General features: G+C 66.4%; 62 protein-coding genes and 1 pseudogene (1 of these 63 running past the window's edge). 27 read left to right on the top strand and 36 right to left on the bottom strand.

What is annotated here, in order from left to right:
• Positions 1–562: the 5' portion of a 4-aminobutyrate--2-oxoglutarate transaminase gene (gene gabT / locus JWP90_RS05855; protein ID WP_297360981.1), read on the bottom strand. 785 nt of this gene lie to the left of the window's left edge; only the first 562 of its 1,347 coding nucleotides appear in the window; the start codon lies at positions 560–562; its stop codon lies off the left edge, out of view.
• Between the two features lie 126 nt (positions 563–688).
• On the opposite strand from gabT, the gene JWP90_RS05850 reads away from it, so the two are divergent.
• Entirely contained in the window at positions 689–2,239 is a 1,551-nt protein-coding gene (locus JWP90_RS05850; RefSeq protein WP_297360978.1) for a PucR family transcriptional regulator, read from the top strand.
• 45 nt (positions 2,240–2,284) lie between these two features.
• On the opposite strand, the gene JWP90_RS05845 is transcribed toward JWP90_RS05850, so the two are convergent.
• The 4 genes and pseudogenes from JWP90_RS05845 to JWP90_RS05830 form a co-directional block, all read right to left on the bottom strand.
• Positions 2,285–2,953: a hypothetical protein gene (locus JWP90_RS05845; protein ID WP_297360975.1), complete on the bottom strand. Its 669-nt coding sequence runs from the start codon at positions 2,951–2,953 to the stop codon at positions 2,285–2,287.
• Between the two features lie 48 nt (positions 2,954–3,001).
• Positions 3,002–4,372 (bottom strand): FAD-dependent oxidoreductase, encoded by a 1,371-nt coding sequence (locus JWP90_RS05840; protein ID WP_297360973.1) that lies wholly within the window; start codon positions 4,370–4,372, stop codon positions 3,002–3,004.
• 15 nt (positions 4,373–4,387) lie between these two features.
• On the bottom strand, positions 4,388–5,440 hold the full coding sequence (locus tag JWP90_RS05835; RefSeq protein WP_297361071.1) for a polyprenyl synthetase family protein: 1,053 nt from the start codon (positions 5,438–5,440) through the stop codon (positions 4,388–4,390).
• Positions 5,441–5,487: 47 nt separating this feature from the next.
• A pseudogene (locus JWP90_RS05830) lies at positions 5,488–5,850 on the bottom strand (saccharopine dehydrogenase C-terminal domain-containing protein); the annotation flags it as partial.
• 37 nt (positions 5,851–5,887) lie between these two features.
• On the opposite strand from JWP90_RS05830, the gene JWP90_RS05825 reads away from it, so the two are divergent.
• From JWP90_RS05825 to JWP90_RS05815, 3 genes are all read left to right on the top strand, one after another.
• Positions 5,888–6,391, top strand: coding sequence for a VOC family protein (locus JWP90_RS05825; protein ID WP_297360970.1), 504 nt, complete (start codon positions 5,888–5,890; stop codon positions 6,389–6,391).
• Entirely contained in the window at positions 6,391–6,966 is a 576-nt protein-coding gene (locus tag JWP90_RS05820) for a YdeI family protein (RefSeq protein WP_297361068.1), read from the top strand. Before JWP90_RS05825 ends, JWP90_RS05820 begins: the two co-directional genes overlap by 1 nt.
• 95 nt (positions 6,967–7,061) lie before the next feature.
• Complete coding sequence (locus tag JWP90_RS05815) at positions 7,062–7,808, top strand: putative protein N(5)-glutamine methyltransferase (RefSeq protein ID WP_297360965.1); 747 nt, start codon at positions 7,062–7,064, stop codon at positions 7,806–7,808.
• Positions 7,809–7,883: 75 nt separating this feature from the next.
• Here the strand turns inward: JWP90_RS05815 and JWP90_RS05810 are convergent, their stop codons facing one another.
• Complete coding sequence (locus tag JWP90_RS05810) at positions 7,884–8,729, bottom strand: pentapeptide repeat-containing protein (protein ID WP_297360962.1); 846 nt, start codon at positions 8,727–8,729, stop codon at positions 7,884–7,886.
• Between the two features lie 30 nt (positions 8,730–8,759).
• Positions 8,760–9,467 carry a bifunctional demethylmenaquinone methyltransferase/2-methoxy-6-polyprenyl-1,4-benzoquinol methylase UbiE gene (gene ubiE, locus JWP90_RS05805; protein ID WP_297360959.1) on the bottom strand — a complete coding sequence of 236 codons (708 nt, stop codon included), beginning with the start codon at positions 9,465–9,467 and terminating at the stop codon, positions 8,760–8,762.
• Positions 9,468–9,532: 65 nt separating this feature from the next.
• Between ubiE and JWP90_RS05800 the strand changes: the two genes are divergently transcribed.
• A complete protein-coding gene (locus JWP90_RS05800) occupies positions 9,533–10,792 on the top strand; it encodes an isochorismate synthase MenF (protein WP_297360956.1) in 1,260 nt (419 codons plus the stop codon).
• An 86-nt stretch (positions 10,793–10,878) separates the two neighbouring features.
• Here JWP90_RS05800 and JWP90_RS05795 read toward each other — a convergent pair whose 3' ends face one another.
• The 3 genes from JWP90_RS05795 to JWP90_RS05785 form a co-directional block, all read right to left on the bottom strand.
• Complete coding sequence (locus JWP90_RS05795) at positions 10,879–11,739, bottom strand: PPK2 family polyphosphate kinase (protein WP_297360953.1); 861 nt, start codon at positions 11,737–11,739, stop codon at positions 10,879–10,881.
• 61 nt (positions 11,740–11,800) lie between these two features.
• Positions 11,801–13,489 (bottom strand): 2-succinyl-5-enolpyruvyl-6-hydroxy-3-cyclohexene-1-carboxylic-acid synthase, encoded by a 1,689-nt coding sequence (gene menD / locus JWP90_RS05790; protein ID WP_297360950.1) that lies wholly within the window; start codon positions 13,487–13,489, stop codon positions 11,801–11,803.
• The gene (locus JWP90_RS05785; protein ID WP_297360948.1) at positions 13,482–13,898 is read right to left on the bottom strand and encodes a PLDc N-terminal domain-containing protein; all 417 of its coding nucleotides are present in this window, start codon (positions 13,896–13,898) and stop codon (positions 13,482–13,484) included. Before JWP90_RS05785 ends, menD begins: the two co-directional genes overlap by 8 nt.
• A gap of 92 nt (positions 13,899–13,990) precedes the next feature.
• On the opposite strand from JWP90_RS05785, the gene JWP90_RS05780 reads away from it, so the two are divergent.
• A complete protein-coding gene (locus JWP90_RS05780) occupies positions 13,991–14,281 on the top strand; it encodes a DUF4229 domain-containing protein (RefSeq protein WP_297360945.1) in 291 nt (96 codons plus the stop codon).
• A gap of 1 nt (position 14,282) precedes the next feature.
• On the opposite strand, the gene JWP90_RS05775 is transcribed toward JWP90_RS05780, so the two are convergent.
• A complete protein-coding gene (locus JWP90_RS05775) occupies positions 14,283–15,272 on the bottom strand; it encodes a 1,4-dihydroxy-2-naphthoate polyprenyltransferase (RefSeq protein ID WP_297360942.1) in 990 nt (329 codons plus the stop codon).
• 177 nt (positions 15,273–15,449) lie between these two features.
• Here JWP90_RS05775 and JWP90_RS05770 point away from each other — a divergent pair, with 177 nt between their 5' ends.
• Positions 15,450–15,902, top strand: a complete 453-nt coding sequence (locus tag JWP90_RS05770) for an Hsp20/alpha crystallin family protein (RefSeq protein WP_297360939.1) — start codon at positions 15,450–15,452, stop codon at positions 15,900–15,902.
• A 51-nt stretch (positions 15,903–15,953) separates the two neighbouring features.
• On the opposite strand, the gene JWP90_RS05765 is transcribed toward JWP90_RS05770, so the two are convergent.
• The 3 genes from JWP90_RS05765 to JWP90_RS05755 form a co-directional block, all read right to left on the bottom strand.
• Positions 15,954–17,129, bottom strand: a complete 1,176-nt coding sequence (locus JWP90_RS05765; protein ID WP_297360936.1) for an AMP-binding protein — start codon at positions 17,127–17,129, stop codon at positions 15,954–15,956.
• Positions 17,130–17,204: 75 nt separating this feature from the next.
• On the bottom strand, positions 17,205–17,777 hold the full coding sequence (locus tag JWP90_RS05760; RefSeq protein ID WP_297360933.1) for a DoxX family protein: 573 nt from the start codon (positions 17,775–17,777) through the stop codon (positions 17,205–17,207).
• A 415-nt stretch (positions 17,778–18,192) separates the two neighbouring features.
• Entirely contained in the window at positions 18,193–19,098 is a 906-nt protein-coding gene (locus JWP90_RS05755; protein ID WP_297360930.1) for a 1,4-dihydroxy-2-naphthoyl-CoA synthase, read from the bottom strand.
• A 174-nt stretch (positions 19,099–19,272) separates the two neighbouring features.
• Here JWP90_RS05755 and JWP90_RS05750 point away from each other — a divergent pair, with 174 nt between their 5' ends.
• On the top strand, positions 19,273–20,274 hold the full coding sequence (locus JWP90_RS05750) for an o-succinylbenzoate synthase (RefSeq protein WP_297360927.1): 1,002 nt from the start codon (positions 19,273–19,275) through the stop codon (positions 20,272–20,274).
• Between the two features lie 288 nt (positions 20,275–20,562).
• Here JWP90_RS05750 and ccsB read toward each other — a convergent pair whose 3' ends face one another.
• The 6 genes from ccsB to JWP90_RS05720 are packed head-to-tail and all read right to left on the bottom strand — an operon-like array spanning position 20,563 to position 25,640.
• A complete protein-coding gene (gene ccsB / locus JWP90_RS05745) occupies positions 20,563–21,540 on the bottom strand; it encodes a c-type cytochrome biogenesis protein CcsB (protein ID WP_297361065.1) in 978 nt (325 codons plus the stop codon).
• Positions 21,541–21,585: 45 nt separating this feature from the next.
• Positions 21,586–22,002, bottom strand: coding sequence for a DUF3054 domain-containing protein (locus tag JWP90_RS05740; RefSeq protein ID WP_297360924.1), 417 nt, complete (start codon positions 22,000–22,002; stop codon positions 21,586–21,588).
• The gene (locus JWP90_RS05735; protein WP_297360921.1) at positions 21,999–23,681 is read right to left on the bottom strand and encodes a cytochrome c biogenesis protein ResB; all 1,683 of its coding nucleotides are present in this window, start codon (positions 23,679–23,681) and stop codon (positions 21,999–22,001) included. The genes JWP90_RS05740 and JWP90_RS05735 overlap by 4 nt, the downstream gene beginning before the upstream one ends.
• Positions 23,665–24,411: a cytochrome c biogenesis protein CcdA gene (locus JWP90_RS05730; RefSeq protein WP_297360918.1), complete on the bottom strand. Its 747-nt coding sequence runs from the start codon at positions 24,409–24,411 to the stop codon at positions 23,665–23,667. The genes JWP90_RS05735 and JWP90_RS05730 overlap by 17 nt, the downstream gene beginning before the upstream one ends.
• A gap of 9 nt (positions 24,412–24,420) precedes the next feature.
• Positions 24,421–24,996, bottom strand: a complete 576-nt coding sequence (locus tag JWP90_RS05725) for a TlpA disulfide reductase family protein (protein WP_297360915.1) — start codon at positions 24,994–24,996, stop codon at positions 24,421–24,423.
• 8 nt (positions 24,997–25,004) lie between these two features.
• Positions 25,005–25,640 (bottom strand): histidine phosphatase family protein, encoded by a 636-nt coding sequence (locus JWP90_RS05720; RefSeq protein WP_297360912.1) that lies wholly within the window; start codon positions 25,638–25,640, stop codon positions 25,005–25,007.
• Between the two features lie 107 nt (positions 25,641–25,747).
• On the opposite strand from JWP90_RS05720, the gene aspS reads away from it, so the two are divergent.
• The gene (gene aspS, locus JWP90_RS05715) at positions 25,748–27,088 is read left to right on the top strand and encodes an aspartate--tRNA(Asn) ligase (protein ID WP_297360909.1); all 1,341 of its coding nucleotides are present in this window, start codon (positions 25,748–25,750) and stop codon (positions 27,086–27,088) included.
• Between the two features lie 265 nt (positions 27,089–27,353).
• On the opposite strand, the gene JWP90_RS05710 is transcribed toward aspS, so the two are convergent.
• The 3 genes from JWP90_RS05710 to JWP90_RS05700 are packed head-to-tail and all read right to left on the bottom strand — an operon-like array spanning position 27,354 to position 28,346.
• Complete coding sequence (locus tag JWP90_RS05710; RefSeq protein WP_297360907.1) at positions 27,354–27,653, bottom strand: Dabb family protein; 300 nt, start codon at positions 27,651–27,653, stop codon at positions 27,354–27,356.
• A complete protein-coding gene (locus JWP90_RS05705; protein WP_297360904.1) occupies positions 27,650–27,919 on the bottom strand; it encodes a glutaredoxin family protein in 270 nt (89 codons plus the stop codon). The genes JWP90_RS05710 and JWP90_RS05705 overlap by 4 nt, the downstream gene beginning before the upstream one ends.
• Before the next feature lie 13 nt (positions 27,920–27,932).
• Positions 27,933–28,346 carry an SRPBCC domain-containing protein gene (locus JWP90_RS05700; protein ID WP_297360901.1) on the bottom strand — a complete coding sequence of 138 codons (414 nt, stop codon included), beginning with the start codon at positions 28,344–28,346 and terminating at the stop codon, positions 27,933–27,935.
• Positions 28,347–28,402: 56 nt separating this feature from the next.
• On the opposite strand from JWP90_RS05700, the gene JWP90_RS05695 reads away from it, so the two are divergent.
• Entirely contained in the window at positions 28,403–28,864 is a 462-nt protein-coding gene (locus tag JWP90_RS05695; RefSeq protein WP_297360898.1) for a RidA family protein, read from the top strand.
• Between the two features lie 198 nt (positions 28,865–29,062).
• Here the strand turns inward: JWP90_RS05695 and JWP90_RS05690 are convergent, their stop codons facing one another.
• The 3 genes from JWP90_RS05690 to JWP90_RS05680 form a co-directional block, all read right to left on the bottom strand.
• Complete coding sequence (locus JWP90_RS05690; RefSeq protein WP_003792170.1) at positions 29,063–29,161, bottom strand: AURKAIP1/COX24 domain-containing protein; 99 nt, start codon at positions 29,159–29,161, stop codon at positions 29,063–29,065.
• A 107-nt stretch (positions 29,162–29,268) separates the two neighbouring features.
• Positions 29,269–29,472 carry a helix-turn-helix domain-containing protein gene (locus JWP90_RS05685; protein WP_297360896.1) on the bottom strand — a complete coding sequence of 68 codons (204 nt, stop codon included), beginning with the start codon at positions 29,470–29,472 and terminating at the stop codon, positions 29,269–29,271.
• Positions 29,473–29,554: 82 nt separating this feature from the next.
• Complete coding sequence (locus JWP90_RS05680; protein WP_297360893.1) at positions 29,555–29,995, bottom strand: helix-turn-helix transcriptional regulator; 441 nt, start codon at positions 29,993–29,995, stop codon at positions 29,555–29,557.
• Between the two features lie 34 nt (positions 29,996–30,029).
• Here JWP90_RS05680 and JWP90_RS05675 point away from each other — a divergent pair, with 34 nt between their 5' ends.
• The gene (locus JWP90_RS05675; RefSeq protein ID WP_297360890.1) at positions 30,030–31,511 is read left to right on the top strand and encodes a TrkH family potassium uptake protein; all 1,482 of its coding nucleotides are present in this window, start codon (positions 30,030–30,032) and stop codon (positions 31,509–31,511) included.
• A complete protein-coding gene (locus tag JWP90_RS05670; protein WP_297361062.1) occupies positions 31,504–32,175 on the top strand; it encodes a TrkA family potassium uptake protein in 672 nt (223 codons plus the stop codon). The genes JWP90_RS05675 and JWP90_RS05670 overlap by 8 nt, the downstream gene beginning before the upstream one ends.
• 97 nt (positions 32,176–32,272) lie before the next feature.
• On the opposite strand, the gene proC is transcribed toward JWP90_RS05670, so the two are convergent.
• The 3 genes from proC to JWP90_RS05655 all read right to left on the bottom strand — a co-directional run bounded on the left by proC (position 32,273) and on the right by JWP90_RS05655 (position 36,092).
• A complete protein-coding gene (gene proC, locus JWP90_RS05665; protein WP_297360887.1) occupies positions 32,273–33,118 on the bottom strand; it encodes a pyrroline-5-carboxylate reductase in 846 nt (281 codons plus the stop codon).
• 20 nt (positions 33,119–33,138) lie between these two features.
• Complete coding sequence (locus JWP90_RS05660; protein ID WP_297360883.1) at positions 33,139–35,619, bottom strand: glycoside hydrolase family 2 protein; 2,481 nt, start codon at positions 35,617–35,619, stop codon at positions 33,139–33,141.
• A gap of 92 nt (positions 35,620–35,711) precedes the next feature.
• Entirely contained in the window at positions 35,712–36,092 is a 381-nt protein-coding gene (locus JWP90_RS05655; RefSeq protein ID WP_297360881.1) for a PLD nuclease N-terminal domain-containing protein, read from the bottom strand.
• 150 nt (positions 36,093–36,242) lie between these two features.
• Between JWP90_RS05655 and JWP90_RS05650 the strand changes: the two genes are divergently transcribed.
• The 4 genes from JWP90_RS05650 to JWP90_RS05640 all read left to right on the top strand — a co-directional run bounded on the left by JWP90_RS05650 (position 36,243) and on the right by JWP90_RS05640 (position 39,373).
• Complete coding sequence (locus JWP90_RS05650; protein WP_297360878.1) at positions 36,243–37,193, top strand: N-acetylglucosamine kinase; 951 nt, start codon at positions 36,243–36,245, stop codon at positions 37,191–37,193.
• A gap of 86 nt (positions 37,194–37,279) precedes the next feature.
• A complete protein-coding gene (locus JWP90_RS13170) occupies positions 37,280–37,447 on the top strand; it encodes a hypothetical protein (protein WP_367182675.1) in 168 nt (55 codons plus the stop codon).
• A gap of 477 nt (positions 37,448–37,924) precedes the next feature.
• Positions 37,925–38,503 carry an HhH-GPD-type base excision DNA repair protein gene (locus tag JWP90_RS05645; protein ID WP_297360875.1) on the top strand — a complete coding sequence of 193 codons (579 nt, stop codon included), beginning with the start codon at positions 37,925–37,927 and terminating at the stop codon, positions 38,501–38,503.
• Positions 38,504–38,527: 24 nt separating this feature from the next.
• The gene (locus JWP90_RS05640) at positions 38,528–39,373 is read left to right on the top strand and encodes a universal stress protein (RefSeq protein WP_297360872.1); all 846 of its coding nucleotides are present in this window, start codon (positions 38,528–38,530) and stop codon (positions 39,371–39,373) included.
• A 4-nt stretch (positions 39,374–39,377) separates the two neighbouring features.
• Here the strand turns inward: JWP90_RS05640 and tadA are convergent, their stop codons facing one another.
• Positions 39,378–39,854, bottom strand: a complete 477-nt coding sequence (gene tadA, locus JWP90_RS05635; RefSeq protein WP_297360869.1) for a tRNA adenosine(34) deaminase TadA — start codon at positions 39,852–39,854, stop codon at positions 39,378–39,380.
• Positions 39,855–39,997: 143 nt separating this feature from the next.
• Between tadA and upp the strand changes: the two genes are divergently transcribed.
• Positions 39,998–40,630, top strand: coding sequence for a uracil phosphoribosyltransferase (gene upp / locus JWP90_RS05630; RefSeq protein WP_297360866.1), 633 nt, complete (start codon positions 39,998–40,000; stop codon positions 40,628–40,630).
• Positions 40,631–41,270: 640 nt separating this feature from the next.
• Complete coding sequence (locus JWP90_RS05625) at positions 41,271–41,963, top strand: winged helix-turn-helix domain-containing protein (RefSeq protein WP_297360863.1); 693 nt, start codon at positions 41,271–41,273, stop codon at positions 41,961–41,963.
• Positions 41,964–41,977: 14 nt separating this feature from the next.
• On the opposite strand, the gene JWP90_RS05620 is transcribed toward JWP90_RS05625, so the two are convergent.
• Positions 41,978–44,515: an excinuclease ABC subunit UvrA gene (locus tag JWP90_RS05620; protein WP_297360860.1), complete on the bottom strand. Its 2,538-nt coding sequence runs from the start codon at positions 44,513–44,515 to the stop codon at positions 41,978–41,980.
• A 270-nt stretch (positions 44,516–44,785) separates the two neighbouring features.
• Between JWP90_RS05620 and JWP90_RS05615 the strand changes: the two genes are divergently transcribed.
• From JWP90_RS05615 to JWP90_RS05595, 5 genes are all read left to right on the top strand, one after another.
• A complete protein-coding gene (locus JWP90_RS05615; RefSeq protein WP_297360857.1) occupies positions 44,786–44,953 on the top strand; it encodes a hypothetical protein in 168 nt (55 codons plus the stop codon).
• Between the two features lie 360 nt (positions 44,954–45,313).
• Complete coding sequence (locus tag JWP90_RS05610; protein WP_297360854.1) at positions 45,314–45,625, top strand: hypothetical protein; 312 nt, start codon at positions 45,314–45,316, stop codon at positions 45,623–45,625.
• Positions 45,612–46,076: a MarR family winged helix-turn-helix transcriptional regulator gene (locus JWP90_RS05605; RefSeq protein ID WP_297360851.1), complete on the top strand. Its 465-nt coding sequence runs from the start codon at positions 45,612–45,614 to the stop codon at positions 46,074–46,076. The genes JWP90_RS05610 and JWP90_RS05605 overlap by 14 nt, the downstream gene beginning before the upstream one ends.
• 128 nt (positions 46,077–46,204) lie before the next feature.
• Complete coding sequence (locus JWP90_RS05600) at positions 46,205–47,704, top strand: AlkA N-terminal domain-containing protein (RefSeq protein ID WP_297360848.1); 1,500 nt, start codon at positions 46,205–46,207, stop codon at positions 47,702–47,704.
• The gene (locus JWP90_RS05595; RefSeq protein ID WP_297360845.1) at positions 47,701–48,213 is read left to right on the top strand and encodes a methylated-DNA--[protein]-cysteine S-methyltransferase; all 513 of its coding nucleotides are present in this window, start codon (positions 47,701–47,703) and stop codon (positions 48,211–48,213) included. The genes JWP90_RS05600 and JWP90_RS05595 overlap by 4 nt, the downstream gene beginning before the upstream one ends.
• A gap of 115 nt (positions 48,214–48,328) precedes the next feature.
• Here the strand turns inward: JWP90_RS05595 and JWP90_RS05590 are convergent, their stop codons facing one another.
• Together JWP90_RS05590 and JWP90_RS05585 are read right to left on the bottom strand one after the other, a co-directional pair.
• Positions 48,329–49,429 (bottom strand): YihY/virulence factor BrkB family protein, encoded by a 1,101-nt coding sequence (locus JWP90_RS05590; RefSeq protein ID WP_297360842.1) that lies wholly within the window; start codon positions 49,427–49,429, stop codon positions 48,329–48,331.
• The gene (locus JWP90_RS05585; protein ID WP_297360839.1) at positions 49,416–49,676 is read right to left on the bottom strand and encodes a hypothetical protein; all 261 of its coding nucleotides are present in this window, start codon (positions 49,674–49,676) and stop codon (positions 49,416–49,418) included. Before JWP90_RS05585 ends, JWP90_RS05590 begins: the two co-directional genes overlap by 14 nt.
• Positions 49,677–49,791: 115 nt before the next feature.
• On the opposite strand from JWP90_RS05585, the gene JWP90_RS05580 reads away from it, so the two are divergent.
• Positions 49,792–50,520, top strand: a complete 729-nt coding sequence (locus JWP90_RS05580; RefSeq protein WP_297360836.1) for a glycosyltransferase family 2 protein — start codon at positions 49,792–49,794, stop codon at positions 50,518–50,520.
• 24 nt (positions 50,521–50,544) lie between these two features.
• Here JWP90_RS05580 and JWP90_RS05575 read toward each other — a convergent pair whose 3' ends face one another.
• A complete protein-coding gene (locus JWP90_RS05575; RefSeq protein WP_297360833.1) occupies positions 50,545–51,162 on the bottom strand; it encodes a flavodoxin family protein in 618 nt (205 codons plus the stop codon).
• A 114-nt stretch (positions 51,163–51,276) separates the two neighbouring features.
• Here JWP90_RS05575 and JWP90_RS05570 point away from each other — a divergent pair, with 114 nt between their 5' ends.
• Positions 51,277–51,480, top strand: a complete 204-nt coding sequence (locus JWP90_RS05570; RefSeq protein WP_297360830.1) for a hypothetical protein — start codon at positions 51,277–51,279, stop codon at positions 51,478–51,480.
• Between the two features lie 126 nt (positions 51,481–51,606).
• On the top strand, positions 51,607–51,777 hold the full coding sequence (locus JWP90_RS05565) for a CsbD family protein (protein WP_297360827.1): 171 nt from the start codon (positions 51,607–51,609) through the stop codon (positions 51,775–51,777).
• A 92-nt stretch (positions 51,778–51,869) separates the two neighbouring features.
• Here the strand turns inward: JWP90_RS05565 and JWP90_RS05560 are convergent, their stop codons facing one another.
• Complete coding sequence (locus JWP90_RS05560) at positions 51,870–52,751, bottom strand: DUF1206 domain-containing protein (RefSeq protein WP_297360824.1); 882 nt, start codon at positions 52,749–52,751, stop codon at positions 51,870–51,872.
• A gap of 123 nt (positions 52,752–52,874) precedes the next feature.
• Positions 52,875–53,141 carry a hypothetical protein gene (locus JWP90_RS05555; RefSeq protein WP_297360821.1) on the bottom strand — a complete coding sequence of 89 codons (267 nt, stop codon included), beginning with the start codon at positions 53,139–53,141 and terminating at the stop codon, positions 52,875–52,877.
• 104 nt (positions 53,142–53,245) lie between these two features.
• Between JWP90_RS05555 and JWP90_RS05550 the strand changes: the two genes are divergently transcribed.
• On the top strand, positions 53,246–53,516 hold a 271-nt coding region (locus JWP90_RS05550; RefSeq protein ID WP_297360818.1), incomplete at its 3' end, for a hypothetical protein.

Genomic DNA, 53,516 nt, shown 5'->3' with positions numbered 1-53,516 from the left:
AGGCGAACGGCCCGAAGCCGCTCTTGTACGGCATCGACTTGGCGGTGAGGGCCATGGTGAGGTTCGTACGGCCGTGGTAAGCGTGGTCGAACGCGACGACGGCTTGCTTGCCGGTGTAGCTGCGAGCCACCTTGATCGCGTTCTCGACGGCTTCGGCACCGGAGTTGAACAGCGCGCTGCGCTTCTCGTGATCGCCCGGCGTCAGCTCGTTGAGCTTTTCCGCTACCTCGACGTAGGAGTCGTACGGCGTGATCATGAAGCAGGTGTGCGTGAACGCCGCAACCTGCGCCTGGACCGCTTCGACCACGCGCGGCGCGCTGTTCCCCACGCCGGTCACGGCGATTCCCGAGCCGAGGTCGATGAACGAGTTGTCGTCGACGTCGACGACAACTCCGCCGCCCGCCGCCTGCGCGAAGACCGGCATGGTGGTCCCGACAGCGGATGCGACGGCGCTGTTCTTGCGAGCCATCAGCGCCTCGGATCGCGGCCCCGGAATCGCGGTCACGATCCGGCGTTCCTGGGCGAGCGCGGGCCCGCCGATGGCGGTCGTGGTGAGGGTCATCGTTGTCGTTCTCCTTTGACGTGCCGTGTTGCCAGACTAGGAGTTCCCGCCCCCACGAGGAACTGCCGGACTGGCCAGCAGAATGGATCGCTGTCGCCATTCTGGCAAATCTTGTACGTTGGGCAGATGCAACCTTCCGTGCGCCGACTCCTCGACACTCCCGCACTCGAGCTCAGCCTGCTCGCCGGCGGATCGCCCGAGCGAAGAACGGCGCCGATCTCCTGGATTCACAGTTCAGACCTCGCCGATCCGACGCCGTTCCTCGACGCCGGGCACATCGTGCTGACCACCGGCACGCAGTTCGACCGGGCTTCGACGGCACAGAGTGCGTACGACGAATACGTCGAGCGGCTCACCTCGCACGGGATCCTCGGCATCGGCTTCGGCACTGAGGTGGTCAGGGGGACCCCATTCGAGCTCGTGACGGCGTGCGAGCGGTTCGGGATGCCGCTGTTCGAAGTCCCGTATCGAGTGCCGTTCATCGCCGTCATCCGCGAGGCGGCCGATCTCCTCGCCGAGGCAGCACACGCGAGGGATACCTGGGCGCTCAACGCCCAGCGGGCCATCTCGTTCGCCGCGCTGCGGCCGGATGCCACCGCTGCGATCCTTAAGGAGCTCTCGCGCCAGCTGGGCCGGTTCGTAGCGCTTGTCGACGCACGCGGCGAGTTCTCCCTCGCCTTCGACGAGGCATCCTCGATGCCGGCGCTGACGACGCCCCACGCCCGCCAACCGATACTGCAGGAGGCGGAGCGGCTGATCGGGCGGGGTCAGCGGTCGAGCTCAACGATGAGCGAGAAGTCCGGGCAGGTGAACCTGCAGACGCTCGGCCGGCGCGACGCGCTGCGTGGAGTGCTCGTGATCGCCGGGCTGGTACCGCTCGACTCAGCTGACCAGACCGTTGTGACCAGCGTCGTCGCTCTCGCCGGGCTCGCGCTCGAGCAGAACCGGGAACTCAACCGGGCGCGGGGGCTCCTGCGCAGCGGGTTGTTGCAGACTCTGCTCGAGGGCAACGTTGCGCTCGTGCGACGGATCGTGCAGCAGATGGGCGGGGAGCTTCCTGCGGAGCCCGTCCGCTTCGTCGCGTTCGCTCCCCCTGCCCTCGCCAGGGATGCACTGTTCAGCGACCTCGAGGCACGCGACGTCGCAGGGAACCTGTTCTTCGCGGCGAGCGACGGGCGGATCTTCGTCGGCGTGCCCTCAGCGGATGCCCTCCCCCTCGCCGAGGAACTGGCCCGTGTTTCGAACCTGGCGGCCGGCATCTCCGAACCGGTGCGCTGGGCCGAGACGGCAACCGGCACCAGGCAGGCCGCGCAGGCGCTGAAGCGGGCGGTCGACGCAAGCGGGGGCGCGGGCGACGCTGCGGCATCCGTCCTGGTCTTTTCGGACGTGGCCGAACGGGGCCTCGCCGCTCTCCTGCCCCGCGCGGATGCCGTCGAGATCGCGCGCACGCTGCTGAAACCGGTGCGCGATCACGACGCCGAGAACGGCACAGACCTGACGGGCGACGTGAAGATGTGGCTCGAGCACCATGGGCAATGGGACCCGGCGGCGCGAGCCCTTGGCATCCACCGGCACACCCTGAAGAACCGGGTCGCGCTTGTCGAGAAACTCAGCGGCCGCCCCCTTGCGACCGTGGAGGCGCGGACGAACCTCTGGCTCGCCCTGCAACTGGCGTGAGCCGGCGGACGCCCCCGGCCTTCCGGCTGGGAGCGTCGATCCGGGCTACGCCTGGGGCGCGCCAGGCGCCTGCGGCTGACCGTACCCGCGAGGAGCAACGGAGCCGGGCTGCGGGTACCCCTCGGGTGCCCCCTGGGCCTGCTGCTGCCCGGCGTAGCCCTGCGGCACTCCCGGGTAGACCAGCTGCTTCGGCGGCAGTGCGCGCGCGATGAACACGCCGAGGGCGAAGAAAGCGCCGTAGTGCAGCCCGGTCGAGATGGACCCCAGGATGCCGGAACTCACGATCATCTGGAACAGGTACTGGCCGCCGGAGATGACCGCCCAGATGAAGTTGAGCACGAGCAGGGCCGCGGTACCGACCGCGGCGGCGATCGCCAGCTTCTTGAGCAGGTCTGCGGCCGATGTGGCCCTGGCGAGCGGCGAGATGTAAAGGGAGCTCACTCCTGCTCCGACGACGAAAACCACGGCGATGAACACGCTCCAGACGAGGGAGAAGATCAGCTCACCGCGGAACGAGTACATCGCGCTGCCGATGATCGACAGAAGGTTTGCGACGGCCGCGACGCCCACCACGAGAACTCCGCCGAACAGAACCTGTCGTGTCACGGCCCTGTCGAACGGCGGGCGCGGCTGCGCCTGCTGGGAATACCCGGTCGGGGCACCCTGCTGCGGCTCGAGGCTGTAAGGAGTCTGGAAATTACCGGGGTTAGACATGCCCACCACCCTATCGGGCGGCCTGACGCCGGCCGGGGAGTCCTGTCCCTAAGCGACCGGGAATTCCGCCCGTGAGATCGCGATCATCTCGTCACGGGGAACGACCTTGACCCGGGCGCGCCCGTGTGGCTCGCCCAGGGCAACCTCGTGCTGATCGAGGTTGTGCCACCCGTCGAGGTCCGTGTACCTGATCCCACGGGAGTCGAGAAGGTCGAGCACCGACTGCTCAGACGGGAACTCCGGGTTCCACCAGCTGCCCTCCCCGTTGATCACGTGGCGGATCGTTTCCATGGCATCCGACTTGGTGTGGCCGATGAGCCCGACCGGCCCGCGTTTGATCCAGCCGGTGGCGTAGACACCGGGCACGACGTCGTTGCTGCCCTTCTGCAGGGCGACACCCTCCCGGTTCGGGATGACACCATGCTTCTTGTCGAACGGGATGCCGTCGAGCGGCGACCCGAAATAGCCGACCGCCCGGTAGATGGCCTGGATGGGCACCTCGCGGATCTCTCCCGTCCCGACGACGCCGCCCTCGGCATCCGGGCGCGTGCGTTCGTAACGGAAGGCGGCGACCCGGCCGTCCTCGTCGCCGACGACCTCGAGAGGCCGCGCGTAGAAGTGCAGGTGCAGCCGGCGGGACGCGTTCCCGATGGGGCGCTCACGCCACTTCTGCAGGATCTTGTCGATGACCATGACCTGCTTGTTGCTCGCGATCGCGGTCTTGGAGGCCTCGTCATAGTCGAAGTCCTCGTCGTGCAGCACCATGTCGACATCGTTCAGCTCGCCGAGCTCGCGCAGTTCGAGGGGTGTGAATTTGACCTGGGCGGGCCCCCGTCGACCGAACACGTGCACGTCGGTCACCGGCGACGTCTTGAGCCCTTCGTAGACGTTCTGTGGGATCTCGGTGGAGAGCAGGTCGTCGGCGTGCTTCGAGAGCATCCGCGACACGTCGAGGGCAACGTTGCCGTTGCCGATCACGGCAACGGACTTCGCGGTGAGCGGCCACTCGCGGGGCACATCGGGGTGCCCATCGAACCAGCTCACGAAGTCGGCGGCTCCGTACGAGCCCTCCAGATCGATGCCGGGGATGTTCAGGGGCGCGTCGCGCACCGCCCCTGTGGCGAAGATGACCGCGTGGTAGTGGCGCTTGAGGTCATCGAGAGAGATGTCCGTGCCGAAGTCGACATTGCCGAAGACCCGGATGTCACCACGGTCGAGCACTTCGCGCAGCGCATTGATGATGCCTTTGATCCGAGGGTGGTCAGGCGCGACCCCGTAACGAACGAGCCCGTACGGTGCCGGAAGCCGGTCGAACAGGTCGATCGACACATCGAACTTGCGTTCGGCTTTGAGGAGGATGTCCGCGGCGTAGATTCCTGCGGGGCCGGCGCCGACAATCGCGATTCTCAATTTGGTCATCTGCGTCTGGTTCCTTTACTTGCTGCGGTCGACGATCGTCTCCGCGAATCGTGTCAGTGCCTGCTTCACTGGTCCGTCGGGCAGGGGTTCGAGCGCCGCGACGGCGTCGTTCGCCCAGCGGTGGGCCTCGGTCAGCGTGCGGGTGGTCACGGGGTGCTGGCGCAATTCGGTGATCGCGGCGGCGAAGTCGTCGGATGTCTCCCCGTCGGTGCCCGCTGCGGCTTCCGCCTCGATCCGGGCGAGGAGAGCAGCGGCATCCGCGTCGGTCTCGGCGAGGACCCGCAGGTGGATCAGCGGGAGGGTGGCGACACCGGCTCGGAGGTCGGTGCCCGGGACCTTGCCGGTCTCCTCCGGCTGCGGCGACAGGTCGATGACATCGTCGATGAGCTGGAAGGCCACACCGATCTTCTCGCCGTACTGGACGACAGCAGGCTCGAAGGCTTCGTCTGCGCCGGAGAAGATGACGCCGGCCTGTGCGGCCGCAGCGATGAGCGAACCGGTCTTGTCGGCGAGCACCTGGATGTAGTGTTCCTCCGGATCGTCACCGTGCTGCGGGCCGACCGTCTCGTGGAGCTGACCGAGCACCAGCCGCTCGAAGGTGTGGGCTTGCAAGCGGATCGCCCGTTCGCCGAGGCCCGCCATGAGCTGGCTGGCTCTGGCGAAGAGCAGATCACCGGTGAGGATCGCGACGGAGTTGCCGAAGACGGCGTGTGCGCTCGGCACTCCGCGCCTGCGGTCGGCGTCGTCCATGACGTCGTCGTGGTACAGCGAGGCGAGGTGGGTGATCTCGATGGCCTCGGCCGCTGTGATCACGTCGACGGTGTTGCCCGCGCCGAGCTGGGCGGTGAGCAGGATGAGCATCGGCCGCACGCGCTTGCCTCCTGCCTCGAGGAGGTACCGCGTGGAGGCGTCTGCGATGGTGTCGGCGAAGATGAGTTCAGAATCGAGCCCGCGCTCGATCTGCTCGAGGCCGTCATCGACGGCGGCGAGGAGTTGCCTGGTTCTGGGGGAGGCGAAAATGCGGTCGGTCTGGCCCAGGTGGCTGGAGAGGCTCGTGGCACGCCGCATGGCACTCGGATTCACGTGGTCTAGCCTACCCGTGCCGGGGCTGGCAATTACTTCTCCTCGATCCCCCACGGGGAACGTAGCCGTCGGGAGCGTCCGCTGCCAGCAGATCGAGGAAGGGCCGGGCGTCGAAAGCCGCAGCGCCGAGGACACCGGCCCCGGTCCAGACCCCGGCGGCCAGCAGTTCGAGGGCGACGACCGGGTTGATCGCCGTCTGCCACACGACGGCCTGTGAGCCGCACTCGGCCGTCGACTGCTCGTCGTCGACGACATGGTCGAGGTAGGAGGAGCGCGGCTTGCCGTCCTTTCCGGTGCCGCACCCAGACCCCTGCGCCGGTCTTGCCGTGCATGCGGTCGCCGAGGGTTGCCGGGTCCTGGAGGGCGGCCGCGACGACGTCGCGTGGTGTGGTTTCGGCTGTCAATACCCCTGCGACGCGCTTTCCGCACTCGTTGACTGATGCTTCCGACCGGCGCATCATGGAACCCCTCGGGCAGGCGAGCGACGGGAAAGCGGGAACGCACATGATGCTGAGAGGACTGGCCACCGTCAGGTCCTTCGCGGACGACATCGATTCGGCGGGGGAATGGTACTCCGAACTCCTCGGCATCCAGCCGTACTTCGTGCGCCCGGACTCGGGGCCTGCGGCGTACATCGAGGATCGGATCGGTGACTACGAGCACGAGCTGGGCATCATCGATCGGAGGTACTCACCACACCCGTCCGCGGTGGGGCCCGGCGGCGCTGTCGTGTTCTGGCATGTTGCGGATGTCGAGGACGCGGCGGCGAAGCTTCTCACCCTCGGTGCGAAGGAACACGAGGCGATCACCGCCCGTGAGGCGGGGTTCGTGACGGCATCCGTCGTCGACGGGTTCGGGAACGTCCTCGGCGTCATGCAGAACCCGCACGACCAGGAGATCCTCGAGCTCCACAACGGTTCGATGCTGGGCGAGTGATGGCGAGAGAGCAGGAGACGATCCGCTTCGAGGGGCCAGACGCCTTCCGGGGGTGGATCGAGCAGCATCAGGATTCGTCGCCGGGGGTCTGGCTGGTGATCGCGAAAAAGGGATCAGGGCAGACGACCGTGACGTATGCCGAAGCGCTCGACGTCGCCCTCGCGTACGGCTGGATCGACGGACAGACCCGAAGCGTCGATGAGGCCACGTATGTGCAGCGGTTCACGCCGCGACGGCCCCGGAGCCCGTGGTCGGTGCGCAACGTGGGCATCGCCGAAGCGATGATCGCCGACGGTCGGATGAAGCCGCGCGGGCTGGCCGAGGTGGAGCGGGCTCGGGCGGATGGCCGCTGGGATCGGGCCTACCACGGGCCGAAGAACGCGGAGCCGTACCCCGATTTTCTTGCGGCGCTGGAGAACAACCCCGAAGCCGCGGCGTTCTTCTCCTCGCTCAACAGCCAGAACCGCTATGCGATCTACTACCGGGTCCAGGACGCCAAGCGGCCGGAGACCCGAGCGAGGCGGATCGAGGATTTCATCGAACGGCTGGCCCGCGGAGAGAAGACCTACGGGTGAGCCTCCCCCACGAGATACCGAAAAGGGCTGCTCCAGGCGCGAATTCGAGCGATCAGTGGGCTCTTTTTGGTGTCTCGAGGAATCGGATTGTCCGGTTGCTCCGCGAGGCGGGGTGTGTCTTCGCTGACGAGGAGGCCGGGCTGTTGGGTGGGGCGGCGACATCCGTGGCGGAACTCGACCTGCTCGTCTCGCGCCGCTGCGCCGGGGAACCACTCGAGTACGTCCTCGGCTGGGCTGCGTTCTGTGGCCTGCGTGTCCGGGTCAGCCCCGGGGTTTTCGTTCCTCGCCGTCGGACCGAGTTCCTCGTCGACCGGGCGGCGGCCCTCGCGGTCGGGGTCGAGCATCCGGTCGTCGTCGACCTGTGTTGCGGGTCAGGAGCCATCGGGAGAGCGCTGGCCGAACGGCTGGGTGGCGTCGAACTGTGCGCGACGGACATCGATCCGGTCGCCGTCCGGTGCGCCCGGGGAAACCTCGGCGAGCGCGGTCGCGTCTTCGAGGGGGACCTCTATGCGCCGCTGCCGTCGGCACTGCGCGGTCGCGTCGACCTCCTGACCGCCAACGCGCCGTATGTGCCGACAGCGAGCATCGCCACCATGCCTCGCGAGGCCAGGCTGCACGAGGCCAGGGCCACGCTCGACGGAGGGGACGATGGGCTGGACCTCCAGCGGCGGATCGCCGTCGAGGCATCCGCCTGGTTGAAGCCTGGGGCACATCTCGTCATGGAAACCAGTGGGCGGCAGGCGGATCACACGGCGGAGATCCTCGCCCGGGCCGGCCTCGCGCCGGTCACCGAGCACTCCGCCGGATGGGACGCGACCGTCGTCACCGGTACGCGCGGTTGACCCGGATCGGCACGTCTCGCGGGGAACCCTGCCTGTTCACGCCCTGGGCCGCAGCGGATGAGCGGATGCCGCGGCTCAGCGCCGCCAGTGCGACGGCCGCGTCACTGACTCGGGCAGCACCGTCAGGTCATCCCCGCGCGCAGCATTCACCTGGAACTGGGTGAGGTAGAGCGCGTCCTGCATGGTCGCACCGCCCAATTCCGCATCACGAAAGTCCGCCCCGAGAACGTCGGCGTTCGACAGGTCGGCGGAGCGGAGGTCCGCGGCGATCAGCCAGGCTCCGCGCAGGTGCGCTCCGCGCAGGTCCTGCCCGGCGAGGTGAGCGCCCATCAGATCAACTCCCGGCTCCAGGCGCCGAGCCGCTTCCGAGGTGCCGGTTCCCTCGCGCACGAGGGCGCTGGCCTGCCGCAACAGTCCAGTCAGTGTGCCCTGGTAGGCATCCACGTCGAGCGCACGGATCTCGTCAGGCGATGCCGTCGTGAGGGCTTCGGTCTCGCCGTATGCGCGCTCGAGGTCGTTCTTGAGCGGCGCCGCCTCTGGACGCCCGGCGGCGTCGGCCAGGTACCAGAGCAGTTCCTGCAGCTGACGCACCACGGGGAACACGGCGAACATCGACGCCCGGATGTCGGCATCGTCGCGCCAGCTCGCGCCGCCGTCGGTGTGCTGAGTCACCTTCTGCCCGGCGCCGAAGCAGTCAAAGACGGTGCACCCCTTGAACCCGCGCTCCCGCAGCTCGGGGTGGATGACACAGCGGTAGTCCTCCTCGAGGTTGACACACGGCTCGCCTGCGTCCTTGGTGAAGGCGAAATCGGCGGAGCGGGCGAAGGCCAGGGCGACACAGCACAGGCCGACACAGCGGGAGCAGTCCGCCCGCAGTTCTCGTCGCCGGTCGACCGGCGTCAGCGGAATCGGGTCTCTCACACGGCCTCCTTTGGCTGTCGGCAACCGACCTCAGCCGCGCGGTTTGGTTCCCCGGTGCAGCGCGACGATACCGCCGGTGAGGTTGCGGTACTTGACCTCGGTCCACCCGGCACCGCGCAGCCAGGAGGCGAGCTCCCCCTGCCCCGGCCACGCCTGGATCGAGTCGTTGAGGTAGTCGTACGCGTCCGGGTTCGAACTCGAGAACTTCACGAGGACCGGAGTGACTCGTTTCAGGTAGAAGTCGTAGAGACCTTTCATCACCGGGTTCGGCGGAGTGGAGAACTCGCAGATGACCAGGTGCCCGCCCGGCTTCGTGACGCGGAACATCTCAGCGATCGCCTTCTTCGGCTCGACGACGTTGCGCAGCCCGAACGAAATGGTCGTGGCATCGAACTCGTTGTCGGAGAACGGAAGATTCGTGGCATCCGCCTCGACGAATTGCATGTTGCGCACACGGCCGTACTTCTTGCGGCCCACCTCGATCATGCCGGGGGAGAAATCGGCGGCGACGACGGTGGCACCCGACTTGGCGAGGAAAGCGCTTGAGGTTCCGGTGCCGGCGGCGAGGTCGAGGATGCGGTCGCCGGGGTGCGGATCGATCGTGCGGGTGGTTGCCACGCGCCAGAGCACGTCGTTACCGACGCTCATCACCGCGTTCGTCCGGTCGTAATGCGTGGAAACCTGGTCGAACATGGCGGAAACCTGCGACGGCTGCTTGGAAAGATCTGCCTTGTTCATGTCCCCAGTGTACGACCGGACCCCTCGTCACGGCCGATCCGCAGCAACCGGCGTACGCTGGATGCGTGACTTCACCCGGCACGCTTGCGTCCACACAGCACCTCGTCGTCGAAACCGAACAGGTTGACGACGTCCGTTCGCTCATCGCCCTTGTCGACCCGCAGCGCCCGCTGCTGTGGCTGCGCAAAGGCTGCGGCCTCGCCGGAGTGGGTGAAGCGCTCCGGCTGGAATTCTCAGGTCCGAACCGGATGCAGGACGCCGCAGCCGTCTGGCGTGAGATCGCCGCCGCGGCAACCGTCACCGACCCGTTGCGGATGCCCGGCACCGGCCTGGTCGCGTTCGGCACGTTCGCGTTCGCCGATCACTCTGCGCAGTCGAGTGTGCTGATCGTGCCGCAGCTCCTCATCGGCCGGCGCGAGGGGGTGACGTGGGTCACTCGCATTCGCCTGGACGCGGAAAACGCACCGGATGCTCCGGCAAGCCCGCGGTCGACCGCATTCGGCCCCGAGTACCGGATCACCCTCACCCCTGGCGCTGAGTCAGCCGACGGATTCCGGGAGCATGTGACCCAGGCGGTGGAGCGCATCCTCGGCGGGGAATTGAGCAAGGTGGTCCTCTCACGCGACCTCCTCGGTCGCATCCCGGCCGACGCTGATCTCCGCCGGGTCGTCTCGGATCTCGCGCTCGGGTACCCGGACTGCTGGACCTTCGCGGTCGACGGCCTCGTCGGCTCAAGCCCCGAGACCCTCGTCGGGGTGCAGGACGGATCCGTCACCGCACGCGTGCTCGCCGGGACGGCGTCGCGCGGGGTCGACGCCGAGGCGGACCAGCAGGCCGCCGTCGACCTTGTGACGAGCGCGAAGGACCAGGACGAGCACCAGTTCGCCGTGCAGAGCGTGCTGGCGTCGCTGCGACCGCACACCTCTCATGTGCTCACCAGCGAGATGCCGTTCACCCTCAAGCTTCCGAACCTGTGGCACCTCGCCACCGACATCGAAGGCACCCTCACCGACGACGCCACCTCACTCGACCTGATCGATGCCCTTCACCCCACCGCCGCTGTGGCCGGGTCGCCGACCCCCGCCGCGGTTGCCCTGATCGACGAACTCGAACCATTCGATCGCGGCCGATATGCGGGGCCCGTCGGCTGGGTCGGCGCTGACGGCGACGGCGAATGGGCCATAGCACTCCGCTGCGCGATGGTGGAGCCGGGCGGCGACGTCACCGCCTGGGCGGGCTGCGGCATCGTCGGCGAATCCGTGCCCGAGAAGGAGCTCACCGAGACGCGGATGAAGTTCCGGCCGATCGTCGACGCGTTCGGCTGAGCCGCCACCCCGTCCATCCGTCGCAAACGCCGACCCCCCGGCACCAAACCCGACATCCGGGACGGATGAGCCCACCGCTGGCCGGATCAGGTGGCCGCCAGGCGCGTCTTCTGCTCCTCGACGTCGTAGTCTGCGGGCGGCCACTGCGGGTCGATCTCGGTGAGAGCGTCGAGCAGGAGGCGTTGCACTGCGACCCGCGCGTACCATTTCTTGTTCGCCGGGACGACGTGCCACGGTGCCGCTTCGCTTGACGTGCGTTCGAACACCGCCTGGTACGCGTCCTGGTAGGCGGACCAATGCTGGCGTTCATCGATATCGCCTGGATTGAACTTCCAGTGCTTGTCAGGGCGGTCGAGCCTCTGGGCAAGGCGTGCCTTCTGCTCATCGGCGCTGATGTGCAGCATCACCTTGACGATCCGGATGCCCCTGTCGACCAGTTCCTGCTCGAACTCGAGGATCGCCCCGTAACGCCGCTCGATTTCTACGTCGTCGGCCAAGCCACGGACCCGCGCGATCAGGACGTCCTCGTAGTGCGAGCGGTCGAAGACGCCGATCAGCCCAGGCTCGGGAACGGCGCGCTTGATCCTCCAAAGGAAATCATGTGAGAGCTCCTCTTCCGTCGGGGCTTTGAACGCCGACAACGCGACTCCCTGCGGGTCGACCGAACCGACGACGTGCCGCACGATGCCGCCCTTTCCCGCGGTGTCCATCGCCTGCAGGACGAGCAGGACGGCATCCGTCGCCTCACCCTTCGACGCTGCGAACAGGCGTTCCTGCTTCTCGCTGAGAAGCTCGGCATCCTTGTTGAGTTCCGCTTTTCCCGCCGCCTTGTTCCCGACGAACCCTGGGCTGCCGTTCGCGTCCACGGCGTCGAGTGTGAAACCGTCGCCGACCCGCAGCAGCGGTGCGGGGTCGGCCTCCCATCCGGATTTTTTCTGTGACGTCATCTGCACATTGTGGCGGCGAAAACCGGGCCGTTCAACCGCTTGCGGATCGAGCGAGCGGCGCTCACCGTTCGAGCGGGACCTCGATCAGGGTTCCGGATGCCACGGGTGCTGTGAGCGCCTGATCCAGCTCTCCGCGGGTGCTCGCCTTCAGGTACGTCCAGCCGTATGCCGCGGCGAGAGCAGCGAAGTCCGCCCGTTGCGGCGTGTACAGCACCCGGTCGAAGTCTGCGCTTTCGGTGGATTCAGCCACCTCGAGGCCGTCGAAGATGGTGCCACCGCCGTCGTTGCCGACGATGACCTGAATCCTGGGCATTGCTTCACCCGTCCCGCCGAGCAGCGCTCCGACGTCGTGCAGCAGGGTGAGGTCGCCGAGCAGCACGCGGGTCACTCCGGCGCCGTCGGCCTGACTGGCGACGGCAATGCCGAGAGCGGTGGCGACGGTCCCGTCGATGCCCGCGAGACCCCGGTTGGAGTGGACGCGGATCTTCTTGCCTGGCACGGCGGCGTCGACATCACGGATGAGACGGGATGCTCCAAGCACGAGCCGGTCGTGCGGCCAGGTCGCTCCCCACACCGCGAGCGCGAGCATCCGCCGGTCCACCCTGGCGCGGATCGCCTGGAATTCCGATCGAACGTAACCGAGCCGGGTGGCAGGGTCATGGGACTGTGCAGCCTCCAGATCGGGAGCGACATCCTGGGACTTCTCGTCGGAGATCCGTCGCGACGCCTGCACCCACGAGCCCACCCAGGCCCTGTCGATGCTGCCGTCGACGACGGTCGCAGCACCGACGATGTGGGCGGCGCGGCGGCCCGGGTTGTACACCTCGTCGCCGCTGGGTGCGACGACGATGACTTCGACACCGTCCCGCGTCAGCAGGGCGGGGACCTGCCGACTGAGGGTGGGGTGGCCGTACACGACAGCCCGTTCGACGCGGCCACCGAATTCCGGATCCGAAAGCAGTTCTCGGTACGCGACGACGAGGTTCCTGCCGTACCTGGCACCGCTCGACACCTCGGCGAGGAGCGGCCAGCCGCCGGCGTGGGCTAGCGCTTCGGCGACAGGCCCTGCGCCGTGACCGGCGATGACGACGGTGCGTTTGCCGCGCTCGAGGAGGATGCCTGGGCGGGTGATCCGGCCGCCGCTGACGTCCGGTCGCGCGACCGGCTCAACCCTGTCGAGAACCGCGATGGGTGTCGACAACGGTTCACGGAGGGCAAGGTTCAGGTGCACCGGCCCCGCCCCTGCGGGCCCCACCCCGACAGCCGCGTCGACCGCCAGCCGGGCGAGCGTCCTCGCGGATGCCGCATCGCCTGGCGCGCCCATCGGCGCCGGCACGTCGCGGGTCAGCCGGGCAGCAAGGCCGAAGATGCCGGCCTGGTGGGTGGTCTGGTTGGAACGGATGCCGCGGAGCTCGTCCGGCCGGTCGGCGGTCAGCAGCAGGAGGGGAACGCCGGAATGGTGCGCCTCGAGCACCGCAGGGTGCAGGTTCGCGACCGCTGTGCCGCTTGTGACGATGACGGCGGCCGGGACGCCGCTCTCGATGGCGAGCCCGAGCGCGAGGAAGCCGGCGACCCGCTCGTCGATGCGCACGTGCAGCCGGATCGACCCGGCCCTTTCGAGCGCTGCGGCAGCCAGCGCGAGCGCTTGCGACCGTGACCCTGGGCAGACCACGACGTCCTGCACTCCGAGGCGCACGAACTCTTCGAGAAGCGCGACCGAGTATGTGGTTGCCGGACCGGCGTCAGGCATCCGTTCTGCCCGACTCGTCGGGCGAGTGCCCGGCCGAGCCGTCTGGACTGTCGTCCGGTGTCGGCGTGGCCTTGCCGGTCACGTCAGGGTTTGGTGCGTCGGAGTCGAGCGAGGCGAGTTCCTCTTCGAGGCGACGGATGCGTTCATCCTGTTCCCGATCGCGGCCAAGGGTGCCGATGAAGGCTGGGTCGTCGTCCGGCGCGAGTCGCGGTTTCGCCTCCTGCCCAGCGCGGGCGCGGCCGATGGTGAACCAGAGAACGACGCCGAGGACGGGCAACAGGAGGATGATGGCGATCCAGGCCGGCTTTTTCAACCCGCGGACCCGGTTGGCCGGAATCATGGCGCAGTCGATTACCGAATAGATCGTCGCGACGACGAGACCGACTATCAGTATGATCCACCAACGCATACCCCCATCGTAGCCCCGAGTTCTGGGAACTTCCCCCCTGTCGACGGTTGCTTCCCGGCGGTCCTCCCAGAGTGCGCGCCTACACTGGGAACGTGAAACGCATCCCTCCCGTCATCTACTACACCGTGCTCCGCCTGCTCACCTTCGCGGTGCCCCTGGCGGTTCTGCTGCTGCTGGGGATCGAGCCGTGGATCGCGACGATCCTCGCCGCGCTGATCGGCCTCAGCGTCTCCTACATTTTCCTGCAGCGCCCGCGCGAAGCGGTGTCACGGGACCTCTACGAACTGCGTCACGGCGCGAAGAAACCCGCCGAAGACGAGAACGCCGAAGACACGGTGTCGGATGCCGCGGCATCCGACACAGTGACACGCAGCGAGCGCTGACCTACTTCCAGAACGCCCAGAGCAGTGCGGCGCCGAACAGTAGTTGCACCAGGCCGGTCAGCTTGAGTGCGAGCACGAATTCGTGTGCGGTCCGAGCCGTTGCCACGATGAGGGCGGCAGGCAGTGCGGCGAGCAGCCCGAACAGCGCGAACCAAGCCACCGGGTAGAACATGGCCAGCCAAGCGGCGATGCCGAACGGCGCAAGCAGGCAGAGGATGTAGAGGATCCGACTGGCGGTGTCGCCGAGCAGGACGGTGAGCGTGCGCTTGCCGGCATCCCTGTCCTGGGTGATGTCCCGGATGTTGTTGACGATCAGGGTGGCGACAGAGATGAGTCCGACGCCGACCGCTCCGAGCCAGGCTTCCTGGTTCAGCACGAACGATTGGACGTACGCGGTGCCGAGCGTCGCCACCAGGCCGAAGAACACGAACACGAACAGTTCGCCGAGCGCGTTGTAGCCGTAAGGCCGGCGACCACCGGTGTAGAACCAGCCGGCGAGGATCGCGGCGGCGCCGACGGCGAGAAGCCACCACAAGCCGGTAAGCACGGTGAGAATGAGCCCGGCCACCGCCGCGAGGGCGAAGAAGACCAGAGCAACGATCAGAACGGTCTTCGGACGCGCCTTGCCGCTTCCGACGAGCCGGAAGGGGCCGACCCGGTGCTGGTCGGTGCCGCGGATGCCGTCGGAATAGTCGTTCGCGTAGTTGACGCCGATCTGGAGGCAGACCGCAACCGCGAGGCAAAGCAGTGCCCGAACCCAGTGGAACTCGCCAGGGTCGTTGGCGACGACTGCCGCCCCCGTGCCGACGAGGACGGGGGAAACCGACATGGAGAGGGTGAAGATGCGAGCGCCGGCCACCCAGTCGCCGAATGTGGCTGGGCGGATCTTCTCGTACCGCTTGGCTGCTGGGTTACCGCTCGAGCCTCGGCCCACCGGCCGTGCGGCCTTCGGCCGTTGCGGGGGCGTGAGTCGTTGTGATTTAGCTGCCACGGGGCAACCTCCCTCTGTTCGTACGCAGTTTACCGGGCCGCCCCCGCTCGCTGTTCGCTGACGGCAAACGCGGCAGACTAGACATTTTTCCGGCGCTCATTAACATGGTTTTCAGAAGTTGAGTCACATCGACTCAACTCTTCTACAGCACAGAGACGAACAGAGAGGACAATTCAGATGGCAATGAACTTCGACCCGTTCCGTGAACTCGACCGCATGAGCGAGACGCTCCTGGGTGCCAGGCAGGGTCCCCGTCTGATGCCGATGGACCTGTACCGCGAAGGCGACCACTACGTGCTCGCGGCTGATCTGCCGGGCATCGACCCTGGCTCCGTCGACATCGACGTGGACGGCCAGTTGCTCACGATCCGCGCTGAGCGCACACTCGGCGCAGCGGAGGGCGCCAAGTGGATTGCACGCGAACGCATGGCCGGCTCGTTCCTCCGCCAGCTGAACCTCGGCCAGGGAATCGACATCGAGAGGATCGCCGCCAACTACACCAACGGCGTGCTCAGCGTCACCATCCCTGTCAGTGAGCGAGCGAAGCCACGCAAGATCGAGGTCGCGGCGGGCAACGATCAGGACACCCTCACCGTGAATGAAGGCAATCAGAAGTCCGTGGACGCCTGAAGCCGCGCGGAAGACGGCGGCCGGGGCAGCGCCCCGGCCGCCGTCTTGTGTTCAGGCGGAGTCGCCGGATCCGACAGCGGGGAACTCGCCCTCCTGGTCGCCCTGGAGAGCAACAGCGACGATCGCCACGATCGCCAGCCGGTCGGGTTTGCCTGACGGCAGCAGCGGCAGTTCATCCAGTCGCACGATGTGGGCGGGGCGAGCCGGCTTGCCCAGGGAGTCGGCGACAGCATCCGCGATCTGAGATAGCGACGGATGCCCCGCCGTCGTCACGACGACCGGAACCTCGCCCCAGTCGCGATGCGGGGTGGCCACGACGACCGACTCGGTCAGGTCGGGCAGGCCGCGCACCACGTGCTCGACGCGGTCGAGTGACACGTTGACGCCGCCGGAGACAATGACGTTGTCGGCTCGCCCGGTGACGCGCAGCACACCGTCACTGAACTCGCCCAGGTCGCCGGTGCGGTACCAGCGAAGGCCGTCGGCGACGGGGAAGGTACGAGCGGTGAGTTCCGCGTCGCCGAGGTAGGCTTCGGCCAGCATGGCACCGGCCAGTTCCACCTGGCCGTCGACGATGCGGACGTGCACCCCGGGCAGTGGCACGCCGTTGTAGACGCAGCCGCCGGCAGTTTCGCTCGACCCGTAGGTGCGGAAGATCGGCAGGCCAAGCTGCTCGCTACGCCGGAGCAGCTGAGGCGGAGTTGCCTGCCCGCCGACGAGAATACCGTCGAAACGGCGGAGCGCGATCAGCCCGGCTCGGCTCTCGAGAAGTCGCGACAGCTGCAGCGGCACGAGCGAGGTGTAGTGCCGCTCGCCGCTCAGCTTCCGGGATGCCTCGACGAAGGCGGCGGGTTCGAACCGGCCAGGGGGAAGAACAACGGGTACTGTTCCTGCGGCGATCGATCGCACGAGGACCTGGAGTCCGGCGATGTAGTGAGCGGGAAGCGCGAGCAGCCACTGGCCCTGTCCGTCCAGCGCGGTGGCGCTGGCCGCCGCACTCGCGAGGAGGGCGTTGCAGGTGAGGGCGACCCGCTTCGGCACGCCGGTCGATCCTGACGTTTCGATGACGACACCGACTGGTTGCGGAACCTCCTCGGCTTCGACGCCACGGGGTTCGTCATCAGGAACCGGCGTGATGGCGGGCCCCGAGAGGTCGAGGGCGCGCCGCAACTCGACCATGAGGTCGAGGGGCCTCGTCGCCGGCACCCGAACGAGCATCCGCGTCATGCTTTCACCATACGCTGATCGACTCCGCGCTGATCTCGATACGGCCGCAAGCGGCCTACTCGATCAACGGAAGGCTCAGATCAGCCACGGGTTCTTGCGCACCAGCGGCAGCCGCTTCCATGAGCGACCGAGACCCCAGGTGTCACCAGCCGAGGTTGCGGCGACCGCCACCAGGGCGAAGGCGTAGATGATGTGGTAGTCCACGAACGGGTTGGTGGAGGAGGCGTTCGCCACGAACGGCCACTCGGCGAGGTACATGAGCACCATGACGAGCGAGCCGGCGACAGCGCTGACTCGCAGACCGATGCCGAGCATCACGGCCGAGCCGATCGCCAGCATGGCGAGCATGAACAGCACGTCGGTGGCGGGGCTGGCGATTCCGGCGAAGAAGGGCTTCAGCGGTCCGGTGACGGCATCACTGCCGAGGAACCCCTGGCTGGGGGCTCCACCGTTCAGCCAGGACCGATCGGTGGGAGTGGCGAACCCGAGCCCGAACGTTTTGTCGAGGAACGCCCAGAGGAAGATGAAACCGGTCCCCAGCCGGAGGAGAGCCAGGGCCCGACGCCCGATGACGCCTCCCGGGACGTCGGCAGCCGGTGGTCGTTCTGGCGTGTGGTCTGTCGGTCGAATGTCGCTGGTAGCGGTCATTGCGGTTCTCCGTTCGCTCTCATCGTGCAGACGCAGACCGAATGGGCCCTCGGGGACAGTATGCGCCTATTGCCGACGATGCGTCAGTTCATCACCCGGCTACGCCTTCGCCAGCTGATACCCCGGTGGCCGTGTCGACCCAAGACGGCGCCCTCTGATGACGAGGAGCGCGAGCCCGGCGAGTCTCCACCACAGGGACTCGCCCTGCTCATCGAACGCGAGACCCTTTCCCAGAGGAGCGCCTTGTCGACCAGCGCATCATCCCAGGAAGAGTGCGCCTTTTCGCCGCCCAGGTGCCGCCGCTGAAGACGTCATCTGGCGATTCGGCCGGCTCCGCCACTGGTATCAGCCCGCGCCGGCTCCCGACCCCCAATCACGGCGTCACGGGACGTGACCGGCCGCACGTCCCCGTTCCTCAGAACTGCCAGGGGTACGGCGACCAGTCCGGCTCCCGCTTCTCGAGGAACGAGTCCCGCCCTTCCACCGCCTCATCGGTGCCGTAGGCGAGACGCGTCGCCTCCCCCGCGAACACCTGCTGGCCCATCAGCCCGTCGTCGACGGCGTTGAAGGCGAACTTGAGCATGCGGATAGCGGTCGGCGACTTGGTCAGGATGGTGCGCGCCCAGTCCAGTGCAGTCGATTCCAGTTCCGCATGCGGCACGACGGCGTTCACAGCGCCCATCTCGTAGGCGCGCTCAGCCGAGTATTCCTCGGCGAGGAAGAAGATCTCGCGGGCGAATTTCTGCCCGATCTGCCGGGCGAAGTACGCACTGCCGTACCCGGCGTCGAAGGAGCCGACGTCAGCATCCGTCTGTTTGAACTTGCCGTGTTCCCGGCTGGCGATCGTCAGGTCGCAGACGACGTGCAATGAGTGACCGCCGCCGGCAGCCCACCCGGGAACGACCGCGATGACGACCTTCGGCATGAACCGGATGAGTCGCTGGACCTCGAGGATGTGCAGGCGTCCGCTGCGTGCGGTGTCGACGCCCGACGCCTCATCGCTCGCGGAGTACTGATAGCCGTCACGCCCGCGGATGCGCTGGTCGCCGCCGGAGCAGAACGCCCACCCGCCGTCCTTGGGGCTTGGCCCGTTGCCGGTGAGCAGGACGACGCCGATGCGGGGATTCGTGCGGGCGTCCTCGAGGGCACGGTACAGCTCATCGACGGTGTGCGGGCGGAACGCGTTGCGCACCTCTGGTCGGTTGAACGCGACCCGGGCGATCCGGCCCGAGATGTCGTGATGGTAGGTGATATCGGTCAGAGGCCCGATTCCGGCCACCTCTGCCCACTCGCTTTGGTCGAAGATTTCAGACACCGTCATGAATTCAGCCTAGAGCGCGGATGCTTCGCCCTGTGCCTGCGCCGAACAGGAGGTTCTGCGCGAATACCACGGGGAACAGGAGATGTTGAGCGTCCCGGGGGGACTTGCCCTGTCGAATCTGCGCTGGACGGGGTCGATGGGCCGGTTCCGCTCCGGGCACGGCAGAATGATTCCATGTCGAACATCCCGCCGCTCAACCAGACAGTGCCGGACCTCGCAGATCTGCTCGCGTCGGCCCGCGTGGTCGCGCTGCCGCTCGCGACGCGGTTCCGTGGCATCGACGAGCGTGAAGCGCTGCTCCTGGAGGGCGAGAACGGCTGGGCGGAGTTCTCTCCGTTCGTCGAATACGGCGATGCTGAAAGCGCGACCTGGTTGCGGGCGGCCGTTGAGTTCGCGTGGGGCGAGCTTCCAGCTCCGTTGCGCCGCAGCATCCCGGTCAACGCGACGGTGCCTGCCGTCCACGTCGACCGGGTCACCGGCATCCTGAAACGGTTCGACGGATGCCGCACCGCCAAGATCAAAGTCGCCGAACGCGGGCAGAGCCTGGTCGAGGACCTCTCGCGGGTGCGCAAAGTGCGGGAGCTCATGGGCCCTGAGGGCCGCATCCGCGTCGACGCCAACGGAGGCTGGAACATCGATGAGGCCGAGCACGCGATCCACGCGCTCGCTGAGTTCGATCTCGAGTACGTCGAGCAACCGTGTGCGACCGTCCCGGAGCTCGTGGAGATCCGCCGGCGGACCAAATACATGGGTGTGCCGATCGCCGCAGACGAAAGTGTGCGGAAGGCCGCCGATCCCCTCACCGTCGCTGAAGCCGGTGCAGCGGACATCCTCGTACTGAAGGCGCAGCCGCTCGGCGGCATCCGCCGGTCGCTGGACATCATCGCGCAGGCCGGGCTTCCCGTGGTCGTGTCGAGCGCGCTGGACACCTCGGTCGGCTTGTCGATGGGCGCGTGGCTGGCTGCGGCCGTGCCAGACCTGGAGTACGACTGCGGCCTTGGTACCGCCTCGCTGCTGTCAGCCGACGTGACCGATGACCCGCTGCAGGCGGTGAACGGGTCAATCGACGTGCGCCGGGTCGTCCCGTCGCAACGCCTGCTCGACGGCTACGCGGCATCCGCTGAGCGTCGCGACTGGTGGCTGGACCGCCTGCGCCGCTGCCACGCGCTGCTCTGACGACTCCGTCCCCATCGCTGATCGAGTAGCGACCGAGCGGAGCGAGTCCGCGTATCGAGATCAGTCTGTGGACAAGCGAGCAGACCGCCTGCAGCCACCCCATCGCTGATCGAGTAGGCCGCCTGCGGCCGTATCGAGATCCGTCAGCCGACGCCAACGATCTCGATACGCTCCTTCGTCGCTACTCGATCAACGAAGACACGCCCCTTCGTCGCTACTCGATCAACGAAGACACGCTCCTTCGTCGCTACTCGATCAACGGAGGAGGGCGACCGTTAGACCGGCGGGCTACAGTCCCGAGTAGGCGTGCAGGCCCTTGAAGAAGAGATTGACCACCGAGAAGTTGAACATCACGGCGACGAATCCGATGATGGCAAGCCATGCCGACCGGGATCCGCGCCAGCCGCGAGTCGCCCGCGCGTGGATGTAGCCCGCGTAGATCACCCAGATGATGAAGGTCCAGACCTCTTTGGTGTCCCAGCCCCAGTAGCGACCCCAGGCCCGCTCGGCCCAGATCGCACCAGCCATGAGCGTGAACGTCCAGAGGATGAAGCCGACGATGTTCGTGCGGTACGCGAGGTTCTCCAGCCGTTCCGCCGTCGGCAGCGTCGCCAGGAACTTCAGTTTGAGCCCGGAGAGGTCAGCGCCGCCGACTTCACGACGGTGCTGAACGAGCTGCAGCACCGCCAGCGCAAAACCGAGAGCGAAGAACGCGGTCCCGGCCGAGGCGACGAAGACGTGGATGACGAGCCAGGCCGACTGCAGGGCCGGCGGCAGCGGAACGATCTCGACGTAGAAGTCGACCGCGGCGATACCGAGCAGCACCAGGACCAGCCCGGTGATGAACGTGCCGAGGAAGCGCAGGTCGATCCGGAGCAGCACGACGAGGTACACGGCGATGATGAGCAGAGTGCCGGTGAGCCCGAACTCGTACATGTTCGCCCACGGCACCCGGCCGGCGGCGACACCGCGAGTGACCACTGCCGTGAGGTGCAGCAGGAACCCGAGAACGGTGAGCGCGAGCGCGACGCGCAGCACCGGCGACTGGCGGGCCTGGACCTGCGGCGCGTCGGTGTCCGTCCGGGTCAATGTGGTCACCGGTCGACCGGACGCACGGCCGACTTCAGCTGTTTCCAGAGACGACGACAGGGAGGCATTGTGGTGGGCGCCCGCCGCGGCCAGCTGGTTGGCGGCGGCCGTCACGTCGGCCGACCGACGGGCGAGGTCGAGCGCGAAGGCGATGAAGGCGAGCATGTACATCGCCATGGCCGACCAGAGGGACAGCACGGAAAGTTCGTTCAGATCCACGATCTAAGGGTACCTCTCGGTTTTGCGGGGAAGGTCTGCGGATGCCGCCCGGTTGGAGTGCCAGCGGGAAGTCACGGCGGCGATCGCTCGCCAACCCATCAGCAGTACGGCAAGGGATATCGTGGCGACGAGGAGAAAGGGTACGGCCGTTCCCTGCCCCGATGCTGTGCGGAGCAGCATCCCGCCGGCCACGGTGATCAGCCAGACGCCGACACCGGGCCAGAGGATGCCGAACGGCCGTTTCCAGGCGGCGGTCACTCCCCAGCCGACCGCGAGCGCAGCGGCGAACGGCCACCAGGTGGTGAGGAGCCCGAGGATGCTGGCATCCGCGTTGTGGCTGCCGCGCCCGACGAGGACGAACAGCAGCGTCGCCGCCAGGTCGATCCCGGCAGCAAGCATCACCCTGGCGCGGCGGCTCATCGCTGCAGGCCGAGAGCGGTGCCGTGACGGTAAGCGATGGCGTCGACGGCCTCACCGAGCCCGGGGTCTTCACCGCGGGCGAGGCCGGCGTATTCGACGCGAACCGTGCCGTCGACGTTGTCGGTCGCCTTGATCCAGACCCGCCGGCGCGGGATGAACAGCGAGGTCAGCAGTCCGCCGAGGATGAGGATTGCGAAGGTGAGCACCCAGCCCTGGGTCGGGTCACGATGCACGTCGAAGGAGGCGAAGCGGGCGACGGAACCGCTGAAGTCTGCGGTCGTGGCGTTCTCGTCGGCGGACGCCGCAGCATCCGGATTCGCGTTCTCGAAGGTGATGGACCCTCGACCGCCCGGCAGCTCCTGGCTCTGCCCCGGCATCAGTTCGATCGAATCCACGCCGGTTTCCCCGCCGGTCAATTGGGTCATATCGTCCACGTTGAGCTCGTACACCGATTTGGGAGCACCGTCGTTGATGCCGAGGTCACCGGAGTACACGTTGAGTGTCAGCACCGGAAAGACGAGGTCGGGGTAGGTGGAGGTATACGCGCCGGTCTCCAGCTCGTATGCGGTCGGGTAGAGGAAGCCGATCATGCCGATCTGCTCCTCGAGGCCGTCCGGGATCTTGATGACGCCGAGAGAGGTGAGGTTGCCGTCCTGCGGGAGGAACGGAACCGAATCGGTCCAGACCACAGTGCCGTCCGGGTCCCGGACGGTGACCTTCGGCGCGTAGCCGTTGCCGAGGAGGAAGACATCCGTACCCTCGAACCGAAGCGGGTCGTTCACCTTGATGGCCCGTTCCTCGGTGTCGCCGTTCGGCAACCGCGTGGTGACGTGGGCTGTGAAGTCGATGGGCTGGCCGTAGGCGTCGAGGTTCTTCTGCTCGTACGTCACGTCGAAGTTGTCGAGCGACAGGGAGTACGGGGCGAGGTCGTCCGGGTTGTAGAACCGCCCCGGGTTGAACGAGTTGTAGTCGAGCAGTGTGTTCACGAAGGTCTGCCCCTCGACGATGACCCGCTGGCCGGCATAGCCGAGCCCGCCGCCGATGGCGACGGTGAGGAGCATGCCGACGAGAGCGGAGTGGAAGACGAGGTTTCCGGTCTCGCGGAGGTAACCGCGCTCGGCCGAGACCGACACGTCGCCGTTCCGGCCCTGGTAGAGCTCCGTCCGGTAGCCGGACTTCTTGAGCAGCGCGTGTGCCGATTCGATCGCGGAGCCGGCGTTCCCACCCTCCAGGGTGATCTCGGTGTGAGCGGCGAGGCGTTGGAGCCTGGCGGGGGTACGCGGGGGACGCGACCGCATCGCCTGGAAGTGGTGTTTGGTGCGCGGCACCACGCAGCCGATCAGCGAGATGAACAGCAGCAGGTAGATGCTCGAGAACCACACGGACCCGTAGACATCGAACATCTGGATGCTGTCGAGCACCGGCGCGAGGTCAGGGTTGTCGTCGAAGTACTGGATGACGCCGTTCGGGTCCGAACTGCGCTGCGGCACGAGTGATCCTGGCACCGCGGCAATTGCCAGGAGCAGCAACAACATCAGCGCGGTGCGCATGCTCGTGAGCTGTCGCCAGATGAACCGCAGGGTGCCGGTGAAACCGAGCTTCGGCTGGACGATGTCGTCGTCAGGGCGCTCCTGCTGCGGGCGGGCCCCCGCATCGACGTAATCAGATGGTCGTGACATAACCGTCGATCAGCACTCCGACTCGTGACATGAGCATTCCCCAGACACCGGAGACCATCAGCACGCCGATGAAGACGAGCAGGATGCCGCCGGCCACGTTGATCGCGCGGATATGCCGTTTCAGGAATGCTACGGATCCGGTGACCCAGTTCAACCCGGCGGCCACCAGAAGGAAAGGGATCCCAAGGCCGAGGCAGTAGACCAGTCCGAGAAGCGCTCCCCGACCGGTAGAACCAGAGGTGAGGCTGAGCGCCTGGATGGCGATGAGCGTCGGCCCCAGGCAGGGCGCCCAGCCGACCGCGAAGACAAGCCCGAGGACGGGCGCCCCTGCGAGTCCTGTCGCCGGGCGGAAGTTCGACTTGACCGTGCGTTGGAGGAACGAGAACTGCCCGACGAAGACGAGGCCCATGACGATGACGACGACGCCGAGCACGCGGGTGATGACATCCTCCCACTGCACGACGAATGCGCCGATGGTGCCCGCGAATGCTCCGATCAGCACGAAGACAAGGCTGAAGCCGAGCACGAAGAGCACAGCTCCGAGCATCACCCGTGATCGGGCAGGAGCCTGTTTGGCGCGGGGGCCGTTCGACATCCCGCTGACGTAACCGAGGTAGCCGGGCACCAGCGGAAGCACGCAGGGCGACGCGAATGAGACCAGCCCGGCCAGCAGGGCGATGGGGATGGCCGCGAAAAGTTGCCCATTGAGGACGATCTCACCCGGATTCATGACGGCGCTCTACTCTTCGATCGCGTCGCGAATGAGCGTGCCGAGGATGGATGCTTCTTTCAACTGCCCGAGGATGCGGGCCGAGACCCTGCCTTCCTTGTCGAGCACGATCGTTGTCGGCACCGCTTTCGGCGGCACCGTTCCGGTGAAAGCGAGTTTCACGGCGCCGTCCTGCACGTCGAGGATCGACGGGTAGGTGATGCCGTAGGTTTCGTTGAAGGAGAGCGCCGTGTCGGCCTGGTCGTACACGTTGACCCCGATGAACTGAGCGCCCTTGCCGTCGTACTCGGCGCTGAGTTCCTGAAGGTCGGGCGCTTCCGCCCGGCAGGGGGCGCACGCGGCGTACCAGAAGTTCACGACGAGGACCTCGCCGGGAAAGTCCTCCGAGGAGATCTTCTCGCCGCTCTCGGTCGCGCCGGCGAAGCTGATCGAGTCCCCGCGCTCCGCCTCGGGGATCTCGGTCACGGAACCGTCTCCGGCGATGTATCCCTTGTTGCTGCCCTCTTTATATTGCTCAGCGAGGGGGTCGCTTGCGCAACCGGTGAGAAGCAGAACAGCGGCGATCCCGATCGCAGCCACGCGCATCCGTCGCCTCATACCGCTCCCACGTCCGTCGCACCCGCTGCGAGAACGCCTGCGGGGTCGGTGTAGTCGACCTCGACGAAGACGCCGTCTCGGTGTTCGAACGATGTGATGCTCGACAGGGCGCAGCGGCGCTCCCGCGGGTCATGCGGCAGGCGGCCGTCGCCGAGCGCGGAGTGAACCATCCAGATCGGCAACTGGTGGCTGACGAGGACAACATCTCCAGACGGTGTCGACTCCCAGACATCGCGCACAGCGTCGAGCATGCGGGCAACGATCGACACGTACGGCTCGCCCCAGCTGGGTTTGCGCGGGTTGCGCAGCGCGACCCAGTTGGCGGGGTTGCGCAGCGCGAGGCGCATGACCGTGCCCTCGAAGTGGTTTGTCGGTTCGATGACCCTCTCGTCGGTCTCGATCGGAATACCGAAGCGTCCCGATATCGGGACGGCCGACTCCTGTGCGCGTTGCAGCGGGGATGCCAGCAATCGCGTGATCTCCCTGCCGCGGCTGGCGAGGTCGTCGGCTGCGGCGGCCGCCATCTGTTCACCGAGTTCGGAGAGACGGTAGCCGGGGAGGCGTCCGTAGAGCACGCGCAAGGGATTATGCACCTCGCCGTGTCGGACGAGATGAATCTGACTGGCTACCACACGTCCCAGTCTACGTATCGTAGAACTCGGCGAAGTACCGGGGGCCTGCGCCCGGTACTTCTCGCAGGAATCCGTCAGATTGGACCGCTCGCGTAAGCTAGACCCTCGTGACCACACGCGTATTGATCAAGAACCTGGCCGACCTCCCTGAGGGCCCCGTCTCCGTCTCCGGATGGGTCGAGACCGTCCGTGATCAGAAGAAGGTCCAGTTCATCGTGCTCCGCGATGAGTCCGGCGCTGCTCAGCTGGTCAATCCGGCCGTTCGCGAACTGAACGACGAGGATGAGGCATCCGCGACGAAACTCGCCATCACCGAATCCATCTCGGCTCTGGCCCACGGCTCGTTCATCACCGTCACCGGCACGCTCAAGCATGACGAACGCGTGAAGCTCGGCGGGCTCGAGATCAAGCTCGAGTCGCTCGATGTCGTCGGAGAGGCCCTCCCCGAGACGCCGATCGCCGCTGACTCCAGCCTCGACAAGCGCATGGACTGGCGTTTTCTCGACCTGCGCAACCCGAAACAGAACCTCATCTTCCGTATCCAGACCACGTTCGAGCACGCGCTCCGCAGCTACTGGATCGACAACGACTTCATCGAGCTGCACACACCGAAGCTCATGGCCTCCGCCAGCGAGTCGCGCGCCGAACTGTTCGAGATCGAGTACTTCGACACCAAGGCCTACCTCGCGCAGAGCCCGCAGTTCTTCAAGCAGATGGCCCAGCCGGCCGGCTTCGGCAAGGTCTTCGAGGTCGGGCCAGCGTTCCGCGCCGACCCGTCGTTCACCTCACGTCACGCGACCGAGTTCACGTCGATCGACTCCGAAGTGAGCTGGATCGACTCGCACGAAGACGTCATGCAGCTGCACGAGGACCTCATCGTCGCCGGGTTCACCGCCGTTCAGGCCAAGCACGGTGACGAGATCAAGGCGCTGTTCGACCTCGAGGTCACCGTCCCGTCCACCCCGTTCCCCCGCATCCCGCTCGCAGAGGCGAAGCGCATCGTCGCCGAGCGCGGCTATGAGGTTCCCCGCGCAGACGACGACATGGACCCGGAAGGTGAACGCCAGATCTCCGCGTATGTCGCCGAGACGTTCGGCCACGAATTCGTCTTCCTTACCGACTACGCCTCGAGCATCCGGCCGTTCTACCACATGCGCCATGACGGCGACGCGTCGATCACGAAGAGCTACGACCTCATCTTCAACGGTGTGGAGATCTCCACGGGGGCACAACGCGAACACCGTGTCGACGTGCTCATCGAGCAGGCGAAGGAGAAGGGTCTCGACCCGAAAGAGCTCGACTTCTACCTCGACTTCTTCCGTTATGGCGTGCCGCCACATGGTGGTTTCGGCATGGGCCTCGCCCGTGTGCTCATGCTCATGCTGCACGAGACGTCGATCCGCGAGGTCACCTACCTCTTCCGCGGCCCCACCCGCTTGCTGCCGTAGAGGGCACGCGAATTCACGCGTTCCGGACGGATTCACCCGGCGTAACGCGTGAACCGGGCCGGAACGAGTGAAACGGCGCCCCGCTTGCCGCCACGGCCCGCTGATCGAGTAGACCGCTTGCCGCCACAGCCCGCTGATCGAGTAGGCCGCCTGCCGCCACAGCCCGCTGATCGAGTAGGCCGCTTGCGGCCGTATCGAGATCCGCCTCCCGCAGCGAGGATCTCGATACGCTCCTTCGTCGCTACTCGATCAACGGCTGCGCGGGTCAGACCTCGACGTCGACGGCGACCCGGTCCTCGCGCACTTCACCGATGTACTTGCCGACCCGCTGGTGCTCCGGGTGCACCGAGTAGCGCTCGAGCGCGTCGGCGTCGTCGAAGTCGGCGATGAGCACGACATCCCAGTTGACTTCCGGGAACAGCACATTCTTGCCGACCTGCAGCGCACGGATCTCGGGGATCAGCGCGGGCAGCTCGTTCATCTGACGGGCGATCTCGGCGGCGTGTTCGGACTTGGTGGCGTCATCCGTTGCGGCGAGTTTCCAGCAGACGATGTGGCGGATCATGTGAGCTCCAGGAGTGCGTTGGTCAGGCGGACCGGGTCGATCCGCCAGTAGTTGTGGACCCGCCCGTTGATGAGCAGGACGGGGATCTCTTCAGCGTATTTCGCGTTCAGCTCCGCGTCGTCGAGGATCGAAACCTCGTCGAGGGTGAGTGCCGGAGCATCCGGTCGCGATGAAAGCTCGTCCATCACCCGCGTGACGACCGTGCGCGCGTCATCACAGAGATGACAGCCGGGTCTGCCGATGAGGGTGAGGGATGCCGTTTCCACCGCCCCAGCCTAACTACTCGAAGTGCGCGACGAGCGAATCAACCACCCGGTGCCAGTGACCGAGCATCATGCGACGTTCTTCGCGGTCGGCGAGTTCCTCGTGCGAGATCTCGATCGTCGCGCCCGCGGCGGACTTGCTGACGGTGAGCTGCAGGGCGGTGTCGTGCGGCCAATCCTCGGGCTGCCAGGTCAGGCGGACGTGCTTCTTCTCCTCGAAACCCCGGATGGTGCCGCGGACGCCGTCGTTCGTGCGGTAGCGCACGCCTTTCTTGGCGGGCAGCTCGTCAATGTCGCCGAGCCACATCGGCAGTCCCTTGCCGAGGAGGTAGGCCCAGACTTCGGCTACCGGCGCTGCGACGGTCTTGCGAACGCCGACGTTCCAGCCGGCATCCTTGCTGTGCCCTGTGGTGTCGTTCGATTCGCTCATGTACTCGAGCTTAATGCTTACAATTCTCGGACGAGACCGATGGCACTGGAGGCATCATGACCCTGGCACACGTGAACCCGTCGACCATGCACAGGAGCCCGTACTTCTCGCAGGCAACTCTCGTCGACGGCGGCAGGCTTCTGTTCATCGGGGAGCAGAACGGGGTGGATGCCTCCGGGGAGATCGTCGAGGGAGGTGCCGGAGCGCAGGCGGCCCAGGCGGTCGAGCAGGTCAAGGCGGTCCTCGCCGATGTGGGCGCTGACACCTCAGCTGTCGCCAAGCTGACCGTCTACTTCTCGAAGGATGTGACGCTCGACGAGGTGTTCGGGCCCGCGATCGAGCGTTGGGGCACACAGCCGACCGCGATCACGGTGCTGCAGGTCCACGCTCTCGGCCGGGCGGGCGCTCTCGTGGGCATCGAAGCGGTTGTGAGCCTGCCGCCACTCGACGCCGTCGACCACACGCTTCCCAGCTCCGTGGTCGGCGGGTTCCAGCCGGCGCCGACACCGGGCGAGTAGCGCCGCACGCTGAACAGGAACAGCCTGTCGGCAAGGGACCGTTTCTGCTGTTGAGCGCGCATGTCGCGCAACATCGCCCGTCGAGCGTCGCGGTCCGGGGCGGTTAGCCCGCTCGACACGCCCGTTCTGGGGAAGGGCCGCGGGGACGCCAAAAAGCGCCAGTCCGAAAGGCCTGACGCTTAACTGGTGCGTTGCTGCTTACTTCTTGTTGCGACGCTGGTGACGAGTCTTACGAAGCAGCTTGCGGTGCTTCTTCTTCGCCATGCGCTTACGGCGTTTCTTGATTACAGAACCCATTAATTACCTCACAAAGGTTGGCCGTGGCCGCGAATGCCACGGCCGGCAGAAAAAAATGCCTCGGAGCAGTCTAGCTGATCCTCGAGGCGCAAGCTCCCACGCCGGAGTCACGCGCTGTCGGCGACGACGACGACGGGCATGGATACCACATGGGCAACCGCCGACTCCGGAACCCGAAACGACCGCCCGAACCGGATGGCAGGCAATTCTCCCGCGTGCACCATGCGGTAGACCGTCATTTTGGACACACGCATCATCTCGGCGACCTCGGCAACAGTCAGAAAACGAACGTCTTCCAAACCATTGGTCATAATGACTCCTGAAGGGGGCGTGGCCGGTGATGTGTCGCCCACTTTAGCTCCCACGAGCCGACGGTGTCGAGGGATCGAGCTACTACTTGCCCAGCTTCTTGCTGACGGCCTGCACGGCCGAGGAGACGCGGTGGGTGGTGTCCGCGACGGCGTGCCCGATGGCATCCGCCATCTGCTTCGCCTGGTCGGTCAGCGCTGCGTGCTCACCCAGCCCGACGGCCTCGGCGATGTCGAAGTCGACGCTGAGGAACGGGATGAGCCAGTCCTCGACCGTTTCGAGCGGGCTGTACTCGAGCCGGTAGTAGCGGTGTTGCCCCTCCTCACGCACGGCGACGAGGCCCGCTTCACGCAGAACCTTGAGATGTTTCGACACCGTCGGCTGGCTGAGGCCGAGTGCGGTGACAATCTCGGAGACGCTCGTTCCGCCGTGCGAGATCGTCGAATCACTCTCGTACCGGTCGAGGAGGATCTGCAGTATGTCACGCCGTGTGGCATCTGCAATCACGTCAAAAATGTCAGCCATGGCACAAGGCTAGTGACTCTCAGCACGGAGTACCATGACAACGGTCCCAAACCAAGCCAAGAACGGGGGAACCGTGGCAGGCAGCATCACCGACGCTCGGCCCCACATCCTCGTCCGCTCCGGTTTCGCCCGGGTGCGCGAGTTGATCGACAATTTCACCGGCGAATCTCCATCGCGGTTCGCGATCCTGATTTTCTCCGCGCTGATCCTCGTCTTCACGCTGCTGTTCTCGCTCCCCATCGCGTCAGCGGACAGAACGTGGACTCCCCTGGCTGACTCCTTCTTCACGGCGGTTTCCGTCATCTGTGTCACCGGGCTTTCGACGGTCGACATGGCGACGCACTGGTCGGTCGTCGGCCACATCCTCGTCTACATCGGCGTGCAGATCGGTGCGGTCGGTGTCCTGACTCTGGCCTCCATCCTCGGCATGGTGATCTCACGGCGCCTCGGCCTGCGGGCGAAGCTCATGGCAGCGAGCGACTCCAACCCGATGCGCGGGCACCGCGGGCCCGTCGCCGAAGGCCAGGCCGTCCGGCTCGGTGAGATCGGCAGCATGCTCGCGACCGTGGCCCTGAGCCTCGTCGTCATCGAGGTTGCCATCGCGATCCTGCTGTTCCCGCGGATGCTCATCGACGGCATCCCGCTCGGCAACGCCATCTGGCACAGTTTCTATTACTCCGCCATGGCGTTCACCAATACCGGGTTCACGCCGAACGCGGAGGGACTCGGAACGTTCGCCAACGACTACTGGTTCCTGTCGATCCTCATGGTCGGCGTTTTTCTCGGCGCCCTCGGCTTCCCCGTCATCTATGCCCTCAAGCGCCACCTCTTCCACACCCGGTTCTGGTCGTTGCACGTCAAGCTCACCGTCGTCACCACGCTCGTCCTGCTGTTCCTCGGTGCCGGGGTCTTCGCCTTGCTTGAGTTCGACAATCCGGAGACCTTCGGCGGTCTCAACGCCAGCGACACGGTGTTCCAGTCACTCTTTTTGTCGATGATGACGAGGTCGGGCGGGTTCGCGTCGATCGAAATTTCGGACCTGAACGGTTCCAGCCTGCTCGTCGCCGACATGCTCATGTTCATCGGTGGCGGTTCCGCGTCAACAGGCGGTGGTATCAAGGTGACGACACTCGCGGTCATCTTCCTCGCGGCAATGGCCGAGGCGAAGGGCAGCCCCGACATGGAGGCCTTCGGGCGCCGGGTTCCGCCAGACGTTCTGCGGGTCGCGCTCAGCGTCGTACTGTGGGGCGCCACCATCGTGGCGTTGTCGTGCATCACACTGCTTCAGCTGACGAAAGCGCCGCTCGACCATGTGCTGTTCGACGTCATTTCGGCTTTCGGCACCGTCGGGCTCTCCACCGGCCTCACTGCGGACCTCGACGACCCGGCGAAGTATGTGCTGGCCATGACAATGTTCCTCGGCCGAGTTGGTACAGTGACTCTCGCTGCGGCCGTTGCCGCGACGACGAGCTCCAGGCTCTACCGGAGACCCGAAGAAAGGCCCATTGTTGGTTGATCGGATCAAACACGACGCCCCCGTCCTCATTATCGGGCTCGGTCGCTTCGGAGCAGCGTGCGCGGGCGAACTCGACAGGCTCGACCGTGAGGTCCTCGCCATCGACGAGGGTGCCGAGCTGGTGCAGAAATGGTCAGAGCGGATCACACACACCGTTCAGGCGGACGCGCGAAACATCGAGGCCCTCAAGCAGGTCGGGGCGCAGGACTTCTCCATCGCCGTGGTCGCCGTCGGATCGTCGATCGAGGCCAGCGTTTTGATCACCGCCAACCTTGTCGACCTCAAAATCCCGCAGATCTGGGCCAAGGCGGTCTCACAGTCGCACGGAAAAATCCTGGCCAGGGTCGGGGCAAACCATGTCATCTACCCGGAAGCCGAGGCCGGTGAACGTGTCGCCCACCTCGTGAGCGGCCGGATGCTCGACTTCATCCAGTTCGACGACGATTTCGCCCTCGTCAAGATGTACCCGCCGAAACCCATCCGCGGACTTCCGCTCGGGCGGAGCGGCGTTCGTTCGAAGTACCGCATCACCGTCGTCGGCGTGAAATCACCGGGAAAACCGTTCACCTACGCAACGGCGGACACCGTCGTCACAGACCACGATCTCATCATCGTGTCCGGCACAACGGGCGACATCGAGAAGTTCGCGTCCCTGACCAGCTAGGGACACAACCCGCCACCGCCTGGTCACCCGTTTCGGAGGAAAGCATCCGGCGCACCGGGTGAGCGCGTGCGAAACAGGTGACGCCCCCGCACGTGGGTCAGGCGCCGGCCGCGAGTTCCTTCGCCCGCGCCAGGGCGGCATCCGTTGCCTCATCGAACAGGCGTTTGAGGTTCGCCTGCTGCAGGACGGCAACCGCGCGCTCGGTCGTCCCCTTGGGACTCGTGACCTGGATGCGCAACTGCTCGGGCGTCTTATCGGACTGGGCGAGCAGCTCAGACGCACCGAGGAAGGTTCCGTTCACGAGCACGGCAGCCTGCTCGGCGGTGAACCCTTTGGACACGGCGGTCTTCGTCAGTTCCTCGATGAGCAGGAAGACATAGGCAGGGCCGGAGCCTGAGATCGTGCTGAGGGCGTCCAGCTGGCTTTCGGGCACCTCGACCACTGTGCCGACGGTCTCGAAAACGGTACGGGCGAGAGCAAGGTCCTCCTCGCTCGAGCGCGTGCCGGCCGACAGCCCGGTGACGCCGCGGCCAACGACGGCCGGGGTGTTGGGCATCGAGCGAAGCACTGAGATGGTGTCGGGCAGAAGCGACTCGAAGGTGGCCACAGTCACCCCGGCGGCGACGCTGATGACGATCGTGCCAGGCTCGAGGGCGTCGGCGATTTCGCGCAGCAGGTCAGGCACCATGGCCGGCTTGACCGCGACGAGGACGACGCCGGCGCCGGCCACAGCGGTGCGGTTCGCGTCGGGCTGGTCCTCGAGTGCGAGCGAGGTGACCCCGGGCAGCTTCGCCAGCTCGTCGGCCTTGGCTCGAGTCCGGTTGGTGACGCGGACGCCTCCAGGGACGGCCACTCCCGGCTGCAGCAGCCCTGACAGGATCGCCGACCCCATCGAACCGGTACCGAGAATCGCAATACTGGGGATCGTTCCGTCGTCGCTCACCCTGCCAGTGTATGGGTCACTCAATCGCGGCCGGGGGAACCACCGTGTGGCCTCTGATTTCGTTCACCGGTGACAAGATCGTTGGCGGAGCTCACCACGGGGAACCCGCTCGGGACATCCGGTCCGATCTCACCGGTGATCGTGAACACCGCGCTCGCTCCAGCGACGAGGGTGACCAGTCCGCGATCGACGGATGCCGCGGCATCCAGCCTGTCAGCCTGGATCACGATGTCCTTGACGAGCGACATCGCCGTCACGGTCATCCGGAGCCCGGTCGGTGTTGCCTCCGTCGTGACCGTCAATGCTTCGGATGACGGGCGCAGCGCCAGGCCGGGATCCTCCACGAAGTACCAGAACGCCGGGGTTGCCTCGCATGCGGTCGCCGAGATGAATTCGGTCGAAGCATCCGTCGCCGTGATCACCCGCGACTCGAGGTCGACACAGACGATGCCGCGCGGCTCGATGTCGACGTCGACGACCTGGCTGGCGATCTCGGTCCCGTCGAGGGACTGGTGGCTGACACGAACGGTGTCGCGCCACCGCTCGGCTGAGTCGTTGTGGGCGAGAAGGGTCGGCCGGCCGTCGCGTGGCTGAATGGTGAGCAACCGGTCGGCGTATGCGTGCTTGAGCGCGTGCCATAACGGTTTGCGGTGGCCGGCATAGTCGACGGCGGCCCAGGAGATGACCGGCCAGTTGTCGTTGAGCTGCCACATGATCGACCCGCTGTTCAGCGGCGTCAGGGAGCGGAAATGCTCGATCCCGAACCGCAGTGCCCGGGCCTGGTTGAGTTGCGTCGCCCAGTGCCATTCCTCGATCGAGCGCGGGCTGGGCAGGTGCTGGCCGAGTCCGCGGTCGAGTTTGAGGTTGCCGTCCGCGGCCTTCTGGTGCACGAGCATCTGCTCGCCGTACGGATCGAGTGGCTCGTCGTGAACGGATGCTGTGAGCGTCGACCACGCAGGCGGCCCCTGGAACCCGAACTCGCTCACGAATCTCGGCCGGTACTCGCCGTAGACGGTGTAGTCCTTGTCGTTCCAAACATCCCAGATGTGGCTGGTTCCGTGGCGGGGGTCGTTCGGGTGCGCGTACCGCGTGTACGAGAACGGGCTCCCTGGCGAGTACGGAGTCGTGGGGTCCAGTTCGGCGACCAGCGCAGGCAGCAGATCGAAGTAGTACCCCTCACCCCACGTTCTTTCGCCGAGTTCGCGACGCCAGTCCCACTCGAGGTAGCCCCAGATGTTCTCGTTGCAGCCGTTCCAGAGCGCGAGGCTGGGATGCGCGCTCAGCCGCGTGATGTGCTGACGGGCCTCCGCTTCGACCTCACTTCGCAGCGGGTCCTCCTCCGCGTATGCGGCGCAGGCGAACAGGAAGTCCTGCCAGACCAGCAAGCCGAGCTCGTCGCACGCGTCGTAGAAGTCGTCGGATTCGTAGAGGCCACCGCCCCAGACCCGGAGGAGGTTCAGATTGGCGTCGACGGCATCCGCCATTCTCGCGCGGTAGCGTTCGCGGGTGAGCCGCGTGACGAAAGCGTCGTCGGGGATCCAGTTGGCGCCCCGGATGCCGATCACTGTCCCGTTCACCGTGAGGTGGAACCGAGAGCCGTGTTCGTCCGGTGCGGTGTCGAGCACGACGGTGCGAAACCCGACGTGGCCCGTCCAGGCGGCATCGCCAGCGGCCACGTCGACGCGATAGAGCGGCTGGTCGCCGTACCCGCGTGGCCACCACAGGGCGACACTTCCGGCGTCGACGCTGACGACGGCATCCGTCTGGCCCGGGGCTGCTCGTACAGTTTCGGTGCGGCCGTTCACGGTGACGGAAACGTCGGTCGCTGTGGCGCCGGCCGCCCATTCGAGCGCGACATGGGCGGTGAGGATGCCGGTGCTCCCGTCGGTCTCGGCCAGGGGCCGCACCGAGGCGATGCGCGCTCCGGACCACGAATCGATTCCGATGGACTTCCAGATGCCGGAGCTCGAGACATCGATGCCCCAGTCCCAGCCGAAGTTGGACGCCATTTTGCGGATGGCGTTGAAAGGATGGTGCATCACCGTCGGTCGTTCGCCGAGGAGCGCCTCCTGCTCGCGCGCGAATTCGATCGGCGATCGGAAGTCGACGGTCAGCTCGTTCTTCCCTTCTCGAAGCAGTGCGGTGACATCGAAACGGTAACCGCGGTGCTGATTCCTGGTGCGGGCGACCTCCCTCCCGTTGAGGGTGACGGTTGCTGCGGTGTCCAGCCCGTCTGCGACGAGGTCGTGACGCTCGGCGTTCTTCGCCGTCCAGGAGAACGTTGTGCTGTATCGCCAGTCGCAGTACCCGATCCAGGCCTGGGTCTTCTCGTTTGCGCCGTCGAACGGGTCGGCGATGAGCCCGGCGGCGAGCAGGTCGAGTTGCACTTCGCCGGGTACCGCAGCGGGAATGTCGCGGTCCGCGACGCCCGCATCGACCGGGCCGGCGACCGCGCGGAGTGCCCAGCTCGTGGCATCGGAGTTCAGTGAGATGAGTGTCATGTGGAGGGTCTCTTCTTTCGGATCAGGGCCGTTGCTGCGGGGCAGGCGTCGTCAACCATGCCGCTCGTGGCCGTCGCCACGGCGGGCGCGGCTTACTCCGCCTCTGCGTGCCTCCGGTCGAGGTCGGCCTGCAGCTGCGTGATCCTGGCCTGCTTCTCGTGAAACTCGATCTCACGCTCGACCCTCAGAAGTTGTTTCTCCGTGGGTTCGGGGCGGCTGGCTGCTGGGGCCTGCGACCACTGGTCCGGATGCTCGCTGGCCGTCGGCCGGACGGTGAAGATCTCCCCTGGTGGCTTGCTGTATTCGCGGCCGATCAGGAACCACAGCATGCTGCCGATGAGCGGCAGGAAGACGACCAGCAGTACCCAGACCGTCTTCGGCAGGTGCTTCACCTGCCACTCGGATCGGGTGCTGATGTCGACGAGCGCGCCGACGACGAGAAGAAGAGTCACGACCGATACGACGACGTACATGCGGCACAGTCTATTGAGGGCACGGCAGCTCGTGCCAAGACCCCACAGTGGAGCCCGGGAGTGCGCCCCGACCGTAGGATGAGGGGCCGACACGCGGATCGTCGACCTGGTCCGCTCCCGTTCGCCTGGAACCTCGAACCTGGACGACTCATGCCCCCACATTCCACCCGCCTCTCGATCGACGGTGGCCAGACCGGAACGCGCCTGCGGCTCAGCAACTCCGCCGGCATCCTCTCCGAAACCGAGGGGCCAGGCGTCCTCACCGACCGGCCGGTCGTCGACCAGCTCACCGAACTCGCCGGCCGGTTGGCGGATGCCACCGGGTCGCGCATCGATGAGCTCGCCGTGGGAACGTCCGGCCTGACTCCGGCCGCCGCCAATCCCGAAGCCCTGCTTGCAGCCACCCGCGGGATCGGCGTACAGCGAGTTGCCCTCGCTCACGATTCGGTCACCGGTTACCTCGCCGCCAACGGCACCGAGCCGGGCGTCATGCTCGCGGTTGGCACCGGCGTCGTCGTCCTGGCGCTGTCCGAGTCGAGCGTGGCGAAGGTCGACGGGTGGGGTTCGCTGCTCGGCGACGCAGGCAGCGGATACTGGATCGGACGGGCTGGGCTGGACGCGGCGCTGCGCGCCTTCGACGGCCGTGCCCCACATTCGATCCTCGAAGCCACCGCCGTCAAACGATTCGGGCCTCTGGACGAGGTCTACATGGTGGTGCAGGCGGACCCGAAGCGGGTTTCGCTCATCGCTTCCTTCTGCCGTGACGTTGTGGATGCCGCGGCCGCGGGCGACGAAACCGCCGGCGGCATCGTCGCCGCAGCGGCCGGTGAACTCGCGCACTCGGCGGCGAGCGCCTTGCGGAGCGTCGGCTGGCAGCCTGGCCAGTACGCCAGAGTCGGCGCTGTCGGCGCGCTCGCGACCCAGGCCATCCCGGTACGGGACGCCCTGGTCGCAGCGCTTGCCGCCCGCGCCCCAGGGGCGTCCCTGGAAAAGCCGCTCGGCCGGCCACTCGACGGTGTGCAGGCGCTTCTCGACCTCGCCCCGTCGCATCCGCTTCACCCGTTTGTCTACACCGCCCACACCGGCTCGATCACTCCCTGAACTTCCTCGCAGAAGAGGGAGATCGACAGTGAGCACGCGGCAGCAGGGCAATCGTCGCGGCATACCTCGCAAACTTGGGGATAGCGGTGACGAAATTTATCGCGTCTCTCTTCTCAGGATCGTCGTCGATGCTGGCTGAGAGCGTTCGGTGGCCGACTCTGACAACCAGTTGCTGCTTCTGCTCGGTGGACGCAAGGCCAAAACGTGCGGCAGACACGCAGCATCCCTTCGGCTACGGCTACGGCTACGGCTAGGGCTAGGGCTAGGGCTAGGGCTTACGGCTACGGCTACGGCCAGGAACGCTACGTTCACGCGTTCGTCGTCTCGATCATCCTGTTCTCGGTCAGTGGGGTGTTCTCCATTTACGAGGGCATTCACAACGGTCTCTTCAGCGATCACGGCCGCCATCGAGAACGGCGGCGAGATCGAGAGGCTCATCCAGATGAAGACGCTGTACCTGGGGCCGGACGAACTCCTCGTAGCAGCCAAGCTCGCATTCTCAGCCGATCTGCCGCTCGACGTCGTCTCCGCCCACATCGACGCCATCGATCAACGTATCCGCACCGCTGTGCCAGCCGCGCGAGTGATCTCGATCCGGATGTCGACCGTCACGCATCCGCAGACGCTCCTGCGACAGAAGCGATCGTGCTCACGAGCGAGGACTGACGCTCGTTCCGCACTATGGAGCCGTATGGCTCGTACTTCTCCCGGGAGCGTGGTAGGCATGAGGCATGACGCCGCAGTTGAGTATTACCGGGGACCCCGACGCTGACGAGCTGCTGTCGGCGGACCCCCTGGCTCTGCTGATCGGCATGCTGCTCGACCAGCAGGTGCCGATGGAGACGGCGTTCGCGGGGCCGGCGAAGATCCGCGACCGTCTGGGATCCTTCGACGCCGCGTCGATCGCAGAACATGACCCTGAGGCTTTCGTCGAGGTGTGCCGCACGCCGCCAGCCGTTCACCGCTACCCCGGCAACATGGCCGGCCGAATCCAGGTGCTGTGCCGCAGCCTCGTCGCCGAGTGGGGCGGCGACGCCTCCGCCCTGTGGACCCGCGGCGCCCCCGATGGGCACGAGGTGTACCGGCGGCTCACCGGGCTTCCCGGCTTCGGCGAGCAGAAAGCCCGCATCTTCGTCGCGCTCCTCGGCAAGCAGTATGGTTTCACCGGTTCCGGATGGCGTGAAGCCGCCGGCTCGTACGGTGACGACGGCAGCTTCCGCTCCGTCGCCGACATCATCGACACCGAGTCACTCTCGCGCGTGCGGGAGACCAAACGGGCGGCGAAGGCCGCCGCGAAGAAAGCGACCTGAATACCGAAAAGAGAGCGGGACCCGATGGCCACACGAATGCTGGTCGGTGTCAAGAACTTCGACACAAGCAGGACGGCGGTACGCTGGGCCGCCGAGCGTGCCAAGTCCCGCGGCCTGGGACTCCATCTCGTTCACATCGTCGACGAGGGGATGCGTCGCGCAGGCAGCGCAGGACTTCTGGAAGCCGCCCGCTCCGACATCGGGCAGATGCTCGCATCAGCGGAGGAGCTGGCGCGGACGGTGGCTCCTGGACTCGAGGTGGCGTCGGAAACGCGGGTGGGTGACCCTCAGGCGGACCTGATCGCCCTCTCGCGGGATGTCGAGATGGTCGTCGTTGGCAGCGACTCGACGGGCCAGGACACCTCGCGCAGGCACGGCAACCGCGGTTTCCGCATCGCGGCAGCGAGCACCACTCCTGTCGCTGTCGTCCCTGCCGTCGATTACTCCGGCAGGTCCGGCGTCGTCGTCGGGGTGGACGGTTCACCAAGTTCCGAGCACGCGCTGGTGTTCGCCGTCGAGGAAGCCGAGAGGCTGGGGCAGCCCCTCATCGCCGTGAATGCCTGGCCCAACCCGGTTGTCTACGGCTACGACCTCGCTTTCCCGGTCGAGTACGTCGAGGACCTGACAGAGATCGGCAACCAGACCCTCGCCCGTGCGCTTGACGGGGTGATGGGTGCCCACCCGAACCTTCAGGTCCGCCGCATCGTTGCGGAGGGCGACCCGGTCACCGTCCTCTCCGAGGTGGCGGAGGATGCCTCACTCATCGTGGTGGGCAGCCACGGCCGGGGTGCCGTCGCCCGTTTCCTGCTCGGCTCGGTGAGCCATGGGGTCCTCGCGCGACTCTCCGCGCCGACGGTGATCGCCCGCTGAGCTCTCAGCGCGGCCGGCCGGAGGAACGGAAGAAGTCCGTCAGAAGCGACGAACAGGCATCCGTTTCGACACCGGCGACCACCTCGACCCGGTGGTTGAGCCGACGATCCCGCAACACGTCGTAGACGCTGCCCGATGCTCCCGCCTTCTCATCCCACGCGCCGAAAACGACCCGGGGAATCCGCGCTGCGAGGATCGCTCCAGCGCACATGACACATGGTTCGAGGGTGACGTAGAGGGTCACGTCCGTGAGGTGCCAATTCCCTGATGCCGCAGCCGCGGCCCGAATCGCTTCGACCTCCGCGTGGGCGGTCGGGTCTTTCCTCGCCTCGCGGGCGTTGCGCCCGGTCGAGAGGAGGAGCCCGTCGGAACCGACGATGACGGCACCGACAGGGACGTCTTCGGTGATCAGCGCCGCCTGCGCTTCGTCGAGGGCGCGGAGCATCCACCTCTGATCGACGGGGTCGATGGGCAGCGGCATCCGGGCCTCCTGTTCTGCCGAAAGCCTATTGGACGCGTGGTTCAGAGCGGGTTCAGCGTTCTCAGCGAACAGTACCCACCCGCACCGGTGGATCCGAACCTTTCGTCGACGGGGGATCGGACCGCAGGCGGTAGGTTTGAACCATGCGAGTGCACGTAGCGGACCATCCCCTGATCACCCACAAGCTGACCGTGTTGCGGGATCGGACCACACCGTCGCCGGTGTTCCGCGCCCTCACCGAGGAGCTTGTCACCCTGCTCGCCTATGAAGCGACACGGAATGTGCGCACCGAGCCGGTCGAGATCGAGACCCCGGTCACCACGACGATGGGCCTGGCGATCAGTCAACCGCGACCCCTGGTCGTGCCTATCCTTCGCGCCGGACTCGGCATGCTCGAGGGCATGGTGAAGCTTCTGCCGACCGCTGAGGTCGGTTTCCTCGGCATGGTGCGTAACGAAGAGACGCTCGAGCCCGCCACCTACGCGGAGCGCCTGCCCGACGACCTCTCCGACCGGCAGTGCTTCGTCCTCGACCCGATGCTCGCGACCGGTGGGTCGCTCGGTGCGGCGATCGAGTTCCTGTTCGCCCGCGGAGCCGTCGACGTCACTGCCATCTGCCTGCTCGCCGCGCCCGAAGGAATCGCTGCGCTCGAGAAGGCGACGGAGGGCCGCGACGTCACGATCGTCCTGGGCGCCATGGATGAACGCCTCGACGAGAACGGCTACATCGTTCCGGGTCTCGGCGACGCCGGTGACCGCCTCTACGGGCTCGTCTAGGACGACACCCTTTTTCACCCGCCCGACCACACCCTCGGCAGATCGTGCCGTCGCCCGCTTCGTAACTGCGCGACGGATGCCACGGCATCCGCTCCGCAGAAGCGTTCCATTGCCAGGAAGGGTCGGGTTCCGGCGAGATCTCCAGCCGCTTCTGGCAATGTAGCGCACGCTGCTGCGTCGATCCGGGCCCCGGCACCTCACGCAGGTCCTGCGCCGCGTCGCCACCACGCGAATCGCATCGACAGAATCTGTGCCTCTTCCACGGATTCGATGCAGAAACTTCTAAATCTGGGGTTTTATCGTCATCCGGTGCAAAGATTTGACACACTTCGACGCGGTGCTGTTAACTTCTCGACATGACTGATAACGCCTTCCCCTTGAGCTCCTTCGAGCCTCGTGGAACTGCCGGCATGATGATGGCCGGCAGCGCAGGCATGTGTTGTCGAATGTGTCGCTAACCGCGTAACCCGTCGCCACGCGCCCGTCGACCGATCTCGTCGCCGCTCGCGTCCCGGATGCCACACTCCGCATCCGCTCCGGCCACCGCACAGGCCACATTCCGAACCGCCGCCGCCCACCGGCACCCGCGCATCGCGGGGCCGCGGTTCGACGCAGACTCATCATCAAAAGGAACTTCCTGATGTCCCTCGCACACGCAACCTCTTTCGCGCCGTCCAACACCTCCTCCGCTTCGTCATCCGCTCCGCACCTTCGAGCCGTTCCGGCCGGAACCGAAGCTCGCGGGTTCGTCCTCTATGTCGGGATCGACGATGCCAAGGCGGCGGCAGCGGGCACGAGCCTCGGCGCAATCGTCCAGGCGCTCAAAGCTCTCGCCGCCGACCTGGCGCCAGAGTCCGAGACCTACGCGGCAGTCGCCCTGGCGCCGGAGGGCGCAGGCGGCCGCGACGTCGATGTCGTCCGGCTCGCCCTGCAGGACCCGTCGGCCCTCGCCAAACACCGCCAGGCCGAAGAGCAGGAAGAGCTCGATCGGGCTCATTCCGGTGTTGTCATCGACATCTCCCGTAAGCGCCTGGTGCTCGACAACGAGTCGGTCAGCCTGACCTACAAGGAGTTCGAACTGCTGCAGTATCTCGTGCTGCGGGAAGGCCGCACGATTGATCGGACCGAACTCATCTCGTCGCTCTGGAAAGCCGGTGACGAGGACGAGGTGCCCAACGAGCGCACGATCGACGTACACGTGCGCCGCCTGCGCGCCAAGCTCGGCCGCTACGAGGACATCGTCCGCACCGTTCGGGGCGTTGGTTACCGCTTCGACCGTCACGCCGATGTGTCGATCCGTCACTCCTCGACCCCGTCACCGGATCTCTTCTAGGGGTCGCGTGCTTCTCAGCCGGCCAGCTCGGTGAGCCGCGCGGCGAGATACGGTGCCGTCCGGCTTTCCGGATGCTCCGCCACCGTCGCCGGCACGCCAGCCGCCAGGATGCGACCCCCGGCGTCTCCGCCCGAGGGGCCCATGTCGATGATCCAGTCGGCGGTCGCGGCCACGTCCATGTCGTGTTCGACCAGAACGACGGTATTTCCGGCGTCGACGAGCCGGTTCAGCTGGGTCATCAGCAGTTGGACGTCGGCTGGGTGCAGCCCGGTCGTCGGTTCGTCGAGCAGGTAGAGGGTGTGGCCACGGCGGGCACGCTGCAGCTCGGTGGCAAGTTTGATGCGTTGCGCCTCACCGCCCGAGAGCTCCGTTGCCGGCTGACCCAGACGCAGGTAGCCGAGTCCGACGTCTGCCAGGGTCGCGAGGCTCCGAGCGGCAGCCGGAACATCGGCGAGGAACTTCGCGGCGTCGTCCACTGTCATGCCGAGCACCTCCGCGATGCTCTTGCCCCGGTAGTGGATCTCGAGGGTCTGCGCGTTGTAGCGGGCGCCTTCGCACACCGGGCACGGCGCATAGCTGCCGGGCAGGAAGAGCAGTTCGACGGTGACGAATCCCTCGCCCAGGCAGGTGTCACAGCGTCCACCTGCGACGTTGAAGGAAAACCGGCCCGCGTCGTAGCCGCGGCTGACGGCATCCGGAGTGGCGGCGAATGTCGAACGGACCGCATCGAACAGCCCGGTGTATGTGGCCAGGTTGGAGCGCGGTGTGCGGCCGATCGGCCGCTGGTCGACCCGGACCAGACGGTCGATTGTGTGGAGTCCGCTCACCCCGGCGACGACGGTAGCGCCTTCGCCTGCCTCGGCGTCCACCTCGACGATGGAGGCCTCGGTCTCTGGGCCGCGGCCGAGCCCTGCTCGCACGGTGTCCGCGAGAACGCGGCTGACGAGCGTCGACTTACCCGATCCGGACACACCGGTCACCACGGTGAGCACGCCGAGCGGCACCGAGACGTCGAGATCGCTGAGATTGTGGCGGGTGACCCCTGACAGCCGAAGCCAGTCGGCGACGAGACGCGGCAGCCGTGGCGCCGCCCTGGCGGCCGGATCCCGGAAGAGGAACGGCCGGGTGACGGATGCGTCAACCTCGGCAAGCCCAGCAACCGGGCCACTGTAGAGCACCGAGCCGCCTCCCGAACCGGCGCGCGGGCCGACGTCGACGAGCCAGTCGGCGTGGCGGACCACGTCCATGTTGTGCTCAACGACGAATACCGTGTTGCCAGAGGCCTTGAGCTGTTCGAGCACCACGAGGAGAGGCTCGGCGTCGGCCGGATGCAGGCCGGCGGACGGTTCATCGAGCACGTAGACCACGCCGAACAGCCCCGAGCGCAGCTGTGTGGCGATGCGCAGTCGCTGCATCTCCCCCGGCGACAGTGTGGGCGTCTTGCGGGCGAGACTGAGGTAGCCGAGGCCCAGCCCTGTGAGCACCTCGATCCGGCTGAGAAGATCGGCGGCGATGGTCACCGCAACTTCCGTGACCTCGCCGGATGAGGCGGAAGACACGGCGGCCGTCGCGGTACCCAGCCGTGCGGTGGGCCGGAGGATCTCGGCGAGGCCAGACAGCGGCATCCCGTTGAGATCGGCGATCGTGTGACCGGCGAAGGTCACGGCGAGCGCCGCCTGGATATGGCCGCTCCCGCCGCACTCGTCACAGGGGCCGGTATCGACGAAGCGCATCGCTCGCGCCCTCGCGGTCTCGCTCTTCGAGTCGGCGAGGGTGTGCATGATGTAGCTTTTCGCGCTCCAGAACCGGCCCTTGTATGGTTTTGCGACCCGGTCCCTCTGCGGTGTCACCTCGACGACTGGCTGCTCATCGGTGGAGACCAGCCACTCGCGGGTGGATTCGGGCAGGTCACGCCACGGGATGTCGATGTCGTGGCCGAGTTCAGCGACGACATCACGCAGGTTCTTGCCCTGCCAGGCACCCGGCCAGGCGGTGATGGCGCCATCGCGGATGCTCAGCGACGGATCGTGGACGGCCGACGACTCCGTCACCGTGTGTGCGATACCGAGACCGTGGCAGCGGGGACAGGCGCCGATTGCCGTGTTCGAGGAGAACGAATCCGAATCCAGCCGGGCCGCACCCGGTGGGTAGGTGCCCGCGCGAGAGAACAGCATCCGCATCGAGTTCGACAGGGTGGTGAGCGTTCCGACCGTCGACCGGGAGCTGGGCGCTCCCCGGCGCTGCTGGAGAGCCACAGCGGGAGGCAGCCCTGTGATGGAGTCGACGTGCGGGGTGTGGCCCTGGGCGATGAGCCGCCTGGCGTATGGCGCAACGGATTCGAGGAACCGGCGCTGCGCCTCGGCGAAGATCGTGCCGAATGCGAGCGAGGACTTGCCCGAGCCCGATACCCCGGTGAAGGCGACAATGCTGCCGCGGGGAACGTCGACGTCGACGTTGTGCAGGTTGTTCTCGCGCGCTCCTCTCACCCGGACGAATCCTTCGTCTGGCAGGTTGTGAGAAGTAAAGACGGGGTCCTGGAGTGAAGTCGACATCGTCTCCATGCTAGGCCGGGAGTCCGCGGGAACCTCTGGCCTTGCAACAAGCGCGGTTCTCTGCCACGGGTGGATGTGAGCCCCCGAACGGGTCAATCGATCAACCGGCAACACGGGCGGCAGCTACGCTACAGAACTGACACACCATGACGCATCCGACGTGGTCGACCCTGCGCCGCGGACGGCCGCTACGGCGAGCTGAACCCTAGGGCGTCATCACCTCTGGTGTGCTCGGCGTGATCCTCGGCATGGGCGCCATCCCTCCTGATCATGGTGATGCTTCCTCTGGCCTGCGTCCTCACGGTCCGCGCCGTCCCGTACACGCTCACGGCAACCTTCATCCTCCGGAAACGGCGCGCGGCACGGAGGGCATTGGCTGCCATGCGGGAGTTCGACGGCGAGATGAGCGCCGCAAGCTTCGGCGGGCCTGGAAGCTGATCGTCGCCAACCGGGTGTTCGGCTGGACGATCCGGTGCACCGGCGCCGGAAACGCGGGGTTCGCGCTCCAGACCGGGACTTCGAACTTCGGCTTCCGAAGGCAATCGGAGTCTGCGCCGTCCGGGGCTCCTGCCTGACTCCCCTCGCCGAAGCGAATTCTCAAAAAATAACGTTTGGATAACTAGACGCTGTTACCTTTCCGTTATATATTCAAAGAGCGTTAGTTGTTTGCTGTGGCAGCTACCGCGGAATGTGATTGCAGGACACTCTTGGTGCAAGGGGAGGGCCGGTCGTAAGCCTCTACGACCGGCCTTCAATCCGTTAACGGGCAACCCGGGCCGGGGCCGTTAGCCTGAGTAGATGAATCACCCGGACGCCGCCTCGCCGCCTCCTCCTCGCATGTTCTCCCGTGCAACGCTGCTTGGCGCCGGGTGCTTCGGCATCGGACTTCTCGTCGTCGCGGGCGGGATGCTCCTCGCCGCCCAATGGCTGTTCAACGGGGATGTCGCGCTTCTCGTCGTCGGGCTTCTCCTCGTGATCGTCGGAATCGCCACGAACATCACCGGGCTGGTCATGCTCTACCGGGGCGTGACCCGCCCTGGCAACGAGCCGGGAGGCGGCACCGAACCCCCTAGGCTTGGTCGACAGGGAGGCCCTCATGACGGATCGTGAACTAGCGGTAGCAGCGTGGGAGTCACTGTTTCGCGCGCAGGTCGGAGTCATCCGCGTGCTGGCCTCCGAATTCCCCACCCGCACGATGTCGCTCAATGAGTACGACGTTCTTTTCAACCTCTCACTTCAGCCGGAGCACCGTGCTCGGCTCCGCGACATCAACCAGCTTGTGCTGCTGAGCCAGCCCAGCGTCAGCCGCCTCATCGACCGGCTCGTCGCCCGCGGATACGTGTCGAAGCATCCGGACCCCACCGACAAACGCGGGACGATCGTCGCGATAACGGATGCCGGCTTCGACCAGTACCGGGACGTCGCCCGGCTGCATATGGAAACGATCACCGATCTCATGGGTTCTGCGCTGAGCGACGACGAATTGCGCCAGCTGGCCGCTCTGACAGCGAAGCTGCGCCGTTCGAACCCGGATCCGCAGGTCCGCCTCGAGGACGAGTAGCAGCGAGCTCACGCCTACGCCCTTCCCTCGTGCAGCTCGACCATAACGAGGCGGGCGACGGCCGCCGGCCCAATCGCTATGTCCGATTCCCGCTAGCCCGTCGGCATCCGCTGTGTCAGGCTGAACGCGTGGACTTCACCGAACGTTACCGCGTCATCCAGGCGAAGGACTCCCGATTCGACGGGCAATTCATCACCGCGGTTCGCTCCACTGGCATCTACTGCCGCCCCTCCTGTCCGGCGCGGACGCCGAAGCCCGAGAATGTCACCTTCTACGCCACGAGCGCTGCAGCCCACGAGGCGGGCTATCGGGCGTGCAAACGTTGCCTGCCCGAAGCCGTGCCGGGCACTCCGGCATGGAACCTGCGCAACGACCTCGCCTCACGGGCGATGCGCTTGATCGGCGACGGCGTCGTCGAACGTGAAGGCGTGCCAGGGCTGGCCGGGCGGCTCGGCTATTCGTCGCGGCATCTGACTCGCGTCCTGCATGAAGAACTGGGCGCCGGTCCGCTCGCCCTCTCCAGGGCACATCGGGCACAGACCGCGAGGACGTTGCTCACCTCAACCGACCTGCCCGTCGCCGACATCGCCTTCGCGGCCGGGTTCGCCAGTATCCGGCAATTCAACGACACCATCTCCGAGGTATTCGAGCTCACCCCTGTGCAGATCAGGGCGAAAGGCTCCCGGCGCTCGGCGACGCCCGGGGTGTTGTCGCTCTCGCTGCCATTCCGGGCGCCGTTCGACGCCGCCGGGGTGTTCGGCTGGCTCGCCCCTCGCGCGGTGACCGGCGTGGAGATCGCAGCTGCGAACTCCTACTCCCGGACTCTGCAGCTGCCGGGCGGTCCTGCCCGCTTCACCGTGCGTTTCGACGAAAACGCGCTCCGCCTCGATGCACAACTCACACACCTCGGCGACCTTCCTGTGTTGACGTCGCGGGTACGGCGCGTGTTCGATCTCGATGCCGACCCGATCGCCGTCGACACCGCGCTTCGAGCCGACCCGACGCTTGCGCCGCGCGTTGCCGCCATTCCCGGCATCCGTCTTCCCGGTGCCGTCGACGCCGAGGAGATGCTTTTCCGCGCCATCATGGGGCAGCAGATCACCGTCGCCGCAGCGCGCACCCAGCTCAACCGCCTTGCCGCCGCCTGCAGCACCGAACTCGAATTCGTCGGGCAAAGCTCAGGGCTCAGCCGCCTGTTCCCCACGGCCGCCCAGATCGCGGCGACCGGCCGCGAGGTGCTCGTCGGACCTCGGGCAAAGATCGACACCGTGATGCGTGTTGCGAACGCCCTCGCTTCGGGCGAACTGGACCTCGGCCTCGGCGACGACCCGGCCGAGCAGCACGCTCGGCTCACCGCGATCGCCGGCATCGGCGACTGGACCGCAGGCTATGTGGGGATGCGTGTGCTCGGCAACCCTGACGTCTTCCTCCCCGGTGACGTCGCGGTCCGCTCCGGGGCGCGTGCACTCGGTCTGCCCGCCGAACCCCGGCCGCTGACCGCGTACGCCGCAGGCCTCGCCCCCTGGCGTTCCTACCTGTGCCTGCACCTCTGGCGCGCCGCCGGCCTTCCGGCCCCTTCCGCTTCGCCTGCCGAACAGCAGGCACCGATCCCCCAGGAGATCCCATGACCGCCACAGCACCGGCCATCCACGAGATTCTCGACACCCCGGACGGACCTTTCGGCATCCTGGCCCGCGCCGACGGCACCGTCCTCGCATCCGGCTGGACGGCATCCATCGACCCACTGCTCGCGCGCATCGCTCATGGCCTTCGCCCGGACGCCGTGGAGCCGGGACACGTTGAAGCGGCAGCCGACGCCGTCGGCGCCTACTACGACGGAGACGTCTCGGCCATCGACGCCGTCCCTGTCGTCCAGCACGGCGGCGAGTTCCGCATGCGCGGCTGGGCCCAGCTTCGCCGGATCCGCCCAGGTCACCCGCAGAGCTACACCGAGTTCGCCGCGGCCATCGGCAACCCGCGCGCGGTGAGAGCAGCGGCCAGCGTGTGTGCGACGAACGCCCCAGCTCTGTTCGTCCCCTGCCACCGAGTGCTCCGCACCGACGGCACTATCGGCGGTTTCGCCTGGGGAGTCGAGGTCAAGCGCTCCCTCCTTGCCCGGGAGGCTGCCGCCAGCTGACTTCGGTGCTCACGTCACATCGCGTTGCCCGAAACGGTCGCGTCGCCGCGGAAACTCCAGCCGTTCCTGGCAACGCGGCGTATCGAAGCCATTCCTGGCCACGCAAGGGCGCCGCTCAGCCCTCCTGGCGCAGTCGTTTCGACTCGAGCACGGCCTTGGCTTCCGCCTCGATCGCGGCCTCGATCCCGGCAGTCCCCCGCAACGGCAGCTGCACCGCATACTCGGCCTTGATCCCCGCTCGCAATTCACGCACTCGCTCGATCTCCGAGTCCACTTCGGCACCGTAGAGGATCGCCATGTTGCTGAGGTACAGCCACAGCAGGAACACGATCACGCCGCCAAGGGTCCCGTAGGTCTTGTCATAGTTGCCGAAGTTCGACACGTAGAAGAAGAAGCCGAACGTCGCAGCGGCCCAGACGACGAGGGCAGTGGCCGAGCCTATGGTGAGCCAGCGGAATTTGTGCTGCCTCACGTTGGGCGTTGCGTAGTAGAGCGTGGCGAGAATCAGCATCGCCAGAAGCGCGAGCACAGGCCACTTGGCCAGGTCCCAGACGAGGATCGCCGCGTCCGGGAGCCCGATCATGTTCCCGACGGCTTCGGCGACGTCTCCACTGAGCACCAGGATGAGCGACATCGTCGTAAGAATGATGAGCGAGATGACGGTCACAAAGAGGATCACCGGCTGCAATTTCAGGAACGGCCGGCCCTCACGGACTCCATAGATCCGGTTCATGCCCCGTGAAAACGCACGGACGAAGCCGGACGCCGACATGATCGCACCGACCAGACCGACGACGAAACCGAGACCCGCGGCGGGCGTGGCCGTGAGGTCCTGGATCGGACCCTTGAGCGCCTCCGCGGTGTCCTGCGGCGCAATCGACGAGAACAGGGCGACCAGCTGTTCGGTCACGTTCGAGCCCTGGTTGACGAGCGACAGCAGTGAGACGATCGCCAGGAGCGCTGGGAACAGCGCGAGCACCGCGAAGTAGGTGAGACCGGCGGCGACGTCGGCCACCTCGTCCTTGCCGAATTCTCCCAGCGCCCGGCGGTACACGGGCAGCACATCCTTGGGTCGCAACCGCGGCGGCGTACGCACTTCGGCATCCGACGGCGCCATCTCGGCGAGTTCCGCGTCGGACGGAGCCCCAGCGAGGGCGGTGTCCCTGTCCTCCTTCGCGGCCTCATCCTGGTCGGTGTCAGTGTTATCGCGGACCATGGTCGCCGTCCCGCCCGTGTTCACCCGTCGTGATGGCCACTACCGCGGCGATGACGATCGCGACGAAGCCGGCGACCACCGCGATGACTATCCCGCCGGACACCCGGCGGCGGATCTCCGCTACCGTGGACGCCAGGTCTTCCCGGATTTCCTCCAGGTTGAGAATCTGCACGTGCTCCCCCATGTTGTTGTCGCGATCGCGTCGGTCGGTGGGGAGCGTCATCACGACGCCATTCGCATCAGCCATGTTTTCACCATAATCGTCGCCCGCGCAAAGCAGGTAGGGCTTGCCCGTGCTGCCGGGAACTGGCAGCGAACCGCAACCCCTTCGGCCCGGCGACGCCACCTCTTATCCTGAAATTGTGGCCAGCGTCTCCGTCGTGATCCCCGTCTACAACGACGCCCACATGCTTCAGATCTGCCTGGACGCGCTGGCACGTCAGACCCGCCTGGCCGACGAGATTGTCGTCGTCGACAACGCCTGCACGGATGCCTCGGCACACGTCGCCCGGTCGGCCGGCGCCCGCGTGGTTCCCGAACCGACCCGCGGGATCCCTGCGGCAACCAGTGCCGGGTTCGATTCAGCCCACGGCGACATCCTCGCCCGGCTGGACGCGGACTCGATACCGGCGCCGGACTGGCTGGAACGGATGGAAGCCTTGCTGGACGCGCACCCGGAAGCGTCCGCCGTCACCGGGACCGCCGAGTTCTACGGCGGGAACAGATTTCAGCGCTGGTTCGGCGGCTCGTGCTACCTCCCCGCTTACTTCGGAGCGATGGGGATGCTGCTCGGTCACCCCCCGCTGTTCGGTTCGAACTACGCCATCCGGGCGACCGCATGGCGTGAAGTTCGGGAGTCCGCCCATCTCGACCGGTCCGATGTGCACGACGACCTCGACCTGAGCTTCCAGTTCCGCCCGGGCATGACTGTGCATTTCGACCCCGCGCTCCGGGTCTTGGTATCCGCGCGCCCGTTCATTCTCTGGAACGGGTTCATCCGCCGGGTTCGCCTCGGCGTGATCACCGTAGCCCTGAACGTGCTCAGGGAATCACCGGTCGCCAGACGGCGACGACGGTCGATCTCGGCCTGATCCGGATGCTGTCACACCCCGCGGTCAGTCCGTCTTCGGGTAGCGCCCGGCCTTCAGCAGCCGGGCCAGGTGGACGGCGTTCGACACGGCGGCAGAAAGCGCGGATGCGGTGACCTCAGGCGTGCTGTCCAGGTCCTTGTAGTCGGTGGTGTGCATGGCCTCGCCGTTCCAGTACGAGACACCCTGGGCCGGGATGGTGTACCCGTAGTCGTTGAGCGCCTGGAACAGGTCAGCACTGACTTTGTGGGCGCCGTCTTCGTTGCCGACCACGGCGACGAGCGCGACCTTGTCATAGAGGATCGGCCGGCCGTCGGCATCCGTCTCCGAAAGCTCTGCGTCGAGCCGCTCCACGACGCGGGAAGCGACGCTCGACATGTGGCCCGCCCAGGTCGGCGTGCTCACGAGGAGGATGTCCGCGGCGAGAACCTTCTCGCGGATCGACGGCCACGCGTCACCGTCACCCATGTCGGTCTGCACTCCGGGTCGAACGTCGTGGTCGACGACGCGTATTTTGCTTCCATCGACGCCGTGGCTCCTCAAGGCCTCGAGGAACTGGTCGGCAAGCAGGTCGCTGCTCGACTCTCCGGGAGAGGGGGTGAGGGTGCAGATCAGGGCCACAGCGCTCAGGTTCGAGGATTCCATCGGGCCAGTGAAGCAAGGTTCACAACACCCAGTCAAGGCCTTGCTCGAAGCGGGCGGTGATCGCTTGACCCATGTACAGTGCCGGGACAGACTGGCCCAGACAAAGGAGATGCAATGAACGATCCACGCGACCGGAACGTTCCGGAAGAACAGAGCGCGCCCGACGAGGCGCTCATCGGCCCTGGCAGCACAGCAACCGGTGGCGGCACGTCGCAGGGCGGAGACACCGGCCAGAACAAACCGGTGCAGCCGCTTGACCCGGATGGCCCGGGATCGACCCAGCTCGCGGACGAGCATTCCCGGCAGCCGGACCTCTGATTTCGGCAAGTCATCTGGCCGGCGCTCGATGTCAAGGCCCTTGAGCACCGGGATGACCGCGCCTAGCGTTAGAAGGGTTAGGCCGCGATATATCGCGGATCGCCAACACAGAAAGCGAGGGACCTTATGGGACTCGGAGACAAGATCGGTAACGCCGCTCAAGAAGCTGGCGGCAAGGCCAAAGAAGGCATCGGCAATGCGACCGACAACGAACGACTTCAGGCCGAAGGTCAAGGCGACCAGGCCAAGGCCAACCTCAAGCAGGCTGGCGAGAACGTGAAGGACGCCTTCAAGTAACGCGACTTCACCCGTGGCCCGGCTCCGCTGCCTTTGCGGAGACCGGGCCACACCTCGTTAACGCGATCAATGCAGATCTGACGATCGCACGGTCATCGTTCGTTGACCGAGGTCACGACCATCGGACCCTTCCGAAGGAAGCGTGCCCGCGCGAAAAGGTAGAAACCGTATGCGATGAACCCGCCCGCCATCAGCATGAGCAGCGTCCCGCCACCCCATGGCACCGAGGCGACCCATTTGAGAGCCCCGTCCAGCCCGCGGGCCACCTTCGGATCCGTGAAAGCGGCTGACGCGACGAAGAGTACACCCGTAATCATCAGGGCCAGCCCCTTGGCCACATGCCCGACGATGCCGAGCGCCCCCACGAACCCGGAGAGCAAGCCGTGTAGTGGCCGCAATTCCTCCCGGAAATTCCTCGTCACCCCTCGGAAGACCAGAGTTCCGCCTACGGTGCCGACGAGGACGCCGACCGCGGCCAGCAAAAGGACACCTCCGGGAAGTTCAAGGAGCGCGGCACTGAACCCCTGCCAGGTCTTCGAAGCGTCGGATCGCGCACCGAGGGCATAGGAACCGACGACAATGCCGATGGCCGCGTAGCCGATCGCTTTTCCCACATTCGTCAGGCGCCGCATGATGACGAGCCGCCGTTTCTTCGAGACCACCTGGGCAGCCTCGGTCCATTGCAGCAGAGCCAACCCGAACAGGGCGATCGCGGCGGCACAGAGCAGAATCATGCCACCCGGCCCATCGGCAACGGTTCGGAGCGCACCCGACTGGTCCGCCTCACCACGTGAACCCCAGGCCACACTGATCGCGATCGCCCCGATGAGCACATGGATGATCCCGTTGGCGAGAAGACCAGCCCTGCCGATACCCCTGACCTTCGGATCGCGGTTTGCTCGTCGAGCCGCTTCCTTGACCTCGTCGCGTTTGCGTCCCCGGTCCTCGTCGGGACGGTCATCGCCGGATGTCACGCGTCACCGCTCCTCGGTCCGGTGCGCTTGCGTGTAGGTGGGGCTGTCACGCCTTCATCCTAGGAACGATCCGGGCCGTGGGCATCGCGGAAAGGCTTCCCGCTCGAAAAATTCGATACCTCCTCACTGGTAGGAGCGGACGATCACCCATTCGGATTCGATTTTCACCGCGTCGACCACGACAGACTCACCGTTGTCGTCGGTCGCCTGGAACCGCCAGCCGATCCGAACCGACGGCGAATGCGTCAGAAGGGGATGCGCGTACTCGGGTTCGCCGAAGAGCGCTGTCGGGGTGTCGGTCACGCGCCACCGACGGTCGCGCCAGTACATCCGCAACGGCAGCGTGCCGTCGGTCCAGATCGTCGCCGTTCGATCCGTCGCTGTTCTCATAATGCCTTCTTCGTAGATATGTTCGAATGTTAACGAAGCATAGACGGATTATCCCGACACGCCAAGACCGGAATCTCCGATTCCGAAGAGGGTTATGGATTGCTATGGAATCGACTGCCGCCATCGCCTGGATCGTGTCATTCGTGCTCGTCACCGTTGCGGTCACCGGGCTTTCGCGCCGGGTCGGCTGGTCGGCGCTCGTCGCGGTCGGCGCCCTTCGCACCAATGCGGCCTTCCTGGCGGACGCCCTCGAGCGGCCGTCCGTCGGGGAAGAACCGTTGCCTGCGACCTACCGGCGGCTACGTCGCCTCATGCTGGCCGCCGAGCGGGATACCGTGCTCACCGCCCAGGCGGAGCGGAGATACCAGGAGCACG

The organism is Mycetocola sp. (assembly GCF_025464835.1).
Classification (GTDB): domain Bacteria; phylum Actinomycetota; class Actinomycetes; order Actinomycetales; family Microbacteriaceae; genus Mycetocola_A.
Note: the sequence above shows the minus strand (reverse complement) of the source record. Positions and strands in the feature narration are given on the sequence as shown.

What these genes read in the sequence shown, in the direction of transcription:
- JWP90_RS05850 (WP_297360978.1), top strand. Translation starts at nt 689, where the DNA reads ATGCAACCTTCCGTGCGCCGACTCCTCGACACTCCCGCACTCGAGCTC.
- JWP90_RS05845 (WP_297360975.1), bottom strand. Translation starts at nt 2,953, where the DNA reads ATGTCTAACCCCGGTAATTTCCAGACTCCTTACAGCCTCGAGCCGCAG.
- JWP90_RS05840 (WP_297360973.1), bottom strand. Translation starts at nt 4,372, where the DNA reads ATGACCAAATTGAGAATCGCGATTGTCGGCGCCGGCCCCGCAGGAATC.
- JWP90_RS05835 (WP_297361071.1), bottom strand. Translation starts at nt 5,440, where the DNA reads ATGCGGCGTGCCACGAGCCTCTCCAGCCACCTGGGCCAGACCGACCGC.
- JWP90_RS05820 (WP_297361068.1), top strand. Translation starts at nt 6,391, where the DNA reads ATGGCGAGAGAGCAGGAGACGATCCGCTTCGAGGGGCCAGACGCCTTC.
- ubiE (WP_297360959.1), bottom strand. Translation starts at nt 9,467, where the DNA reads ATGAACAAGGCAGATCTTTCCAAGCAGCCGTCGCAGGTTTCCGCCATG.
- JWP90_RS05795 (WP_297360953.1), bottom strand. Translation starts at nt 11,739, where the DNA reads ATGACGTCACAGAAAAAATCCGGATGGGAGGCCGACCCCGCACCGCTG.
- menD (WP_297360950.1), bottom strand. Translation starts at nt 13,489, where the DNA reads ATGCCTGACGCCGGTCCGGCAACCACATACTCGGTCGCGCTTCTCGAA.
- JWP90_RS05785 (WP_297360948.1), bottom strand. Translation starts at nt 13,898, where the DNA reads ATGCGTTGGTGGATCATACTGATAGTCGGTCTCGTCGTCGCGACGATC.
- JWP90_RS05770 (WP_297360939.1), top strand. Translation starts at nt 15,450, where the DNA reads ATGGCAATGAACTTCGACCCGTTCCGTGAACTCGACCGCATGAGCGAG.
- JWP90_RS05765 (WP_297360936.1), bottom strand. Translation starts at nt 17,129, where the DNA reads ATGACGCGGATGCTCGTTCGGGTGCCGGCGACGAGGCCCCTCGACCTC.
- JWP90_RS05760 (WP_297360933.1), bottom strand. Translation starts at nt 17,777, where the DNA reads ATGACCGCTACCAGCGACATTCGACCGACAGACCACACGCCAGAACGA.
- JWP90_RS05755 (WP_297360930.1), bottom strand. Translation starts at nt 19,098, where the DNA reads ATGACGGTGTCTGAAATCTTCGACCAAAGCGAGTGGGCAGAGGTGGCC.
- JWP90_RS05750 (WP_297360927.1), top strand. Translation starts at nt 19,273, where the DNA reads ATGTCGAACATCCCGCCGCTCAACCAGACAGTGCCGGACCTCGCAGAT.
- ccsB (WP_297361065.1), bottom strand. Translation starts at nt 21,540, where the DNA reads ATGGCGATGTACATGCTCGCCTTCATCGCCTTCGCGCTCGACCTCGCC.
- JWP90_RS05740 (WP_297360924.1), bottom strand. Translation starts at nt 22,002, where the DNA reads ATGAGCCGCCGCGCCAGGGTGATGCTTGCTGCCGGGATCGACCTGGCG.
- JWP90_RS05735 (WP_297360921.1), bottom strand. Translation starts at nt 23,681, where the DNA reads ATGTCACGACCATCTGATTACGTCGATGCGGGGGCCCGCCCGCAGCAG.
- JWP90_RS05730 (WP_297360918.1), bottom strand. Translation starts at nt 24,411, where the DNA reads ATGAATCCGGGTGAGATCGTCCTCAATGGGCAACTTTTCGCGGCCATC.
- JWP90_RS05725 (WP_297360915.1), bottom strand. Translation starts at nt 24,996, where the DNA reads ATGCGCGTGGCTGCGATCGGGATCGCCGCTGTTCTGCTTCTCACCGGT.
- JWP90_RS05710 (WP_297360907.1), bottom strand. Translation starts at nt 27,653, where the DNA reads ATGATCCGCCACATCGTCTGCTGGAAACTCGCCGCAACGGATGACGCC.
- JWP90_RS05700 (WP_297360901.1), bottom strand. Translation starts at nt 28,346, where the DNA reads ATGAGCGAATCGAACGACACCACAGGGCACAGCAAGGATGCCGGCTGG.
- JWP90_RS05695 (WP_297360898.1), top strand. Translation starts at nt 28,403, where the DNA reads ATGACCCTGGCACACGTGAACCCGTCGACCATGCACAGGAGCCCGTAC.
- JWP90_RS05690 (WP_003792170.1), bottom strand. Translation starts at nt 29,161, where the DNA reads ATGGGTTCTGTAATCAAGAAACGCCGTAAGCGCATGGCGAAGAAGAAG.
- JWP90_RS05685 (WP_297360896.1), bottom strand. Translation starts at nt 29,472, where the DNA reads ATGACCAATGGTTTGGAAGACGTTCGTTTTCTGACTGTTGCCGAGGTC.
- JWP90_RS05680 (WP_297360893.1), bottom strand. Translation starts at nt 29,995, where the DNA reads ATGGCTGACATTTTTGACGTGATTGCAGATGCCACACGGCGTGACATA.
- JWP90_RS05675 (WP_297360890.1), top strand. Translation starts at nt 30,030, where the DNA reads ATGACAACGGTCCCAAACCAAGCCAAGAACGGGGGAACCGTGGCAGGC.
- JWP90_RS05660 (WP_297360883.1), bottom strand. Translation starts at nt 35,619, where the DNA reads ATGACACTCATCTCACTGAACTCCGATGCCACGAGCTGGGCACTCCGC.
- JWP90_RS05655 (WP_297360881.1), bottom strand. Translation starts at nt 36,092, where the DNA reads ATGTACGTCGTCGTATCGGTCGTGACTCTTCTTCTCGTCGTCGGCGCG.
- JWP90_RS05650 (WP_297360878.1), top strand. Translation starts at nt 36,243, where the DNA reads ATGCCCCCACATTCCACCCGCCTCTCGATCGACGGTGGCCAGACCGGA.
- JWP90_RS05645 (WP_297360875.1), top strand. Translation starts at nt 37,925, where the DNA reads ATGACGCCGCAGTTGAGTATTACCGGGGACCCCGACGCTGACGAGCTG.
- JWP90_RS05640 (WP_297360872.1), top strand. Translation starts at nt 38,528, where the DNA reads ATGGCCACACGAATGCTGGTCGGTGTCAAGAACTTCGACACAAGCAGG.
- tadA (WP_297360869.1), bottom strand. Translation starts at nt 39,854, where the DNA reads ATGCCGCTGCCCATCGACCCCGTCGATCAGAGGTGGATGCTCCGCGCC.
- upp (WP_297360866.1), top strand. Translation starts at nt 39,998, where the DNA reads ATGCGAGTGCACGTAGCGGACCATCCCCTGATCACCCACAAGCTGACC.
- JWP90_RS05625 (WP_297360863.1), top strand. Translation starts at nt 41,271, where the DNA reads ATGTCCCTCGCACACGCAACCTCTTTCGCGCCGTCCAACACCTCCTCC.
- JWP90_RS05620 (WP_297360860.1), bottom strand. Translation starts at nt 44,515, where the DNA reads ATGTCGACTTCACTCCAGGACCCCGTCTTTACTTCTCACAACCTGCCA.
- JWP90_RS05615 (WP_297360857.1), top strand. Translation starts at nt 44,786, where the DNA reads ATGGTGATGCTTCCTCTGGCCTGCGTCCTCACGGTCCGCGCCGTCCCG.
- JWP90_RS05610 (WP_297360854.1), top strand. Translation starts at nt 45,314, where the DNA reads ATGAATCACCCGGACGCCGCCTCGCCGCCTCCTCCTCGCATGTTCTCC.
- JWP90_RS05605 (WP_297360851.1), top strand. Translation starts at nt 45,612, where the DNA reads ATGACGGATCGTGAACTAGCGGTAGCAGCGTGGGAGTCACTGTTTCGC.
- JWP90_RS05595 (WP_297360845.1), top strand. Translation starts at nt 47,701, where the DNA reads ATGACCGCCACAGCACCGGCCATCCACGAGATTCTCGACACCCCGGAC.
- JWP90_RS05590 (WP_297360842.1), bottom strand. Translation starts at nt 49,429, where the DNA reads ATGGTCCGCGATAACACTGACACCGACCAGGATGAGGCCGCGAAGGAG.
- JWP90_RS05585 (WP_297360839.1), bottom strand. Translation starts at nt 49,676, where the DNA reads ATGGCTGATGCGAATGGCGTCGTGATGACGCTCCCCACCGACCGACGC.
- JWP90_RS05575 (WP_297360833.1), bottom strand. Translation starts at nt 51,162, where the DNA reads ATGGAATCCTCGAACCTGAGCGCTGTGGCCCTGATCTGCACCCTCACC.
- JWP90_RS05570 (WP_297360830.1), top strand. Translation starts at nt 51,277, where the DNA reads ATGAACGATCCACGCGACCGGAACGTTCCGGAAGAACAGAGCGCGCCC.
- JWP90_RS05565 (WP_297360827.1), top strand. Translation starts at nt 51,607, where the DNA reads ATGGGACTCGGAGACAAGATCGGTAACGCCGCTCAAGAAGCTGGCGGC.
- JWP90_RS05555 (WP_297360821.1), bottom strand. Translation starts at nt 53,141, where the DNA reads ATGAGAACAGCGACGGATCGAACGGCGACGATCTGGACCGACGGCACG.